Source organism: Mesobacillus subterraneus (assembly GCF_003937825.1).
GTDB classification, from domain to species: Bacteria; Bacillota; Bacilli; order Bacillales; family Cytobacillaceae; genus Mesobacillus; species Mesobacillus subterraneus.
In genome coordinates this window covers 1-57,671 of the sequence record NZ_RSFW01000009.1, presented here as the reverse complement: position 1 = coordinate 57,671, position 57,671 = coordinate 1, and the positions used below count along the sequence as shown (strand labels likewise).

53 protein-coding genes (1 of these 53 running past the window's edge) are annotated in these 57,671 nt (G+C 44.7%); 51 read left to right on the top strand and 2 right to left on the bottom strand.

From position 1 onward, the window contains the following. The 47 genes from rimP to EJA10_RS05625 form a co-directional block, all read left to right on the top strand. Window positions 1–430: the 3' portion of a ribosome maturation factor RimP gene (rimP, locus tag EJA10_RS05855; RefSeq protein ID WP_125479081.1), read on the top strand. 41 nt of this gene lie to the left of the window's left edge; 430 of the gene's 471 nt are visible here — the last part of the coding sequence; the start codon falls outside the window, past its left edge; its stop codon occupies window positions 428–430. Between the two features lie 161 nt (window positions 431–591). Continuing rightward, entirely contained in the window at window positions 592–1,701 is a 1,110-nt protein-coding gene (gene nusA / locus EJA10_RS05850; protein WP_125479080.1) for a transcription termination factor NusA, read from the top strand. A gap of 16 nt (window positions 1,702–1,717) precedes the next feature. Beyond that, window positions 1,718–1,999: an RNase P modulator RnpM gene (rnpM, locus tag EJA10_RS05845; RefSeq protein ID WP_125479079.1), complete on the top strand. Its 282-nt coding sequence runs from the start codon at window positions 1,718–1,720 to the stop codon at window positions 1,997–1,999. Continuing rightward, window positions 1,999–2,301, top strand: a complete 303-nt coding sequence (locus EJA10_RS05840) for a YlxQ family RNA-binding protein (protein WP_125479078.1) — start codon at window positions 1,999–2,001, stop codon at window positions 2,299–2,301. Before rnpM ends, EJA10_RS05840 begins: the two co-directional genes overlap by 1 nt. 19 nt (window positions 2,302–2,320) lie before the next feature. Next, complete coding sequence (gene infB / locus EJA10_RS05835; RefSeq protein ID WP_125479077.1) at window positions 2,321–4,633, top strand: translation initiation factor IF-2; 2,313 nt, start codon at window positions 2,321–2,323, stop codon at window positions 4,631–4,633. Continuing rightward, window positions 4,633–4,914 (top strand): DUF503 domain-containing protein, encoded by a 282-nt coding sequence (locus EJA10_RS05830; RefSeq protein WP_125479076.1) that lies wholly within the window; start codon window positions 4,633–4,635, stop codon window positions 4,912–4,914. The genes infB and EJA10_RS05830 overlap by 1 nt, the downstream gene beginning before the upstream one ends. Window positions 4,915–4,932: 18 nt before the next feature. Then, complete coding sequence (gene rbfA, locus EJA10_RS05825; protein ID WP_125479075.1) at window positions 4,933–5,313, top strand: 30S ribosome-binding factor RbfA; 381 nt, start codon at window positions 4,933–4,935, stop codon at window positions 5,311–5,313. Window positions 5,314–5,450: 137 nt separating this feature from the next. After that, a complete protein-coding gene (gene truB / locus EJA10_RS05820) occupies window positions 5,451–6,368 on the top strand; it encodes a tRNA pseudouridine(55) synthase TruB (protein WP_125479074.1) in 918 nt (305 codons plus the stop codon). Window positions 6,369–6,452: 84 nt separating this feature from the next. Beyond that, window positions 6,453–7,406, top strand: coding sequence for a bifunctional riboflavin kinase/FAD synthetase (ribF, locus tag EJA10_RS05815; RefSeq protein WP_125479073.1), 954 nt, complete (start codon window positions 6,453–6,455; stop codon window positions 7,404–7,406). Window positions 7,407–7,529: 123 nt separating this feature from the next. After that, entirely contained in the window at window positions 7,530–7,799 is a 270-nt protein-coding gene (rpsO, locus tag EJA10_RS05810; protein WP_125479072.1) for a 30S ribosomal protein S15, read from the top strand. 298 nt (window positions 7,800–8,097) lie between these two features. Beyond that, the gene (gene pnp / locus EJA10_RS05805) at window positions 8,098–10,212 is read left to right on the top strand and encodes a polyribonucleotide nucleotidyltransferase (RefSeq protein WP_125479071.1); all 2,115 of its coding nucleotides are present in this window, start codon (window positions 8,098–8,100) and stop codon (window positions 10,210–10,212) included. A 262-nt stretch (window positions 10,213–10,474) separates the two neighbouring features. Next, window positions 10,475–11,437: a polysaccharide deacetylase family protein gene (locus tag EJA10_RS05800; RefSeq protein ID WP_125479070.1), complete on the top strand. Its 963-nt coding sequence runs from the start codon at window positions 10,475–10,477 to the stop codon at window positions 11,435–11,437. An 85-nt stretch (window positions 11,438–11,522) separates the two neighbouring features. Next, window positions 11,523–12,755, top strand: a complete 1,233-nt coding sequence (locus EJA10_RS05795; protein ID WP_125479069.1) for a M16 family metallopeptidase — start codon at window positions 11,523–11,525, stop codon at window positions 12,753–12,755. A 333-nt stretch (window positions 12,756–13,088) separates the two neighbouring features. After that, entirely contained in the window at window positions 13,089–13,334 is a 246-nt protein-coding gene (locus EJA10_RS05790; protein WP_125479068.1) for a YlmC/YmxH family sporulation protein, read from the top strand. Between the two features lie 179 nt (window positions 13,335–13,513). Continuing rightward, window positions 13,514–14,416, top strand: coding sequence for a dipicolinic acid synthetase subunit A (gene dpaA, locus EJA10_RS05785; protein ID WP_125479067.1), 903 nt, complete (start codon window positions 13,514–13,516; stop codon window positions 14,414–14,416). Beyond that, window positions 14,413–15,009, top strand: coding sequence for a dipicolinate synthase subunit B (locus tag EJA10_RS05780; protein WP_125479066.1), 597 nt, complete (start codon window positions 14,413–14,415; stop codon window positions 15,007–15,009). Before dpaA ends, EJA10_RS05780 begins: the two co-directional genes overlap by 4 nt. Window positions 15,010–15,328: 319 nt before the next feature. Continuing rightward, the gene (asd, locus tag EJA10_RS05775; RefSeq protein ID WP_125479065.1) at window positions 15,329–16,378 is read left to right on the top strand and encodes an aspartate-semialdehyde dehydrogenase; all 1,050 of its coding nucleotides are present in this window, start codon (window positions 15,329–15,331) and stop codon (window positions 16,376–16,378) included. Between the two features lie 40 nt (window positions 16,379–16,418). After that, the gene (dapG, locus tag EJA10_RS05770) at window positions 16,419–17,663 is read left to right on the top strand and encodes an aspartate kinase (RefSeq protein ID WP_125479064.1); all 1,245 of its coding nucleotides are present in this window, start codon (window positions 16,419–16,421) and stop codon (window positions 17,661–17,663) included. 61 nt (window positions 17,664–17,724) lie between these two features. Continuing rightward, window positions 17,725–18,591, top strand: a complete 867-nt coding sequence (gene dapA / locus EJA10_RS05765) for a 4-hydroxy-tetrahydrodipicolinate synthase (protein ID WP_125479063.1) — start codon at window positions 17,725–17,727, stop codon at window positions 18,589–18,591. Between the two features lie 349 nt (window positions 18,592–18,940). Next, window positions 18,941–20,611, top strand: coding sequence for a ribonuclease J (locus tag EJA10_RS05760; RefSeq protein ID WP_211340536.1), 1,671 nt, complete (start codon window positions 18,941–18,943; stop codon window positions 20,609–20,611). A 171-nt stretch (window positions 20,612–20,782) separates the two neighbouring features. Further along, window positions 20,783–21,523, top strand: coding sequence for a ClpP family protease (locus EJA10_RS05755; RefSeq protein WP_425462076.1), 741 nt, complete (start codon window positions 20,783–20,785; stop codon window positions 21,521–21,523). Next, window positions 21,520–21,732, top strand: a complete 213-nt coding sequence (locus tag EJA10_RS05750; protein ID WP_125479062.1) for a YlzJ-like family protein — start codon at window positions 21,520–21,522, stop codon at window positions 21,730–21,732. Before EJA10_RS05755 ends, EJA10_RS05750 begins: the two co-directional genes overlap by 4 nt. 155 nt (window positions 21,733–21,887) lie before the next feature. Next, window positions 21,888–24,239 (top strand): DNA translocase FtsK, encoded by a 2,352-nt coding sequence (locus EJA10_RS05745; RefSeq protein WP_125479061.1) that lies wholly within the window; start codon window positions 21,888–21,890, stop codon window positions 24,237–24,239. A 296-nt stretch (window positions 24,240–24,535) separates the two neighbouring features. After that, complete coding sequence (locus EJA10_RS05740; protein ID WP_125479060.1) at window positions 24,536–25,261, top strand: GntR family transcriptional regulator; 726 nt, start codon at window positions 24,536–24,538, stop codon at window positions 25,259–25,261. 86 nt (window positions 25,262–25,347) lie between these two features. Then, window positions 25,348–26,442, top strand: coding sequence for a BMP family lipoprotein (locus EJA10_RS05735; protein WP_246017698.1), 1,095 nt, complete (start codon window positions 25,348–25,350; stop codon window positions 26,440–26,442). A 241-nt stretch (window positions 26,443–26,683) separates the two neighbouring features. Further along, the gene (locus EJA10_RS05730; RefSeq protein WP_125479059.1) at window positions 26,684–28,207 is read left to right on the top strand and encodes an ABC transporter ATP-binding protein; all 1,524 of its coding nucleotides are present in this window, start codon (window positions 26,684–26,686) and stop codon (window positions 28,205–28,207) included. Next, on the top strand, window positions 28,204–29,280 hold the full coding sequence (locus EJA10_RS05725; protein ID WP_125479058.1) for an ABC transporter permease: 1,077 nt from the start codon (window positions 28,204–28,206) through the stop codon (window positions 29,278–29,280). Before EJA10_RS05730 ends, EJA10_RS05725 begins: the two co-directional genes overlap by 4 nt. Before the next feature lies 1 nt (window position 29,281). Continuing rightward, complete coding sequence (locus EJA10_RS05720; RefSeq protein WP_125479057.1) at window positions 29,282–30,235, top strand: ABC transporter permease; 954 nt, start codon at window positions 29,282–29,284, stop codon at window positions 30,233–30,235. A 460-nt stretch (window positions 30,236–30,695) separates the two neighbouring features. After that, window positions 30,696–31,784: a GGDEF domain-containing protein gene (locus tag EJA10_RS05715; RefSeq protein ID WP_170169082.1), complete on the top strand. Its 1,089-nt coding sequence runs from the start codon at window positions 30,696–30,698 to the stop codon at window positions 31,782–31,784. Window positions 31,785–32,009: 225 nt separating this feature from the next. Next, window positions 32,010–33,287: an EF-P 5-aminopentanol modification-associated protein YfmF gene (gene yfmF, locus EJA10_RS05710; protein ID WP_125479055.1), complete on the top strand. Its 1,278-nt coding sequence runs from the start codon at window positions 32,010–32,012 to the stop codon at window positions 33,285–33,287. Further along, a complete protein-coding gene (gene yfmH, locus EJA10_RS05705; RefSeq protein WP_125479054.1) occupies window positions 33,287–34,579 on the top strand; it encodes an EF-P 5-aminopentanol modification-associated protein YfmH in 1,293 nt (430 codons plus the stop codon). Before yfmF ends, yfmH begins: the two co-directional genes overlap by 1 nt. Window positions 34,580–34,636: 57 nt before the next feature. Beyond that, a complete protein-coding gene (ymfI, locus tag EJA10_RS05700; RefSeq protein ID WP_125479053.1) occupies window positions 34,637–35,359 on the top strand; it encodes an elongation factor P 5-aminopentanone reductase in 723 nt (240 codons plus the stop codon). 101 nt (window positions 35,360–35,460) lie between these two features. Then, window positions 35,461–35,718 (top strand): DUF3243 domain-containing protein, encoded by a 258-nt coding sequence (locus EJA10_RS05695; RefSeq protein ID WP_125479052.1) that lies wholly within the window; start codon window positions 35,461–35,463, stop codon window positions 35,716–35,718. A gap of 203 nt (window positions 35,719–35,921) precedes the next feature. After that, complete coding sequence (locus tag EJA10_RS05690) at window positions 35,922–36,713, top strand: DUF3388 domain-containing protein (protein ID WP_125479366.1); 792 nt, start codon at window positions 35,922–35,924, stop codon at window positions 36,711–36,713. A gap of 20 nt (window positions 36,714–36,733) precedes the next feature. After that, window positions 36,734–37,606 carry a helix-turn-helix domain-containing protein gene (locus EJA10_RS05685; protein ID WP_125479051.1) on the top strand — a complete coding sequence of 291 codons (873 nt, stop codon included), beginning with the start codon at window positions 36,734–36,736 and terminating at the stop codon, window positions 37,604–37,606. 178 nt (window positions 37,607–37,784) lie between these two features. Continuing rightward, entirely contained in the window at window positions 37,785–38,363 is a 579-nt protein-coding gene (gene pgsA / locus EJA10_RS05680; protein WP_125479050.1) for a CDP-diacylglycerol--glycerol-3-phosphate 3-phosphatidyltransferase, read from the top strand. Between the two features lie 88 nt (window positions 38,364–38,451). After that, complete coding sequence (locus tag EJA10_RS05675; protein ID WP_125479049.1) at window positions 38,452–39,699, top strand: competence/damage-inducible protein A; 1,248 nt, start codon at window positions 38,452–38,454, stop codon at window positions 39,697–39,699. Window positions 39,700–39,999: 300 nt separating this feature from the next. Further along, window positions 40,000–41,040 (top strand): recombinase RecA, encoded by a 1,041-nt coding sequence (gene recA, locus EJA10_RS05670; protein WP_125479048.1) that lies wholly within the window; start codon window positions 40,000–40,002, stop codon window positions 41,038–41,040. Between the two features lie 352 nt (window positions 41,041–41,392). Next, on the top strand, window positions 41,393–42,955 hold the full coding sequence (gene rny, locus EJA10_RS05665; RefSeq protein ID WP_125479365.1) for a ribonuclease Y: 1,563 nt from the start codon (window positions 41,393–41,395) through the stop codon (window positions 42,953–42,955). 115 nt (window positions 42,956–43,070) lie between these two features. Beyond that, entirely contained in the window at window positions 43,071–43,868 is a 798-nt protein-coding gene (locus EJA10_RS05660) for a TIGR00282 family metallophosphoesterase (protein WP_125479047.1), read from the top strand. Between the two features lie 154 nt (window positions 43,869–44,022). Further along, a complete protein-coding gene (gene spoVS, locus EJA10_RS05655; RefSeq protein ID WP_010193268.1) occupies window positions 44,023–44,283 on the top strand; it encodes a stage V sporulation protein SpoVS in 261 nt (86 codons plus the stop codon). Window positions 44,284–44,509: 226 nt separating this feature from the next. Then, window positions 44,510–45,433 carry a dipeptidase gene (locus tag EJA10_RS05650; RefSeq protein ID WP_125479046.1) on the top strand — a complete coding sequence of 308 codons (924 nt, stop codon included), beginning with the start codon at window positions 44,510–44,512 and terminating at the stop codon, window positions 45,431–45,433. Between the two features lie 306 nt (window positions 45,434–45,739). Beyond that, a complete protein-coding gene (locus EJA10_RS05645; protein ID WP_125479045.1) occupies window positions 45,740–47,473 on the top strand; it encodes a 2-oxoacid:acceptor oxidoreductase subunit alpha in 1,734 nt (577 codons plus the stop codon). A gap of 1 nt (window position 47,474) precedes the next feature. Next, window positions 47,475–48,341: a 2-oxoacid:ferredoxin oxidoreductase subunit beta gene (locus EJA10_RS05640; protein WP_125479044.1), complete on the top strand. Its 867-nt coding sequence runs from the start codon at window positions 47,475–47,477 to the stop codon at window positions 48,339–48,341. Window positions 48,342–48,645: 304 nt separating this feature from the next. Further along, window positions 48,646–50,187 (top strand): tRNA (N6-isopentenyl adenosine(37)-C2)-methylthiotransferase MiaB, encoded by a 1,542-nt coding sequence (gene miaB / locus EJA10_RS05635; protein ID WP_125479043.1) that lies wholly within the window; start codon window positions 48,646–48,648, stop codon window positions 50,185–50,187. A 1-nt stretch (window position 50,188) separates the two neighbouring features. Beyond that, window positions 50,189–50,626: a YlbF/YmcA family competence regulator gene (locus EJA10_RS05630; RefSeq protein WP_125479042.1), complete on the top strand. Its 438-nt coding sequence runs from the start codon at window positions 50,189–50,191 to the stop codon at window positions 50,624–50,626. 207 nt (window positions 50,627–50,833) lie between these two features. Beyond that, window positions 50,834–51,376: an outer spore coat protein CotE gene (locus EJA10_RS05625; RefSeq protein ID WP_125479041.1), complete on the top strand. Its 543-nt coding sequence runs from the start codon at window positions 50,834–50,836 to the stop codon at window positions 51,374–51,376. A gap of 118 nt (window positions 51,377–51,494) precedes the next feature. Here EJA10_RS05625 and EJA10_RS05620 read toward each other — a convergent pair whose 3' ends face one another. Next, window positions 51,495–52,406, bottom strand: a complete 912-nt coding sequence (locus tag EJA10_RS05620) for a 4Fe-4S dicluster domain-containing protein (protein ID WP_170169081.1) — start codon at window positions 52,404–52,406, stop codon at window positions 51,495–51,497. A 307-nt stretch (window positions 52,407–52,713) separates the two neighbouring features. Between EJA10_RS05620 and EJA10_RS05615 the strand changes: the two genes are divergently transcribed. The 4 genes from EJA10_RS05615 to nrfD all read left to right on the top strand — a co-directional run bounded on the left by EJA10_RS05615 (window position 52,714) and on the right by nrfD (window position 57,093). After that, complete coding sequence (locus EJA10_RS05615) at window positions 52,714–53,322, top strand: TorD/DmsD family molecular chaperone (protein ID WP_125479039.1); 609 nt, start codon at window positions 52,714–52,716, stop codon at window positions 53,320–53,322. 140 nt (window positions 53,323–53,462) lie between these two features. After that, entirely contained in the window at window positions 53,463–55,658 is a 2,196-nt protein-coding gene (locus EJA10_RS05610; protein WP_125479038.1) for a molybdopterin-containing oxidoreductase family protein, read from the top strand. Then, window positions 55,658–56,194, top strand: a complete 537-nt coding sequence (locus EJA10_RS05605; RefSeq protein WP_125479037.1) for a 4Fe-4S dicluster domain-containing protein — start codon at window positions 55,658–55,660, stop codon at window positions 56,192–56,194. The genes EJA10_RS05610 and EJA10_RS05605 overlap by 1 nt, the downstream gene beginning before the upstream one ends. Window positions 56,195–56,199: 5 nt before the next feature. Beyond that, window positions 56,200–57,093 carry an NrfD/PsrC family molybdoenzyme membrane anchor subunit gene (gene nrfD / locus EJA10_RS05600; protein WP_170169080.1) on the top strand — a complete coding sequence of 298 codons (894 nt, stop codon included), beginning with the start codon at window positions 56,200–56,202 and terminating at the stop codon, window positions 57,091–57,093. 35 nt (window positions 57,094–57,128) lie between these two features. Here nrfD and EJA10_RS05595 read toward each other — a convergent pair whose 3' ends face one another. Continuing rightward, window positions 57,129–57,344, bottom strand: coding sequence for a hypothetical protein (locus tag EJA10_RS05595; RefSeq protein WP_125479035.1), 216 nt, complete (start codon window positions 57,342–57,344; stop codon window positions 57,129–57,131). Window positions 57,345–57,671 lie beyond the last annotated feature (327 nt).

Genomic DNA, 57,671 nt, shown 5'->3' with positions numbered 1-57,671 from the left:
CATCTTAAATGAAAACGGCCTTGAATTAGTAGACATCGAATACGTAAAAGAAGGCAAGAACTGGTTCCTTCGCGTGTACATTGATAAGGACAACGGAATTGATATCGAGGAATGCGGCATCGTCAGTGAGCGCCTTAGCGAAAAGCTTGATGCCATTGATCCAATCCCGCATAACTACTTTTTGGAAGTCTCCTCACCAGGTGCGGAACGCCCGCTGAAAAAAGAAAAGGATTATCAAAAAGCTATAGGCAAGAATGTCTTTATCAAAACATATGAACCAATCGATGGTGAAAAGGCTTTTGAAGGGCTCTTAGCCGATTATAATGGGGAAAGTGTCACTGTTGAAGTGAAAATCAAGACTCGCAAGAAAACAGTCGTCATCCCGTTTGATAAGATTGCCAGCGCAAGGCTAGCAGTCACTTTTTCATAATCTGTCTAGTATTTATCTTCAGTTAAAAGGATCATTTCGGAACCACAGGTATACAGCGAGCGTTCGACCCGGTTATACGCTGGTAAGGACATACGGCAGGGACACCGTTTTCGAAAAGAGCCTAACAAAGTTGGGAAGTAAAAAAGGGGGATTTATATCTCATGAGCAGCGAATTGTTGGATGCTCTTACTATTCTTGAAAAAGAAAAAGGAATTTCGAGGGACATTCTGATTGAAGCGATCGAAGCGGCACTTGTGTCTGCGTATCGACGAAATTTCAACCAGGCACAAAATGTCAGGATCGACCTGAACCTGGGTAATGGTTCTATGCGGGTATTTGCGAGAAAAGAAGTGGTCGATGAAGTATTCGATCCTCGTCTTGAAATTTCTCTGGAAGAAGCACAGAAACTCAATCCTAATTATCAGGTAGAAGATGTTGTTGAACTTGAGGTAACGCCGAAGGACTTCGGGCGGATTGCTGCGCAGACTGCAAAGCAGGTCGTAACCCAGCGTGTCCGTGAGGCAGAGAGAGGCATCATTTACTCCGAGTTCATCGACCGCGAAGAGGATATCATGACAGGAATCGTTCAGCGTCAAGATCCTAAGTTCATTTATGTTAGCTTAGGAAAAATTGAGGCGATCCTGCCAGCGAATGAGCAAATGCCAAATGAACATTATAAGCCTCATGATCGAATCAAAGTATTCATCACCAAGGTTGAAAAAACCACAAAAGGTCCGCAAATCTTCGTTTCGAGAACCCACCCGGGATTGTTAAAGCGACTGTTCGAGATTGAAGTTCCTGAAATTTACGATGGAACAGTGGAAATCAAATCGGTAGCACGTGAAGCAGGAGACCGCTCAAAAATCTCCGTATACTCTGATAATCCAGAAGTCGATCCAGTCGGTTCATGTGTTGGCCCTCGTGGAACTCGTGTCCAGGCAGTGGTCAACGAGCTAAAGGGTGAAAAAATCGATATCGTCAAATGGTCTGAGGATCCGGTTGTATTCGTTGCTAATGCACTGAGTCCTTCAAAGGTACTTGATGTCATCGTAAATGAAGAAGAAAAAGCAACAACTGTCATCGTTCCCGACTACCAGTTGTCGCTTGCAATCGGGAAGCGCGGCCAAAATGCCCGCCTTGCAGCTAAGCTGACTGGCTGGAAAATCGACATCAAGGCCGAAACAGAAGCAAGAGAATCCGGAATCTATCCGCGCGATAATGAACCACTTTTGTCCGCTGACGAAGATTTCGAAGATGAAGACATCGATTAAGGTGAGGTGAATGATCGTGAACAGCCGTAAAAAAGTTCCTATGCGAAAATGTGTCGCTACCGGTGAAATGAGACCGAAAAAAGAACTCGTTCGCATCGTTCGCTCAAAAGAGGGAGAAATCTCCATCGACCTGACAGGAAAGAAATCAGGCCGTGGTGCTTATCTGTCAAAAACCAGGGAAGCAGTAGAGACGGCAAAAAAACGGAACATATTGTCCAAACATCTTGAATCTCAAGTGGACGATTCAATATATGATGAGTTGAATGAACTGATCGAAAAGGAGAGCAGACTATCCTGATGAACTCAAATCAATGGATGTCATTGCTTGGCTTAGCCAATCGAGCACGGAAAATTATTTCAGGGGAAGAGCTTTCCGTCAAAGAAATCAGAAGCGGGAAAGCGAAGCTCATTTTGCTTTCTGCGGACGCATCCGCAAATACTACAAAGAAAATAACCGACAAGTGCAACTCCTATAATGTGCCCTGCAAGGTGGTTCCGGACAGGTACCAGCTTGGCCAGGCAATAGGAAAAGAGGCACGAGTTGTAGTAGCCCTGTTGGACGAGGGCTTTGCAAAAAAACTGTTGACGTTGCTCGATTAATTCTAGCGGGGGTGAAAATATGAGTAAAACACGCGTTTATGAATATGCAAAGAAGCATAATTTATCGAGTAAAGACGTGATTATAAAATTAAAAGAGATGAATATTGAGGTCTCTAACCATATGACAGCGATGGAAGATGACACAGTTAAAAAGCTGGATGCCATCTACAACAAGAAAGAAGATAGACAGCAGGCACAGGCAAGGCCGAAACAACAGCAAAGCCAGCCGAAGAACCAGCAGGGTCAGAACCGCAGTCAAGGCCAAAATCGCAACCAGGGCAACCAGGGTCAGAATCGCAACCAAGGTGGCCAGAACCCGAACCGAAATCAAGCTCAAAACCAGCAGCGGAACAACCAGGCTCAGCCTCAGCCTCAGCTAAAAACCACTGCAAGTGCATTTTCTGATGATGAGCGCCGCGCAACTACACCGGAAAAAGTAAAAACAGCCGCTGCTAAAAAGCCGGACAATAAGCCGTTCAACAAGAATAAAAACAAGAACAATAAGAACAGAAACCAGCAGCAGCAAAATAGAGGCAAGCAGCAGCAGCCGCAAGCTCAGCAGCCTAAAAAGGTTAAAGAACTACCTTCGAAAATTACATTCAGCGAGTCCTTGACTGTTGGAGAACTTGCCAAGAAGCTTAATCGCGAGCCTTCAGAAATCATCAAGAAGTTATTTATGCTTGGTGTCATGGCAACGATTAACCAGGACCTGGACAAAGATGCAATCGAATTGATTGCTACCGATTATGGTGTCGAAGTCGAAGAAGAAATCAAGATTGATGCAACTGACCTTGAGGTATACTTCTCTGAAGACGAAGAGGCATCATTAGTGGAAAGACCATCTGTTGTCACCATCATGGGACACGTTGACCATGGTAAAACAACCTTGCTGGATTCAATCCGTAACACGAAAGTGACTGCTGGCGAAGCAGGCGGAATCACTCAGCATATTGGTGCTTACCAGGTCGAAGAAAATGGCAAGAAAATTACTTTCCTTGATACACCTGGTCACGCAGCGTTCACAACCATGCGTGCACGCGGTGCAAAGATTACGGACATCACGATCCTGGTCGTTGCAGCTGATGATGGTGTGAAGCCGCAAACAGTGGAAGCCTTGAACCATGCGAAAGCAGCTAATGTGCCAATCATCGTTGCTGTTAACAAGATGGACAAACCGACTGCAAATCCTGATCGTGTTATGCAGGAACTTACTGAATATGGTCTTGTTCCAGAAGCATGGGGCGGAGAAACCATCTTTGTTCCGATTTCTGCATTGACTGGAGAAGGTCTCGACAACTTGCTGGAAATGATCTTGCTAGTTGGAGAAGTGGAAGAATACAAAGCGAATCCGAAGCGCAATGCGATGGGTACGGTAATCGAAGCCCAGCTTGATAAGGGCCGTGGGTCTGTCGCGACATTGCTTGTACAGAATGGAACATTGAAAATCGGTGACCCGATCGTTGTCGGTAACACATTCGGCCGCGTACGTGCAATGGTCAATGACCTAGGCCGCCGAGTCAAGGAAGCAGGACCATCCACTCCGGTTGAAATCACAGGTTTGAATGACGTACCTCAGGCTGGTGACCGTTTCGTTGTATTTGATGATGAGAAGACAGCCCGCCAAATAGGTGAAATCCGTTCGCAACAAGCATTGCAGGCACAGCGCAGCGAAAAAGCCCGCGTAAGTCTCGATACTTTGTTTGAACATATGAAACAAGGGGAAATGAAAGACCTAAATCTAATTATTAAAGCTGATGTTCAAGGTTCAGTGGAAGCACTCGCAGCAGCGCTTCAAAAACTGGATGTTGAAGGTGTGAATGTAAGGATCATTCACACAGGTGTTGGTGCGATCAATGAGTCTGACATCACTCTTGCGGCGGCTTCCAACGGAATCGTCATTGGTTTCAACGTCCGCCCTGACAATAATGCGAAGCGTGCTGCGGAATCAGAAAGTGTCGACATCCGTCTTCACCGCATTATCTATAAAGTAATCGAAGAAATCGAATCTGCGATGAAGGGCATGCTGGATCCTGTTTATGCCGAAAAGGTCATTGGCCAGGCTGAAGTCCGCCAGACGTTCAAGGTATCAAAGATCGGGACGATTGCCGGTTCATATGTCACTGACGGTAAGATTACCCGTGACAGCGGCGTTCGTTTAATCCGTGACGGCGTCGTCATCTTCGAAGGTGAAGTTGATGCGTTAAAACGTTTTAAGGATGATGCCAAGGAAGTATCAGCCGGCTATGAATGTGGTATTACCATTAAAAACTTCAAAGATGTCAAGGAAGGCGACGTCATCGAAGCATATATCATGGAAGAAGTGGAACGTTAATGGTAGTAGGCTTAGCCGCCTGTGAGTGCATCATCTATGATGCTCATTCTCTAAAAGAAAAGAGAGCGGTTCTGCAGCGGATCATCACTCGGCTGAAACAAAAATACAATGTTTCGGTTGCGGAAGTGGATCACCAGGACGTCTGGCAGCGGACAACCATCGCGGTAGCCGCTGTCTCGGCATCCAGGGTCTCGACTGAAAGGGAATTGCAGAACGCTTTGAAAATGATCGACTCTTTTCCAGAGATCGAACGTACCATCACCGAAATAGAATGGCTTTAATAGAACGAGGTGATCGAAATGGGTCATAGAGTAAATCGTGTTGGGGAACAAATGAAAAAAGAACTTGGCGATATCATCAGCCGCAAAATTAAAGATCCGCGAGTGGGTTTCGTTACAGTGACCGATGTTCAGGTAACGGGAGACCTTCAGCAGGCAAAAGTGTATATTTCTGTTTTAGGTGACGAAGAACAGAGGGAAAACACCCTTAAGGGACTTGCGAAAGCAAAGGGATTTATCAGGACAGAAATTGGCCAAAGAATCCGCTTAAGAAAAACGCCTGAACTGATCTTTGAGTTTGATGAAACAATGGCATATGGAAACCGCATCAATTCATTGATTCACGAATTGCACAGGGATGAAGAGCCAGCTAATGAAGAACAGGACAAAGAAACGGATTAAGGACTCTTAATTCGATATGGAAAGATGGATAGACATATTGTCTATCCATTTTTTTCAATTGGATTACTGCCAACTGCTCCTCAGTTGAGCAGTGCTTCAACGTTATGCTATACATAAAAAAACGAGGGGGCCAGGACATGGAAGGGATTTTGCCACTGCTAAAACCAGCAGGGATGACCTCGCATGACTGTGTTTTTAAACTCAAGAAGCTATTGAGGACAAAGAAAGTAGGCCATACCGGTACTCTGGATCCGGATGTGACGGGGGTACTGCCAATATGTGTGGGCAAAGCAACAAAAATTGCAGAATACATAACGGATGCTGGGAAGGCTTATGAAGGTGAAGTAACACTAGGGTTTACAACTACAACAGAAGATGCTTCAGGAGACAAGGTTGAAGAAATGCCGGTAGACCGCGCGATAACTAGAGAGGAAGTAGAAATGGTCCTCCGCTCACTGACGGGTGAGATCGAGCAGACTCCGCCAATGTATTCAGCTGTGAAGGTAAATGGAAAAAAACTGTATGAATATGCCAGGCAAGGGATTGAAGTGGAACGACCTTCCAGAAAGGTCACCATTTACGATATTGAACTTTTGGATGATCGTGAGAGATTCGAAGGTGAGCAAGTGAGTTTTAAATTCAGGGTCTCTTGCAGCAAAGGAACATATATCCGGACCCTGGCCGTGACAATCGGTGAGAAATTGGGCTATCCGGCACATATGTCATCACTCGTCAGGATTCAATCAGCCGGGTTTTCACTGGAGGATTGCTTTACTTTTGAACAGCTTGAAACCATGGTTGAAGAGGGCACAATCGACGATGCCCTGCAGCCGTTGGAAGCTGGTATTTCTTATTTGCCGAAATATCGCATTAATGATAAAGTAGCAGAGAAAGTGAAAAACGGGGCACGGCTTATGATACCGGAGGATTTAAAGGATATAAGCGGGCCGATTGCAGTTGAAACAGAAGACGGAAAAGCGCTCGCCATTTACAGGGCTCATCCTGAGAAAGCCGGCATGATGAAGCCTGATAAAGTATTAAGAAATGATCAATAAGGTTCATGATCGATTGCCCTGGAGGCATTCGATTCTTGTTAAAACCATTAAGAGCAGCTGGGCCAGAAAAGGTGAGTTGAAATCGTGGAATTGATTAAGCTAAACCATCCTCATGATTATAAAAAAACTGATTTTCCTGAAATGACCATGGCACTTGGATACTTCGATGGTGTCCATCTTGGGCATCAGCAGGTAATCATGGAAGCGAAGAAGACAGCGGATTCAAAGGGAATCAAGAGCGCTGTCATGACATTTGATCCGCATCCTTCAGTCGTGCTTGGGAAAAGCGTAAAGCATATAGAGTATATTACTCCGCTGGATGAAAAAGCGAGGGTTATAGAAAGGATCGGTGTGGATTATCTGTTTGTCATCCATTTCACAACCGAATTTTCCAGTTTGCTGCCACAGGAATTCATTGACCAATATATTATTGGTTTGAATGTGAAGCATGTTGTGGCAGGGTTTGACTATTCTTATGGAAAAATGGGCAAAGGGACAATGGAGACCATCCAGTTCCATTCGCGAAACCAATTTGATTTTACAGTCATTTCAAAACTTGCAACACCGGAAGAGATAAAAATAAGTTCAACATTGATCCGTTCTCAGCTCAGGGAAGGAAAGATGGATGCCATGCCCGGACTCCTCGGAAGATACTACACTACACAGGGAACAGTCGTGAATGGAGAGCGACGGGGAAGGACCATTGGCTTTCCGACTGCAAATGTGCTGGTGGATGACCAGTACATCCTGCCGCCGACAGGTGTTTATGCTGTCCGCATCGAAATTGACGGGGCATGGAATGATGGGGTGTGCAATGTCGGCTATAAACCGACCTTCCACAAAGAGAAGAAGGACAAACCTTCTACCGAGGTGCATATATTCGATTTCAATGATGATATTTATGGTAAACAAGTGAAGGTGGAGTGGCATAAGCATTTGAGGAATGAGCGGAAATTCGAGGGTATTCAGCAGCTTGTTGCCCAAATTGAAAAGGATAAGCAGGAAGCCATGTTATACTTTGAAAAAAACAAGGGTTAGACTTGCTTTTTGTCGTAAAAAGTTGTATTCTTATTAACGTATTAAAAAGAACCTTTGCTTGGCAAGTCGAGTCACCGACGCTTGCTCGGTAACAGGGGATTACAATAATGGAGGTGAACACGGATGGCAATCACTAAAGCACGTAAAAACGAACTGATCAACGAATTCAAGACTCACGAAAGTGATACTGGATCTCCAGAAGTTCAAATCGCTGTCCTTACTGAAGAAATTAACACATTGAACGAGCACTTGCGCGCTCACAAGAAGGACCACCACTCACGTCGCGGTCTTCTTAAAATGGTAGGTAAGCGTCGTAACCTTTTGACTTACCTTCGTAACAAGGACGTTTCTCGTTACCGCGAGTTAATCAACAAGCTTGGTCTACGTAGATAGTCTGTTAAAGCGGGATTTATCCCGCTTTTTTATTAGGCAAAAATTTTGTTAAGTACATAGATATGAAGCGCTCCTTTTTTGAGCATAATATAACATAAAAGACTTTTTATATTCATTTAACTGAAACATACCGTGAACAACAGCCCTTACGGGGGACAAGCCTTTTCAGGAATGGATGTCCATGGTTTTATTATTCGTTATAAAGGTATATTTGTTATAAGACATGCGTTTGTGCTGTTTTAAATAAATCCCCGGGCAAATCCCGGGTGGAATTGTGGTAGAGAGGGGCTAAAAAAGCATGGAACAAGAAAAACAAAGTTTTTCCTTTGACTGGGCTGGGCGCAAGCTGACAGTCGAAATCGGGCAGCTTGCAAAACAGGCGAATGGCGCCGTCCTTGTCCGTTATGGCGATACAGCTGTCCTAAGTACAGCAACTGCTTCAAAAGAACCGAAGAATCTTGATTTCTTCCCATTGACTGTTAACTATGAAGAGCGTTTATATGCTGTTGGTAAAATCCCTGGCGGCTTTATTAAGCGTGAAGGACGCCCAAGTGAGAAGGCGATCCTGGCGAGCCGTTTGATTGACCGTCCAATCCGTCCGTTATTCGCTGATGGGTTCAGGAACGATGTCCAGGTAATCAGCATCGTCATGAGTGTTGACCAGAACTGTTCATCAGAAATGGCAGCAATGTTCGGTTCTTCCCTGGCGCTATCCGTATCGGATATCCCGTTTGAAGGACCAATCGCAGGCGTCATCGTTGGAAGGGTTGACGGTGAATTCATCATCAATCCATCTGTTGAAGAAACAGAAAAAAGTGATATGCATCTGACAGTAGCTGGCACGATGGATGCCATTAACATGGTTGAAGCCGGTGCTGAAGAAGTTCCTGAGGAAGTTATGCTTGAAGCGATCATGTTTGGTCATGATGAAATCAAGCGCCTGATTGCTTTCCAACAGGAAATTGTCGCTAAGGTCGGCAAAGAAAAAAGAGAAATTAAACTTTTTGAGTTAGATAAAGAGCTGGAAGCTGAAGTTCGTGGAATTTGCGAGCAAGACATGCTTGCTGCGATTCAGGTCCAGGAAAAACATGCGCGTGAAGATGCAATTAAAGAAGTCAAGAATGCTGTCGTGGCCCGTTTTGAAGAACTGGAAGCAGATGACGACAAGCTTAAGCAAGTAAAACAAATCCTTGATAAAATCGTTAAGGGCGAAGTACGCCGACTGATCACTGAAGAGAAAGTCCGTCCTGACGGCCGGGGCGCAGACGAAATCCGTCCGCTTTCTTCTGAAGTTGGTCTCCTCCCAAGAACTCACGGTTCAGGGTTATTCACAAGAGGCCAGACGCAAGCGCTCAGCATTTGTACATTAGGTGCAATGGGAGATGTCCAAATTCTGGATGGGCTTGGAATCGAAGAAGAAAAGCGCTTCATGCACCATTACAACTTCCCGTTATTCTCTGTAGGTGAAACTGGGCCGATCCGAGGACCAGGCCGCAGGGAGATCGGTCACGGTGCACTGGGAGAAAGAGCACTTGAGCCAGTTATTCCAAGTGAAAAAGATTTCCCATATACAGTCCGCCTTGTTTCCGAGGTGTTGGAATCGAATGGTTCAACTTCCCAGGCTAGTATCTGTGCAAGCACACTTGCTATGATGGATGCGGGTGTTCCAATCAAGGCTCCGGTTGCCGGTATCGCAATGGGTCTTGTCAAATCAGGAGAGCACTATACCATCCTGACTGATATTCAGGGCATGGAAGACCACCTTGGCGATATGGACTTCAAGGTAGCGGGTACTGCCAAGGGTGTAACAGCCCTTCAAATGGATATTAAAATCGAAGGCCTTTCACGTGAGATCCTTGAAGAAGCATTGCAACAGGCGCAAAAAGGCCGCATGCAGATTCTCGAATCCATGATGGCGACAATCCAGGAGCCGCGCGGCCAGCTTTCCAAGTATGCTCCGAAGATCATCACGATGACAATCAATCCGGATAAAATTCGCGATGTCATTGGACCAAGCGGCAAGCAAATCAATAAAATCATTGAAGAAACTGGCGTAAAAATTGATATCGAGCAAGACGGTACAGTTTTCATCGCGTCAGTTGATCAAGAGATGAACGAAAAGGCTAAGAAAATCATCGAAGACATCGTCCGTGAAGTTGAAGTTGGGCAAATGTATCTTGGTAAAGTACGCCGTATCGAAAAGTTCGGTGCGTTTGTCGAAATCTTCCCAGGAAAAGATGGTTTGGTTCATATATCCGAGCTTGCTGAAGAGCGGGTAGGAAAAGTCGAAGATGTCCTGAAGCTTGGAGATGAGCTCCTTGTAAAGGTAACTGAAATCGACAAACAAGGAAGAGTGAATCTTTCTCGCAAAGCAGTCCTTAAAGAACAGCGGGAAAAGGCTGAAAAGCAATAAGTTTTATAACAAAGAGGCTGTCAAAGAGGTTAATGAAAACCTTTTTTGACAGCCTCTTTTTTTTAGGCTGTTTTTCGTAAACGTTGTTCCTGGCTAAGCCAGTCACTTTTCATATTATTAATAACCATGCAACGTCTCTCGTTCTACCTTGTCCTTTGCTTTCATAAAGTAAAATAGGCCCTTCACGATGGAATTTTTTTTGGTGGGAATGCTCACTTAGTCATTTCAATTGAGCGCCTTAATAAAGAGGAGGTAAATGAATATGAGAAAGATTGTATTGATTTCAGCACTGTTGATCGGCGCCTGGCTCACAGTGAATAATCCATTTTCCCATACATATGTTACAGGACTGAAGACAGAGACAATGCCAGTTGCCGGGCAAGAACATTCGTTGATTGCTGAAATTGAAACAAAGGGGAAGGAATATGAAGTCGAACCTTCTAATGCCAGGAAGGATCCGGTATGGAAGCTGATCCCAGGCTATAATGGACTAAAGATCGATGTAAAAGCATCTCATGAAAAGATGAAAAAGGATGGAAAATTTGATCCGGATAAACTTGTCTATCAGGAAGTGTCACCTGAAGTGCATTTAAGTGATTTACCTCCTATGGCAATCTACAAAGGACATCCGGAAAAACCGATGGTCAGCTTCATCATCAACGTTGCCTGGGGAAACGAGTACCTGTCAGGCATGCTGGCTACGCTGAAAAAACATAATGTCAAAGCGAGTTTTTTCCTTGAGGGAAGATGGGTAAAAAATAACCCGGGACTGGCAAAAATGATTGCCGATGCAGGGCATGAGTTAGGGAATCATTCCTTTACACACCCTAACATGAAACAGCTATCCGCACCGGCGATCAACGAAGAAATCCGGAAAACGAACGAAGTGATCGAGGCGGTAACAGGAGCGCAGACAAAGTGGTTCGCTCCGCCAAGTGGATACTACAAGGACGAAGTGGTCGAAATAGCGGCTGCACATAAGTTGGGAACCGTCATGTGGAGTGTGGATACAATCGATTGGCAAAAACCATCGCCTGAAAAGTTAATCAACAGGGTCATGGGGAAAGTCCATAATGGGGCGTTGATCCTAATGCATCCAACAGAGTCAACGGCTGCTTCTCTAGACCAGTTAATTACACAAATCAAAGGGAAGGAATTGCAAATCGGCACTGTATCGGATATGTTGAGTGAAAAAAGGGTAATGTCAAAAAAGATGCAAGAATAGCATTGTATTTGGAAAAAGTAAGTTAAATGGACTATACTTAGTAAATGCAGTATTTTTAGCAGCAGGTTCCAGAGGAGGAATATAATTGATAAAGAAATATACATGCCAAAACGGTGTAAGAATCGTACTAGAACAAATACCAACTGTCCGGTCGGTTGCGATCGGTGTATGGATCGGTACGGGCTCCCGTAATGAAAACCCCGAAAATAATGGGATTTCCCATTTCCTTGAGCATATGTTCTTTAAAGGGACCAAAACAAGGTCTGCAAGGGAGATTGCCGAATCCTTCGACAGCATTGGCGGCCAGGTCAACGCTTTTACTTCGAAAGAATACACTTGCTATTACGCAAAAGTTTTAGATAATCATGCCCATTTTGCGCTGGAAGTATTGGCAGATATGTTCTTTCATTCAACATTTGATTCAGAAGAGCTGAATAAGGAAAAAAATGTTGTGAATGAAGAAATCAAGATGTATGAGGATACTCCTGATGATATCGTCCACGATTTGCTTAGTCAGGCAATTTACGGAGACCACCCGCTAGGTTATCCGATCCTTGGGACAGAAGAAACGCTCCAGAGCTTTACAGGGGAAAAGCTGACACAGTATATGCATGAAACCTATACACCTGAAAATGTCGTTATTTCCATTGCCGGTAATGTGCCAGAGTCATTCATTAAGAATGCTGAGGAGTTCTTTGGTTCATACGAAGCGAGCAAAGAGAGTATCAATCATGTCAAACCGGAGTTCCATGCGAAGCATGTATCCCGCAAGAAGGAAACAGAGCAAGCACATCTGTGCCTTGGGTTTGAAGGTTTGCAAATCGGCCATAAGGATGTCTACAGCTTGATTGTGTTAAACAACGTGCTGGGAGGCAGCATGAGCAGCCGTCTGTTCCAGGACGTCCGTGAGCAGCGTGGTCTCGCTTACTCAGTCTTTTCCTACCATTCTGCCTACCAGGACAGTGGAATTGTAACAATATACGGCGGTACTGGTGCAAACCAGCTGGATGTACTTTACGAAACAATCCAGGAAACACTTAGCACGCTGAGAGCTGAGGGAATCACTGAAAAAGAACTCAACAACAGCAAGGAACAGCTGAAAGGCAGCCTGATGCTGAGTCTGGAAAGCACAAACAGCCGGATGAGCCGGAACGGAAAAAATGAATTGCTTCTTCGAAGACACAGGTCGCTTGACGAGATTGTGGAACAGATCGATCAGGTAACCAAGAACAGTGTAGATACAATGGCAAATAATATCTTTACCGATAATTTCTCCGTGTCATTGATCAGCCCAAGTGGCGAATTGCCAAAAATATAGAAAATGGACAGCAGCTGAAAAGCTGCTGTTTTTATTTTTTGCTCTGTTAAATTTGGCTGTTGATTTTCGTTCCAGGCGCTTCGCTTTCCGCGAGGCTGGCGCTGAGCCTCCTCGCCGCCATTGGCGTCTGCGGGGTCTCAGCTGTCCAGCTGATCCCGCAGGAGTCTACGCGCCTTCCACTACAATCAACAGGTGTTAATATCAACATTTTAATTTAACTGAGCCTATTATTTAAGGATTCCAAGCCTGCCAGGCTTTTTTTATTTTGTTGTATTCTAAATCCATCACTTCATAGATACATATAGAATAAGGACAAAGTGACAGGAGGGCATCATGAAATTAAGTGAACTTGGCGGAAAGGAAATCGTCGATGTTAAGAGGGCAGAGCGATTGGGAGTTCTTGGCCAGACCGATCTTGAAATCAATGAAAGGACCGGCCAGATTGAAGCATTGATCATCCCTTCCCTGAAATGGTTTGGGCTGCGCAAACAAGGCGGAGAAGTCCGCGTCCCCTGGAAGCATATCAAAAAGATCGGATCAGACATGATCATTATCGACATACCGGATGAAGAAGAATGAAGCGGGCTGAGAAGCCGGCTTATTTCTTTGCCTCAGGTATTTTAGCGCCGGTATAACTGCCGGCGCTTTTCTTTTATGGAAAACTCACCTATTCCCAGGTCGCTACATATGATGTTGAAGTAGTTCAAATTGATTGAATATAGATTCCAGGATTAATGGAAAAGAAGGTGATTGTTCTCATGCTGACAGGAATGCAAATCGCGATTATCGGCGGTGATGCGAGACAGCTGGAGATTATTCGCAAGCTGACAGAGCTTGATGCAAAACTTTCTTTAATAGGCTTCGAGCAGTTGGACCATGCTTTTACAGGTGCCTCAAAAGAAAAGATAGATGAAGTGGATTTTTCCGTCCAGGATGCATTGATCCTGCCGGTACCAGGAACGAGTCTGGAAGGCCAGGTAGAAACGATTTTTTCCAATGAACGGGTCGTGCTTATAAAGGAAATGCTTGAACGGACTCCCGAGCATTGCACAGTCTATTCAGGCATCAGCAATGCCTATTTGACTGGTATCACGAAGCAGTCGAATCGTAAATTGGTACAGCTTTTCGAGCGGGACGATGTAGCGATTTACAACTCGATCCCGACTGTTGAAGGAACGATCATGATGGCGATTCAGCATACTGATTTTACGATTCACGGTTCACGAGTCTCAGTCCTTGGATTGGGCAGGGTCGGAATGAGTGTTGCGCGGACTTTCCATGCTTTAGGAGCCAAAGTTAAGGTCGGGGCAAGAAAAAGCGAGCATATCGCAAGGATTGCAGAAATGGGGCTTGAACCTTTCCTGCTTTCTGACACTGCGAAGGCTGTCTCAGATACCGACATTTGCATCAACACCATACCTCATCAAATTGTAACAGCATCAGTGATTTCAAGGATGCCAGCTCATACATTGATCATTGACCTTGCATCCAAACCTGGTGGAACGGATTTTCGCTATGCGGAAAAACGTGGGATCAAGGCATTGCTTGCACCTGGACTTCCGGGGATTGTTGCCCCAAAAACGGCAGGCCAAATTTTAGCTAACGTTCTTTCTCAGCTGCTTATGGAAGACTTTTTACACCGAAAGGAGAAAGAAGCATGAATTTACAAGGTAAGAAGATTGGATTTGGATTAACAGGTTCTCATTGTACGTACGATGCTGTCTTTCCTGAAATAGAAAAGTTGGTGAATGCAGGCGCTGAAGTGCTGCCAGTGGTGACGTTCACTGTTAAAAATACAGAAACACGTTTTGGAAAAGGTGAGGATTGGGTACAGCGGATTGAGGAGCTTACAGGCAATAAAGTGATTGATTCGATTGTCAAAGCAGAACCGCTTGGACCGAAGATTCCGCTGGATTGTATGGTCATTGCCCCGCTGACTGGAAACTCGATGAGCAAGTTCGCCAACGCAATGACAGATTCACCTGTCCTGATGGCAGCAAAAGCAACATTAAGGAACCTGAAGCCGGTTGTCCTTGGCATTTCGACAAACGATGCTTTAGGATTGAATGGAATGAATCTGATGAAGTTGATGGCCACCAAGAATATTTACATGATACCATTTGGCCAGGATGATCCGGTCAAGAAGCCAAATTCGATGGTGGCGAGGATGGGACTGCTTTCAGAAACCATCGTTGCGGCTATGGAGGGCAAACAGATCCAGCCAGTCCTGGTGGAACGATACAAAGATAACTAACGTTTTAGAGTACACTGCTTTTCATAGAGAAGTCCTGCCGGCAGGGTCTCATAGAGCCTTGAGCCAAAAATGATGAAGGAACAATGCAGCCGTTGAGAACGATTAGCTCGCATAAACAAAGCCCTATTTTAAGCTGGAAACGCTTTTCTCCGGCAGTGAAGCAAAATGTTTCTTTCCTTAATGTTTGATTATGATAAAATATAGGATAATATACAAGGCGGTTTTATAATTTGAACCGCCGTTTTATACTTATGTTTATAACAACCCAGCAAAATAAGGGGATATCAAAACGATAATGGTAGTGGAAGGGGAAACAGCAATGTCAGAGAGAAAAGGTTACCGTGTAGCAGTTGTAGGAGCAACAGGAGCAGTAGGGCAGCAGATGATTCAGACGCTTGAAAGCAGGGACTTCCCTGTGTCAGAGCTTTTATTGCTGTCATCTGCAAGATCAGCTGGTACGAAGGTACAGTATAAAGGGGAAGAACTAACTGTCCTGGAGGCAAAACCAGAGAGCTTCGAAGGTGTGGATATTGCGCTGTTCAGCGCAGGCGGCAGCGTATCGAAGGAACTTGCGCCAGAAGCAGTGAAACGTGGTGCGATCGTGGTAGACAATACAAGTGCTTTCAGAATGGATGAAAATACGCCGCTTGTAGTGCCGGAAGTGAATGAGGAAGATTTGCACAACCATAATGGCATCATTGCAAACCCGAACTGCTCTACCATCCAAATGGTCGTTGCTTTGGAACCTTTACGCAAGAAATACGGACTTGAGAAGATCATTGTCTCGACATACCAGGCAGTATCTGGGGCAGGGGCTGCAGCGATCCAGGAACTTGAAGAACAGACACAGGCTATCCTCAATGGGGAAGAGTATGAACCAAAAGTGCTGCCAGTAAAATCAGGTGAAAAGCATTACCAGATCGCTTTCAATGCCATTCCGCAAATCGATACTTTCGTAGATAATGGATTTACGTACGAAGAAATGAAAATGATTAATGAAACAAAGAAAATCATGCACATGCCTGAGCTTCAGGTTGCCGCTACATGTGTGCGCCTGCCTGTAGGCACAGGACACTCTGAGTCATTATATTTTGAGGTTGGCCAGGGCGGAGTATCTGCAGCAGAAGTGAAAGAACTGATGGCGGATGCGCCGGGAGTAGTTCTCCAGGACGACCCAGAACAGCAGCTATACCCGATGCCTGCATTCTGCGTCGGTAAAAATGATGTATTTGTCGGCAGAATCAGGAAGGACCTGGATAACGATAACGGATTCCATATGTGGGTCGTTTCCGACAACCTTCTGAAGGGCGCAGCATGGAACTCGGTCCAGATTGCTGAAAGTCTTGTGAAGCTGGGCCTTGTAAAATAAAAGCAAACATGATCTAAGACAGAATTTCTGAGGTGTTACGATGAAAATTATCGTTCAAAAATTTGGCGGCACTTCAGTGCGTGACGAGCAAAGCCGCAGCCACGCCATGAGCCATATTAAAAATGCGATTACTGATGGATACAAAGCGGTTGTAGTTGTCTCGGCAATGGGAAGGAAGGGTGATCCGTACGCAACGGACACTCTTCTTAGCCTGATTGGCGGCAGTGACAGCAAAATCAGCAAGCGTGAACATGATCTATTGCTCTCTTGCGGCGAAACGATTTCAAGTGTTGTGTTTACCAATATGCTGCTTGAAAACGGGATCAACGCGACAGCTCTTACCGGGGCACAAGCTGGATTCAGAACGAACAGCGAGCACACAAATGCCAGGATCCTCGACATGAAATGCGACCGCCTTCTGAGAGAGCTTGAGCAGGTTGACGTTGTGGTCGTTGCCGGTTTCCAGGGTGCTGCGAAAAACGGAGACGTGACAACAATCGGCAGAGGAGGCAGCGATACCTCCGCAGCAGCACTAGGAGCGGCTCTTAATGCGGAATGGATTGATATTTTCACAGATGTGGAAGGGATCATGACCGCCGACCCGCGCATTGCCGAAAATGCGAGACCGTTATCAGTCGTTACCTATACGGAAGTATGCAATATGGCCTATCAGGGGGCAAAAGTCATCCATCCGCGAGCCGTAGAAATTGCCATGCAGGCAAAAGTGCCAATCCGGATTAGGTCGACTTATTCTGAAAGCCTTGGCACACTCGTCACAACACTGAACCGCGAGAACAAAGGAACAGATATCAAGGAGCGCCCTGTTACTGGAATTGCACATGTATCGAATGTCAGCCAGATTAAGGTGTTCGCAAAGAAAGATCAATATAACCTGCAATCTGAAGTTTTCAAAGCGATGGCCAATGAAAATATCAGCGTGGATTTCATCAATATCTCACCAAACGGAGTCGTTTACACCGTTTCAGACGAAATGACCGACCGTGCAGTAAAGGTCCTTGAGGGATTGGGACATATCCCGCAAATAGAGCGGAACTGTGCCAAGGTATCCGTTGTTGGTGCCGGTATGGCTGGAGTCCCAGGTGTCACTTCGAAGATCGTGACGGCATTGTCTGAAAAAGGAATCCGTATCCTGCAATCAGCTGACAGCCATACGACAATCTGGGTCCTTGTAAAGCAAGATGATCTGCGCAAAGCTGTAAATGCGCTGCACGATGCTTTCCAGCTCGAGGAAGAAACAGTCGAATTCGAGCGACATGATATTTAAATTGATTTAAAGCTTCCCAGCGACTGCCTGGCGAAGCCGGAAATAAGAGGAGTGAACAGGAATGGTTCAATTCGGAAGAGTATCTACAGCAATGGTGACCCCTTTTGACCACAAAGGTCACATTGACTTCGCAAAAACTACCCAGCTAATCAACCATTTAATCGATAATGGAACAGATTCCCTTGTAGTCGCCGGGACTACTGGAGAATCTCCAACTCTTTCTAAAGAAGAAAAGCTGGCATTATTCCAGCATGTAGTGAAGGTGGTTGATAAGCGCGTCCCTGTCATCGCAGGAACAGGCAGCAACAACACCTATGCTACCATCGAACTGACGAAAAAAGCAGAGCAGATCGGCGTGGATGCCATCATGATCGTTGCGCCATACTACAACAAGCCGAACCAGGAAGGCCTCTACCAGCACTTCAAAGCTGCTGCAGAAGCAACATCGCTTCCGGTAATGGTCTACAACATCCCTGGGAGATCTGTTGTTAACATCCAGCCTGAAACAATCATTAAGCTGGCTGAAATACCGAATATCGTCGCGGTAAAAGAAGCGAGCGGAGATTTGAACGCGATGACGAAAATCCTTGCCAACACACCAGATGACTTCCTTCTTTACAGTGGTGATGACGGCCTGACACTTCCGGTTCTTGCGATCGGCGGAGCAGGAATCGTATCCGTCGCGTCCCACGTGATTGGAAATGAGATGCAGGCAATGGTCGAAGCCTTCTTCAGCGGAAGAAACGAAGACGCTGCCAAACTTCATCAGCGTTTGCTCCCGATCATGGAAGGACTCTTCGCAGCTCCAAGTCCGGGACCTGTTAAAACCGCTTTGCAGCTAAAAGGACTGGATGTCGGATCCGTACGCCTGCCAATGGTGCCTCTGACAGAACAGGAAAGAACTGCAGTAGCAAATCTATTCAAATAAATCATTGCAAGGCCAGCCTTTGAGGGCTGGCCTTTATTTATTCTTTATACCTTCGTGAAAATCAGAGAGATGAACGAAGTTAAAAAAGAAATGTTAATAGGAAATGGCCTGCTTTATTAAATATATCGACCACTTCCGCGATAATACCAACCAAGAGCAATTTCCACTGTACATTAGTTGGGTAAACCCACCCAACCACCATGCCCAGCGCCCGCCAATTCCGTAACTCTCCGCTCGGAAGTCATTGGAAATCATCATAAAGAATAAAGTTGTAAAGATTTTCTGTCATCAAGTATAATGATTTTAACTGGTCACGGTCGGCATATATCAACATAGGAGGAACATAGTCTTGAAAACGGAGAATACTGAAAATATAAAAATCATCGCGCTTGGTGGCGTTGGGGAAGTCGGCAAGAATATGTATGTCACCGAAGTGGACGGAGATCTATTTGTTGTGGACGCGGGGCTGATGTTCCCTGAGGATGAGATGCTGGGGATCGACATTGTCATTCCTGATATCACCTATTTAAAATCTAACAGTGACAGGGTTAAGGCCATTTTTCTGACACATGGACATGAAGACCATATGGGGGCACTGTCATATGTATTGAGAAAGATCAATGCCCCGGTATACGGCACGAAACTCACGCTCGCACTCGCAAAAGAAAAAATGAAAGAACAGGATTACTCGGGTACGGTGGGTTTTCATGAAGTCAATTCTGACACCGTATTGGACTTTGGCTCGGCTACTGTTTCATTTTTCAAGACCAATCACAGCATCCCGGATTCTGTTGGCGTTAGTATCCATACATCAGAAGGCGCAATTATACATACAGGTGATTTTAAGTTTGACCAGGCAGCCTCGGCACTTTATAAACCTGAAATTGGCAAGATGGCCGCTATTGGAGAAAAGGGTGTCCTCTGTTTGCTGTCAGATAGCACTGATGCAGAAAAACCGGGTTACACGCCTTCTGAATCGGTGGTGGTAGAGGAACTTTCCAACGTATTCTATAATGCCCCAGGCAGAATAATCGCAGCCTGCTTCGCTTCTGATTTAAACAGGATTCAACATCTGTTCGACAGTGCGGCTGCAAACGGGCGTAAGGTGGCTGTAGTTGGAAAAAGCCTTAAGCGAGTTTACGACATCGCTCTCGAACTGGGCTACTTAATGGTAGAAGAAGACCTCATTATCCCTGTTGCCGATATTAAAAGCTTATCAGATGATGAAGTTGTCATTTTAACAACAGGCAGCCAGGGAGAGCCAATTGAAGCGCTGCAAAAAATGGCTAAACAATCACATCCGCAGGTTAATATTAAGGAAGGCGACACAGTTTTGATTGCGGCTTCACCATTAAAGGGAAGCGAAGTTTTCATCTATAAAACCATTGATATGCTGTACCGTGCAGGAGCAACAGTTGTTTCGAGCAAAAGAAGTGTCCAGGTTTCAAGCCATGGCAGCCAGGAAGAATTGAAGTTCATGATCAATCTGATGAACCCTAAATTCTTCATCCCGGTTCATGGTGAATACAAGATGCTGAAAGCTCACAAGAAAGTTGCACTCTCTTGCGGAATACCTGAAGAGAATATCTACATTCCCGATCGCGGCGATGTCATTGAGATTTCCGGCGGAAAAATGAAGGTAACCGAACGAGTACCGGCCGGAAATACCTTGATTGACGGAATCGGTGTCGGTGATGTAGGCAATATTGTCCTGAGAGATCGGAGACTGCTTTCTCAGGATGGGGTCCTGATCGTTGTGGTGACATTGAACAGGGCAGATAAAAAAATCGTGGCCGGACCAGAAATCATCTCACGCGGATTTGTCTATGTGCGGGAATCCGAGCTGCTAATGGCCGATTCCTCTGCGCTGGTGAGGGAGATTGTTGAAAAGAATGTTTCGAAAGAATCCTTCGACTGGAGCAGCATGAAGCAGGACATCCGGGACTCGCTTCACCAATACCTGTTCGAAAAAACAAAACGGAGACCCATGATCATGCCGATCATCATGGAAGTGAAATAAAATATGAAGCACTGGTGTTCATTGAATGCCTGTGCTTTTTTCTTTGGAGACAAGCCTGCATATACCTTATTCAAGATGTACCATAAAACCCATGTCTCGAATGAAAATAAAGAGGATGTTCATACTAAAATTATCATGTCTGAAGGGAGCATTTTACGGATGGATAATGAAATGAATAATGTCGGTTCAGAAAACCAGGAAGGACAGCAGGGGGACAAAGAGAATAAGCCTTCTGGTCTTCTGGAAAAAATCCAGCAGCTCGGTCAAACAAATGTGCCGCAGCTTTCTCAGGATTCAAAAATCCATTGTTTGACGATTGTAGGTCAAATCGAGGGACATATGCAGCTGCCTCCGCATAATAAAACAACAAAATATGAGCATTTGATCCCTCAAATTGTCGCGATTGAACAAAATCCTAACATTGAAGGCCTGCTTGTTATTTTAAACACTGTCGGCGGTGATGTGGAAGCGGGACTGGCGATATCAGAAATGCTTGCTTCGCTCTCGAAACCCACTGTGTCTTTAGTGCTTGGCGGTGGTCATTCTATTGGGGTCCCAATCGCGGTTTCCTGTGATTACTCATTTATTGCAGAAACGGCAACGATGACGATTCATCCAATTCGACTGACCGGACTTGTGATTGGAGTACCACAGACCTTTGAATATCTCGATAAAATGCAGGAAAGAGTCATCAATTTTGTTACGAAGCATTCCAATATTGCCGAAGAGACCTTTAAAGAGCTGATGTTCGCCAAAGGAAACCTCACAAGGGATATTGGAACGAATGTGGTTGGCCATGACGCTGTACAAACTGGTCTCATCCATGAGGTCGGCGGCATAGGACAGGCGATGAAGAAGCTGAATGAGCTGATTGATTTGACTAAACCAAAGGATGAAGTGATGGTGCAATGATTCTTTATACAATGATGCCTCAAGAACAGGTTTTCCCTCCAACCCAGGAGGAAGCTGTAAACCAGGTGATGTTATCCTATAATGGGATTCCAATCATGGCCGAGTGGACAGATTCTCATGAATACCGTGTTGTAAGGGTGATGAGCACGGATCCGAATCATTATATGGATCCAATTTGTATGCCCGGTGCGAAAATTTCGTTATCTTAGGAAAAAGGATTGTCCCAGTTGAACTGGTAATTATGATATAATATGGATACACTCAGCATTGGCAGCCGAATCAGGCTGCTTTTCTTCTTATGGAAGTTTGGAAAACAGACTGGTTGATTATGCTGTAAGTGAAGCTATAAATATCAGGTGATAAAATGGCCAAAAAGAAAAGACGGCAATCCAGAAAGAAAAATACATTGAAATCTACAGTTCAGTATGAACTTGCCGGGTTAGCGATGCTGGCACTAGCCATAATCGCGATGGCTGATTTAGGGGCTGTTGGAAAAGCAGTGGTACTGTTCTTCCGATTCTTCTTCGGGGAATGGTATATGCTAAGCTTAGTTGGGCTGGTGGTATTCAGCATCTATATTATGTGGAAACGCAGTCTTCCATTTGTTTTTCACACTAAATTGATTGGTACATACTTGATTATCAGTGCAATCCTATTATTAAGCCACGTAACTTTGTTTGAGCTTTTGTCCAACGGAGGGAAATTCGAGGACCCAAGCGTAATCAAAAATACGTTTGATCTGTATGTAATGGAGGTCAAAGGCGAAACAAGCACAACTGATCTTGGAGGCGGAATGATCGGTGCGGTGATGTTCGCATTGTTTTATTATTTGTTTGATGCAGCCGGTTCCCAGTTAATCGCCTTCCTGTTAATCGTCATCGGGGGAATCCTCGTCACCGGCAGGACATTCAGCGAGGCTGCTGGTAAAATCATTCTGCCTATTGGGAGATTCATCTCTGGTCAATGGAAGTCATTTATTGATGACATGAAGGAATGGAAAGAAAACCAGCAGCAGAAAAGGATTGCCCAGCGTGAAGCGAGGCAGGCAGAAAGGCAAAATAGCCAGACAAACCGAGCCAGCCAATCCGCCGGACAGGAAGCAACTGCTGAAAGGACGATTGAATTAGCCGAGGAGCCAGCTCCTGAACCGATTATTTCTAGTTTTGCCGAGCGTGCGTATGCGAATCCGAATGAAGCTCAACCACAGCAGGCGGAGAAGAAGGAAAGCCCTCAAAAGGAATCGGGTGATGAGGCAGAAGAGCTCCAGCAGCCGATAACGTTTACTGAGGTGGAAAATACGGCGTATGAACTACCGCCAGTCAGCCTTTTGAAGCTGCCAAATAAAACGGATCAAAGCGGCGAGTATGAACTGATTCATGCGAACGCGGCAAAGCTCGAGAGGACATTCCAGAGCTTTGGAGTCAAAGCTCGCGTTACTCAGGTCCATCTTGGACCAGCCGTAACAAAATATGAAGTCCATCCGGATGTCGGTGTAAAGGTCAGCCGCATTGTCAGCCTTAATGATGACCTGGCACTGGCACTTGCTGCAAAGGATATCAGGATTGAAGCGCCAATCCCGGGTAAGTCGGCGATAGGCATAGAAGTTCCGAACTCCGAGGTGGCTATGGTGTCATTGCGGGAAGTAATTGAGTCCAAGCAGCACAATAAGCCAGGGTCAAAGCTCCAAATCGGACTTGGGCGGGATATAACTGGTGAGGCAGTACTCGCGGAATTAAATAAAATGCCCCATCTGCTTGTTGCCGGAGCTACAGGCAGCGGTAAGAGTGTATGTATCAATGGTATCATCACCAGCATCCTGATGAGGGCGAAACCACATGAAGTGAAACTGATGATGATTGACCCGAAAATGGTAGAGCTTAATGTATACAACGGAGTTCCGCATTTGCTTGCTCCGGTTGTGACAGACGCCAAAAAGGCATCGCAGGCACTTAAGAAAGTGGTAAGCGAGATGGAGAGGCGCTACGAGCTTTTCTCTCATACAGGAACAAGGAATATAGAAGGCTACAATGAATATATAAAAAAGTACAACAACGAGGAAGAAGCGAATCAGCCGCTTCTGCCGTTCATCGTGGTCATCGTGGACGAGCTCGCGGATTTAATGATGGTCGCATCATCAGATGTAGAGGATTCAATCACACGACTTGCCCAGATGGCTCGTGCTGCAGGGATCCACTTGATTATCGCCACCCAGAGACCTTCAGTGGATGTCATCACCGGGGTCATCAAAGCGAACATCCCTTCAAGGATTGCCTTTGCAGTCTCCTCCATGACTGATTCCAGGACCATCCTGGATATGGGTGGTGCCGAGAAGCTGCTGGGGAGGGGTGATATGCTCTTCCTTCCGGTTGGCGCATCCAAGCCTGTCAGGGTACAAGGTGCATTCCTCTCGGATGAAGAGGTAGAAGATGTCGTCAACTATGTCATCGGGCAGCAAAAGGCTCAGTACCAGGAAGAAATGATTCCTGAAGACATTCCGGAGAACACCTCGGAGGTCGAGGATGAATTATACAGTGAAGCGGTGGATCTTGTGGTAGAAATGCAAACGGCATCTGTGTCGATGCTCCAAAGAAGGTTCCGGATCGGCTACTCCCGTGCAGCCAGACTGATTGATGAAATGGAATTGCGCGGTGTCGTCGGGCCTTATGAGGGAAGCAAGCCGCGAAACGTCCTGGTAGCAAAGTCAGAGGAAGCTTAAATAAATTGGAAAAAGCCGGATGGATTCATCTGGCTTTTTCCAATTTATATAGTTCAAACCTCATGGAGGAAACTAATAATGTCATACTATTAAAAACGCTTACAAAATGCTATTATACCAGAAATCTAGTTTTTTTGACCTAAAAAAATTGACGATTTTGGTTATTCTAGCTTTTTTCGACAAAATCATGAAACACTATTTATTTCTCTTTAAAAAAGTGTTATAGTATTTTCGATTAGTAGGAATGCTATACATCAGATGTCTGATGTCTTGAGCAAAGGTTGGAGGAACGCCTCATGTCGATCAAGTCAGATAACCGGCACCTGTATTTACAAGTAATCGATCACCTGAAGCAAGATATTCAAAAAGGTATATATAAAGAGAGAGAAAAATTGCCTTCAGAATTCGATCTTGCCAAACAGCTTGGAGTTAGCAGGGCGACTCTCCGCGAAGCATTGCGAATCCTTGAAGAGGAAAATGTCATTATTCGCAGGCATGATGTAGGAACCTTTGTCAACGCCAAACCATTGTTCGAGTCAGGTATCGAGCAGCTTAACAGCGTGACGGGAATGATTGAGCAGGCAGGGATGAAGCCTGGTACAATCTTCTTAAACTCAACGACTACTGGGCCAACCGAAGAAGATATTCGTCGTTTTTCATGCTCGCTTGATGATGAAATCACACTCGTCGAAAGGGTCAGAACTGCTAATGGGGAACCTGTTGTCTATTGTCTGGACAAGATTCCTGCAAGCATCCTGCCGGAAGATTTCTCTTTTGCAGATGAATCATTACTTCATCTCCTGGAGATCAAATCAAATCGGAAGGTCACTTACGCAGTGGCCCAAATCGAGCCGATTGGCTATCATGAGAAGATTTCTCCCATTCTCGAGTGTGCACCCGAAACAGCACTGCTAGTGTTGAAACAGATGCACTTCGATGAAAACGATGTACCAATTCTTTATTCGGTCAATTACTTTAAAGCCGACAAGTTCAGTTTTCATGTCCTTAGAAAAAGAATTTAATTTTTTTAAGGAAATGAAAACGCTAACTGATTGGTTTTTCAGAACATTCCTGCGAAATCACAAACATTCTCTGGGGGGTACAAACCTTGAAAAAGCGTAAATTTGGTTTGGTAATGTCATTGCTTTTAGCGGCAGGTACAATGTTGGCAGGTTGCGGAAGCGACGAAAAAGGCGGTTCGGATGAGAAGCAGTCAGACTTGAGAGTAGGTATGGTTACTGACGCAGGTACGATTGATGATAAATCTTTCAACCAGGGTACTTGGGAAGGAATCAAGACGGCTGAGAAAGAATTCGGCGTTAAGACAAAATACCTTAAGCCAGCAGGAACTACTGAAGCAGAATACTTAAAAGAAATCGGCAACTTATATGATGCAGAATATAAGTTCATCGTTACACCTGGCTTTAAATTCGAAACAGCTGTTTTCCAAGCCCAGGATAAATATGAAGATGCTAAATTCGTCATTCTTGATGGAAATCCGCACAATGGAGATTACAACCCTGTTGTTAAAGAAAACACTGTAGCGGTATTCTTTGCAGAGCATGAATCAGGATTCCTTGCTGGTGTAGCTGCAGCGGTTGAATTGAAAGAAGGCGAAGCTGGATTCATCGGCGGTATGGAAATCCCTGCTGTACAAAAGTTCAACTGGGGCTTCCAACAAGGTCTTAAATATGCAAATGAAAATCTTGACACGAATGTAACAATCAAAGCTGAAAACGTAGTTTACCAGGGTTCATTTGACAATGCTGCTGCAGGTGGACAAATCGCAGCTCAATTCTATGATCGTGGCGTAGATGTTATCTTCACTGCTGCTGGCGGTGTCGGTGTTGGTGCGATCAACGAAGCGAAGAACCGTGCGAAAGCTGGAGAAAACGTTTGGATCGTAGGTGTTGACGTTGACCAGTTCGAAGACGGTAAGTACGATGGCGACAAGTCAGTCATCCTTACTTCTGCTATGAAGAAGCTTGACCAGGTTGCTTACGATATGATTCAAGCTGAAATCGATGGCAAGTTCCCAGGCGGAGAAACATTGACTTTCGACGCTAAGAACGATGGTATCGGACTTCCTGAGAAAAACCCTAACCTGAGCGACGAAACAGCTGGTAAGGTTAAGGAAGTATACGAAAAGGTCAAATCTGAAGAAATCAAGGTTTCTGCTGAACAAGGCGATCTATTCAAGTAAAATAGTGCAAAAGAGACGGTCTCTTCCGTCTCTTTTGTCTATCGAACTCGAAAAGGAAAAATTTTGAACATTTTCGAAGTAAAAATGTACAGCTCCAGAGCCTGGCTCCCAAATTACCGGCCTACCAAAAGGATGTTGTTACATGACTTCCAAAGATGCCCGGTGAATGTTTGGGAAGCTGACAAGGGCGCTTACGCTATTCTTAATAGGTATAGAGTCTAATACAAAGGTGAGTGCTACTATGAGTTATGTAGTTGAGATGTTGAATATCCGGAAAGAGTTTCCGGGTATCGTAGCCAACGATAATGTTACCCTTACCCTTAAAAAAGGGGAAATACATGCACTGCTAGGTGAGAACGGTGCAGGTAAGTCAACTTTGATGGGTGTTCTGTTCGGTATGTACCAGCCTGAACGAGGCGTAATAAAAGTAAATGGACAAGAAGTTAAGATTACCAATCCTAATGTCGCAAACCGTTTGGGAATCGGGATGGTGCACCAGCATTTTAAGCTGGTTGAAAACTTCACTGTAACAGAAAACATCATTTTGGGCAGTGAGCCGCTTAAAGGCATGGTGCTTGATATTGATAAAGCTGCAAAAAGAATTGAAGAATTATCAAAGCATTACGGTTTGAATGTAGATCCTCATGCGAAAATCGAAGATATTTCAGTAGGTATGCAGCAAAGGGTAGAAATTTTGAAGATGCTTTATCGTGAAGCAGATGTACTTATTTTGGATGAGCCAACAGCTGTTCTTACACCAGCGGAAATTGATGAATTGATGAAAATCATGCGTAATCTTATTAATGAAGGCAAGTCTATTATTATTATCACTCATAAATTAAAAGAAATTAAGGCCGTTGCGGACCGTTGTACAGTCATTCGCCGCGGTAAAGGAATTGGGACTGTCAACGTGAAAGAAACCAGTGAGGCTAGTCTTGCCGAAATGATGGTCGGACGTCATGTCTCTTTTAAAGTGGATAAGAAAGAAAGTACTCCTGGTGAAGTGGTACTTAAAATAGATTCTTTATCAGTTAAAAATAATAGAAAAGTTATGGGACTGAAGGATTTTTCATTGGAAGTCCGAGCAGGAGAAATAGTCGGGATTGCTGGTGTTGAGGGCAATGGGCAGACTGAGCTTGTTGAAGCAATCACTGGCTTAAGGAAAGCGGAGTCTGGGACGATTCTGATCAGTGGCGAGGAAATTACAAACCTTCCAATCCGTCAAAGGAATGAAAAAGGGATCAGTCATATACCGGAAGACAGGCAAAAACGCGGGCTTGTTCTTGATTACTCACTTGTATCGAACATGGTGCTTCAAATCTATAACAAACAGCCTTTCTCTAAGCGCGGATTATTAAATTATTCTGCTATGAAAGCGTATGCTCAAAATATCATCACTAACTTCGATGTGCGTTCAGGTGAAGGTGCTGCATCGATTGCCAGGACTCTTTCTGGTGGTAACCAGCAAAAAGCAATCATCGGACGTGAACTTGAACTTGATCCGAAGCTCTTGATTGCGGTCCAGCCAACTCGAGGCTTGGATGTAGGTTCCATTGAATACATCCATAAAAGAATTATTGAGCATCGTGACAAAGGGAATGCAGTATTGCTCATTTCTTTGGAGCTTGATGAAGTCCTTCAGCTTTCAGATCGCATAGCCATCGTCAATAATGGTGAGCTAGTAGGCGAAGTGATCGCGTCGGAAACAAATGAAAATGAAGTTGGTCTTATGATGGCAGGCGTGGCTAAGGAGAGAAGCATATGAGAAACACCATCGTATCTTTAATATCCATTATTCTAGGTCTTGTGGCCGGAGGCATTTTGATGCTTTTCATCGGCAGCAATCCGATTGAAGGCTATTCCTATTTGCTTCAAGGAGCGCTGAAGAATCTGGAGCGTATCGGCAATACTCTGGCAACAGCAACTCCGCTGGTATTCACTGGCTTGTCTGTCGCTTTTGCTTTCCGTACAGGACTCTTTAACATTGGGGCATCAGGGCAGATGCTGGTAGGGGGCCTTGCTGCTACTGCAGTCGCCCTGACTTTTGATTTTTCCCGCCCGATCCTTCTATTGGTTATGGTCCTTGCTGGTTTGGTAGCTGGTGCATTATGGGCTTTCGTTCCGGGTTTACTGAAGGCAAAGTTCAATGTTCATGAAGTTGTTTCGACAATCATGATGAACTGGATTGCCTACTGGACGATTTACTATATTGTACCTGGTTATTTCAAGGGAGAATTTCTTGAGACAGAATCTAAGAAACTTGCAGAATCAGAAACTTTGAGAACCCCATTCTTAACAAATATGTTTGATGGATCTTATATTAACTTAGGTTTGTTCCTTGCAGTCATTGCAGTTATCATTATTGCCTTCATCATCGACAAGACTACACTTGGTTTCGAATTGAAGGCGGTTGGATTCAACCGATTTGCTGCAGAATATGCGGGTATGAAAGTTAACCGCAACATTATTTTATCTATGTTGATTTCAGGTGCTCTTGCTGGAGTCGGCGGTGTAGCATTGTACACAGGAAATGCTTCAAGCATTCAAATTGGTATTCTTCCTGCCCAGGGTTACGACGGAATCGCAGTTGCTCTTCTCGGTGCAAATCATCCTGTGGGTGTATTCTTCGCAGCAGTGCTGTTCGGGATTCTTTACTCTGGAACTGGATTCATGAATGCCATGACTGAGATTCCACCTGAATTGGCTAACACCATTATCGCGATCATCATTTATTTTGCTGCGACAAGTGTTATGATTGAGCGTTTGCTGAACAAATTCAAGGCAAGAAAATCAAACAAAGATAAAAGTGGTCCTGTAGTCGAGAAGGGAGATTCATAAGATGTGGTCAATAATAGAACAAATTTTTCCTTACGCGATTATCTTTACCATTCCTCTTCTTATTACGGCACTAGGCGGACTTTTTAGTGAAAGAAGCGGTATTGTAAATATTGCCCTCGAGGGATTAATGGTTATTGGTGCATTCTCTGGGGCTCTATCCATTCATTACCTGAGCGGCGTATTGGACAACCACACATTGGTCCTCTGGCTTGGACTGCTGGCTGCGATAATTGCCGGCATGCTTTTCTCCATCTTGCATGCGTTTGCGAGCATCAATCTGAATGCCAATCAAATTATCAGTGGAACGGCAATTAACTTGATTGCCACTGCACTGACGGTGTTCCTTGCACGTAATATGACTGGAAGTGGAAACATCCGGATCTCAAGCGGTTTCTCACCGTCTAACGTTCCATTCCTTTCGGATATTCCAGTGATTGGAGATTTATTTTTCACAAAGACATATCCAACAACTTGGTTTGTATTAGTTATTCTTTTCGTAAGTTCATTCATTTTATATAAAACAAAGTTTGGACTGCGTTTACGATCATGTGGTGAATTCCCTCAGGCTGCCGAAGCAGCAGGGATTAATGTCAGAAGAGTCCGTTACAGCGGAGTTCTTATTTCCGGAGCTTTCGCCGGATTGGGCGGTGCCTTGATCATTGTCACACAGTCAGGTGAATTTACAGGAACTGTTGCAGGTCTTGGTTTCCTTGCATTGGCTTCTTTGATTTTCGGTCAATGGAAACCACTAGGGGTGCTTGCAGCTACTTTCTTCTTTGGATTTGCAAGCACAATTGCGAACGTTTCACAGGTTATTCCTGAATTGGCTGTGATTCCGCCAATCTTGTTGAAGATTTTCCCTTATGTAGTGACGCTTATCGCACTCGTTATCTTCTCCAAGTCATCTCAAGCACCAAAAGCAGTTGGAGAAACATTCGACAGCGGAAAACGTTAAATAATACTGACTTAAGAGGTACCTGCCAGGTACCTCTTTTATTGTTAATGTGGTCTGATTATTTGTCAGTTGATTTCCGTTCCAGGCGCTTTGCTTGCCGCTGGAAGAATATGAAAAAAACCAACTGCCGTCTTTTTCATGAGCAATTCTTCCTTGGGGCTGGCGATGAGCCTCCTCATCGCTTAGCTCTTGCGGGGTCTCACCTGGCCAGCTGATCCCGCAGGACATAGAATTTGCTTCCTCGAAAATGCCCACGCACGATGGAAATGCGTTAGCATTTTCGGAGGAGTCTTCGTGCCTTCCCCTACAATCAACGGGTGTTATGCTAAACATCTAACTGCAGAAACCTTATGAATAAATATCAAAAGAAATTACACATTCTTTTTAGAATAAAACTTCCATATGTGTTAAAATAAAGGAAAAGATTGTTAAAAAAATATATCGTCAAGAGGGCATGCATATGAAGCTATCATTATATATGGACGATCGAGAAACGGAAAAAATCTTTTCATATTTACGCTGGATCTTCTTATTGGTAGGAATTCTGGTATTCTATTTTCCTCCATTGGCGGACAGGCTTAATTTCACCAAAGAAACCTTCCCTATTTTGCTGGCGATTGGGTTTATCTATATGGCTGTGACACAGGTGGCTTTAATCAAGATGTCGGCAGGAAATGAGTACTTCAATGTCCTTACCAAATCAGGGATTGTTTTTGATTATATTGCGTTGATGTGGCTGCTTGCCTTGACGGACGGAGTGATGTCGCCGCTGTTCCCGATTGCTTATTTGGTCGTCATGCATGCAACCATTTACTGGCGGACGAAAGGGGCTATTTTATCCTCCGTTTCTCTGACGATAGGATATACCACCATTTTTGGCCTACAAGCTCAATTTGACTTTCATACTACCTTTGTATTTATCATTAATCTGCTTTTCATCTGGATCATTGGCGTGTTCGGTTCCTTGATCGTCATCAGGGAAAGGAAGCACTTGAGACAGAAGGAAATTTTCCATGAACTGATGTTTACGGATTATTTAACGGGTTTGTATAATCATCGTCATTTCCAGGAGCAGCTAAGGCTGATGACGAGTTCGAAGCAAAGCTTTCTTTTGGTGATGGGAGATATCGATCATTTCAAACAGATTAACGACCAATTCGGCCATTTGGCTGGAGATGAAATCCTGCGAAGAATCGGAGGTATCTTCCAGGAACTGGCGGATGAATATGATGCCCAAGCCTTTCGGTATGGAGGGGAAGAATTTGCGTTCCTTTTGCCGACCATGGATGAAATAAGGCAGATCGCCTTTTTTGACGACCTTTATGCAAGGCTGGATGCTGAAAGATACACGGATGAAGACATCAGGATCACAATGAGCTTCGGGATTGCCGCTTCCAGAGGGAAAGCTTTGCCAGATAAGCTTCTCGGATTCACAGACCAGCTCTTATACAGTGCAAAGGCTGGAGGGAAAAATCAGGCTAAGTTTGAAACCGGTTATACATATCATTACTCAGCAGCGCATGAGGAAATTGCTGCTTCCATTCATTAGAAGCTTCCCATTCACCTCGGGAAGCTTTTGCTGTAATGGGGACCTGTCATTCGTTTGCTTGAATTAGGCGGAACATGAAAGGTATAGTTAGAGTATATTTATAGGAATATTAAATATAGGCACTCCAACGTATACATAATAAGGCAGAATGTTTTATTTTATCGATTCATGTGAAGAAGAAACATGTAAGGCCAGTCTTGTTGCGATAAATAAAGGAGGATTTCAATGGCAGTCATTTCGGAATCAATCAAGGATATGAAAGGCTATAAGCTACATGTTGTGAAGACAGAAAAGTTCAAGACAAATACAATCGTATGGAAAATGAAGGCCCCGCTGACCAGAGAAAATGTAACAAAGAGGGCTCTGCTTCCATATGTATTGCAAAGCAGCTCCAAAGCCTATCCTTCTACTTCGAAGCTTCGTTCGTACCTTGATGAGCTTTACGGCGCTAATTTATTTGTGGATGTTTCGAAAAAGGGTGAATATCAGGTGCTGAGTTTTTCATTGGAAATTGCCAATGAGAAATTCCTAAGTGATCCGGAGCCGCTTTTAAAGAAAGGCATGCAATTAATGGCGGAAATACTGGTGAATCCTTTTAGTGATAACGCCTCATTTGACAAGGACACTGTCGAAAAAGAAAAGAGAACCTTGAAGCAAAGGATTCAGGCTGTTTACGATGATAAGATGCGTTATTCCAATTTCCGGCTCGTTCAGGAAATGTGCAAGGATGAACCTTATGCCCTGCATGTAAATGGAGAAATCGATGATATCCCGGAAATTGATGAAAAGAATCTATATGAGTATTATCAACAGGCGTTTGGTGAAGATGAAATGGATTTATTCATCATTGGCGATGTGAACGAAGAGGAAGTCCGTTCAGTGGCTGATGAATTACTCCAATTCAGTCCTCGCACTCCGAAACTGGTTGAACCATTAGCCAATGGAAAAGTTGAAGAGAAGACAGTGAAGGATCAAGAGGATGTCAAACAAGGTAAGCTGAATATCGGGTACAGGACCAATGTTCTCTATGGAGACCAAGATTACTACGCACTGCAGGTGTTCAATGGTATTTTCGGGGGCTTTTCACATTCAAAGCTCTTTATCAATGTAAGGGAAAAAAATAGCCTCGCCTACTATGTTGCCAGCCGCCTGGAAAGTCACAAGGGATTGATGATGGTGATGTCCGGGATAGAGTTCAATAATTTTGAACTGGCCGTTAAAATTATCAAGGAACAGATGGCGGCTATGACAGCAGGAGATTTCACGGATCAGGAGATCGATCAGACTAAGGCAGTCATTGAAAACCAGCTGCTAGAGACTTTGGACACAGCGAGAGGGATGGTTGAGGTGCTTTACCACAATGTAGTGTCCGACAAGACTGTCAGCCTTGATGAGTGGCTTCAGGGTATGAGAAATACAACGAAAGAAGAAATCGTCCAGGTAGCGAAAAAAGTCGAGCTGGATACGGTTTACTTCTTAACAGGATTGGGGGCGGACAAATAATGGAGAAAATCATATTCGAACAGCTTCAGGAAGAATTGTTCTATGAAAAGCTGGACAATGGCCTTGATGTTTACATCCTGCCTAAAAAAGGCTTCAATAAAACTTACGCCACCTTCACGACCAAATATGGTTCAATCGATAATCATTTCCTTCCGCCGGGAAAAAGTGAAGATGTGAAGGTGCCGGATGGCATAGCCCATTTCCTTGAGCATAAATTATTCGAAAAAGAGGATGGCGACGTATTCCAGCAGTTCAGCAAGCAGGGTGCTTCCGCCAATGCTTTTACTTCATTTACCAGGACGGCCTATTTGTTCTCGAGCACTTCACAGGTTGAAAGGAACCTTGAGACATTGATTGACTTTGTCCAGGAGCCTTATTTTACCGAAAAGACCGTTGAAAAGGAGAAGGGAATCATCGGCCAGGAGATAACCATGTACGATGATAATCCTGATTGGAGACTGTATTTCGGCCTGATTCAGAATATGTATAAAAACCATCCGGTGAGCATTGACATTGCAGGGACGATTGAATCGATTTCACATATTACGAAGGATATGCTATATGAATGCTATGAAACCTTCTATCACCCGAGCAATATGCTCCTGTTCGTCACAGGCCCGGTAAGTCCCGAGGAAATCATGGGACAAATCAAAGAAAATCAGAGCAAGAAGGAATACAAGAACAAGCCTGAGATTCAGCGGAAGTTCGATGAGGAGCAGGCCGGGGTCGCCGAAAAGAAACAGGTCCTTAAAATGAATGTCCAGACATCTAAATGCCTGGTTGGCATAAAGGCGGCCAATCCGACTCAGTCGGGCAAGGAGATGCTTAAGAGCGAGCTTTCCATCAACGTCCTCCTTGATCTTCTGTTTGGAAAAAGCTCTGAAAACTACACAGAGCTGTATGGAGCGGGTTTGATTGATGACACGTTTTCCTATGACTATTCACAGGAATTTGGCTTTGGTTTTGCTATGGTGGGCGGTGATACAAATGAACCGGATGTCCTTGCAGGCAGGCTTGAAGCCATGCTGATGGAGGCGAAGGCTGGTGCTGGCTTGACAGCGGAAAATCTGGAACGGACCAAAAAGAAAAAAATTGGTGCATTCCTTAGAGCGGTAAATTCCCCAGAGTATATCGCCAACCAGTTTACGCGTTATGCTTTCAATGACATGGATCTGTTTGATGTTGTACCAGTACTTGAAAGCCTTACACTGGACGATATCAAAAATGCGGCAAATACCTTGATCGATGAGGATCGATTCACGGTTTGCCAGGTGGTCCCTAAGGATAAGTAAAGAAATGCTGTGCGCCGGTTCTTCCGGCGCCTTTTAAATGGGAGAGGAAAGGGAAGTATGAAAAAGTTTGCGTTGATAACCGGGGCAAGCGGATCCATTGGCAAGGCGGTCTCGTTAAAACTGGCTGCATCGGGCTATTCGCTATACCTCCATTACAATAAAAATAAACAGGGAATACATGAGCTTCTCGATGAGCTTGGACAGTATGAAGGAGAATATGTGCCAGTACAGGCGGATTTGGCTTCCCCGAGAGGCTATCTTGATCTGGCTGGCAGTATTTTTTCGCTTGATGCCATCGTACATAATGCGGGTAATAGTGTGTATGGACTGCTGGAGGACCTGGATGAAATGGATGCGGAGGCCTTGATTCAAGTACATATAACCTCGCCGCTTTTACTGACTAAGAAACTGATTCCGAAATTAAGGCATAAACAAAGCGGAGGGATCGTTATTGTCTCATCCATCTGGGGCCAGACAGGAGCTGCTTGCGAAGTAGCCTATTCCATGGCCAAAGGTGCCCAGATCTCCTTCGCGAAAGCATTAAGCAAGGAGCTGGCACCATCAGGGATCAGGGTGAATGCTGTAGCTCCTGGAGCCATTCATACACCGATGATGGCTGGTTTTTCTCCGGAGGAAGTTGAAGCTATTGCAGAGGATATCCCGGCGGGCAGGCTGGGAAGTCCTGATGAGGTAGCAGAGAGTGTAAAGTTCCTCTTATCGGAAAAGGCTTCATATATTACCGGGCAAGTACTTGCGATCAACGGTGGCTGGCATACTTAATGTAAATGTGACAATTTTGCAAAACAAAACAGAATATGAATAATTATCATGGTACGTAAGCAAAATAACCTTGTACTATTTTAGACAAGGAGGTTGTCAATATGTCCGTACTGGATAATTGGAATCAATGGAAGGATTTCCTGGGAGATCGCCTTCACCAGGCTCAGGATCAGGGAATGAACAAAGAAGTCATGGGTGACCTTGCTTACCAAATTGGGGACTATCTTGCTAAGAATGTCGATCCTAAAAATGAACAGGAAAGAGTCCTTGCAGACCTTTGGTCAGTTGCCAGCCCTGATGAGCAGCATGCCATTGCAACGATGATGGTAAAGCTGGTCCAAAACAACGGAACAAGATAAGCAAGGGATTTTTGAGAGGGATGATTTCCTCTCTTTTTTTTATTTCCGGTTGGAGATTGGGCATTTTTGAGTTGAAGTTATCCACTTTTGAAACTTGGCTTGTTTTTCCTTTCATCTTCTTGAAAAATCATATATTATAGTAGCTAGATATTTGATGTCAAATTGTGTCGCAGAAGTTGGGCTAATAGCAGAGGAGGAGAATGATGGAGAGAAAAGAATGGTACTTGGAATATGAAATCGTAATCAACCGTCCAGGACTGCTTGGTGATATTTCCTCTTTGCTTGGGATGCTGTCAATCAATATTGTCACGATCAATGGAGTCGACGAAGGAAGACGCGGCCTCTTGATCCTTGCAAATGATGATGACCAGATTGAACGATTAGAGTCAATTTTAAATACAATGGATACAATAAGGGTAATTAAGATCCGGGAACCAAAACTTCGTGACCGGATGGCGGTTAGACATGGCCGATACATACAGCGTGATGCTGATGACAAAAAAACCTTCAGGTTCGTAAGGGATGAGCTTGGACTACTTGTCGATTTTATGGCAGAATTGTTTAAGATGGAAGGGCACAAACTGATTGGGATCAGGGGAATGCCCCGGGTAGGGAAGACGGAATCTGTTGTCGCTTCGAGTGTTTGTGCCAATAAACGCTGGCTGTTTGTGTCATCCACCTTACTGAAGCAAACGATCCGTAATCAGCTGATCGAGGACGAATACAATGCCGATAACCTGTTCATCATTGACGGGATTGTCTCGACCAGGAGGGCAAATGAAAAGCACTGGCAGCTTGTCAGGGAAATCATGCGACTTCCGGCAGTCAAGGTAGTGGAACACCCGGATATTTTTGTGCAGAATACGGAATATACAATGGAAGATTTTGATTACATTATAGAACTTCGGAACAATCCAGATGAAGAAATCGTATATGATATGGTTCAGAAGAATCACATGTTTACTGATTCGGATTTCGGAGGATTTGATTTTTAACAGTATTGGAAGGTGTTATCGTGACTGAGTTAGGAACAGTTTTAAAAGAAGCACGTGAAGCCAGGGGCCTCAGCTTGGACGAACTACAGTCCATCACGAAAATCCAAAAGCGTTACCTTCTTGGCATTGAGGAAGGCAATTACTCGATGATGCCCGGAAAGTTCTATGTGCGCGCTTTTATCAAGCAATATGCTGAAGCTGTCGGACTGGATCCGGATCAGCTGTTTGAGCAATATAAAAATGATGTTCCATCTACATACAATGAAGAGCTGCCGGAGCAATTATCCCGCGTTCAGTCCAGGAAAACCATTTCCCCTGACACGTCAAAGGTCTTTGACATTCTGCCCAAGATCTTGATTGCAGCCTTTATCATCGGTGCCATTGTTTTTGTCTGGTATCTGGTAGTAAAGTATGCAGGAGGAAATACAGAACAGCCTACTACTACTGATAAGAGCCAACCGGGTTATGAAGAGTCTCAGGACTTTGGCGATGAGAGCCCTGATGAGGGTGAAGAAGAAGCCGCAGAAGAAGAGCCTGCAGAGGAAGAAGCAGAACCTGAGACACCAGCCCAGGAGCTTGCAGTGGTTTCGAACAGCGGCAGCAACACGGTGTATGAATTGAAAAACACCGATCAGTTTGTGATTAAGATCGTTTCTCTGGGACAGACTTGGGTCGGTCTTTCAAATGGCGCAGGGAAGTCTGTTTTCCAGGGCACCCTTGTAAAAGGGGAGAATGAAAGCCACGAAGAGGACTTGTCAGCCGAAACACAGGCTGTAATCAATGTTGGACGAGCGCCGGAAACAGAAATTTTCGTGAATGATCAAAAGCTGGAATATGCAGTTCCCCCTGAACAGGACATGACACAGCTGATTACGATCAAGTTTGTTAAGTAAGCTGTTAACCGTGCTGCCCGGTGAATCATAAGTTAAGATGATTGAAGCCCGTATGGACTGTTGTTTATACGGGCTAAAATTATCATAGGCATATTTTTGATGTTCCATTTACATATCACGTATAATAGGGGAAGTCAGAACTTCTGGCTTTGTAAACTTCACCTTGGAGGAAAAGAATATGAATTTGCCAAATAAAATTACGGTTTCAAGGATTTTATTGATTCCGTTATTCCTGATTGTGATGGTCGTGCCTTTTTCATGGGGAGAGATATCCATGCTGGGAACGACGATGCCTGTAACCCATCTTGTAGGCGCATTGATTTATATCTTTGCTTCAGTCACTGACTGGGTAGACGGATATCTGGCGAGAAAACACAACCTGGTGACAAACCTCGGGAAGTTCCTTGACCCGCTCGCAGATAAATTGCTTGTCTCTTCAGCTTTGATTGTATTGGTTGAGTTAGGATACGCACCTGCGTGGATCGTTATCGTCATCATTAGCCGTGAATTTGCGGTAACTGGTCTCCGTCTCCTGCTTGCTGGCGGCGGCGAGGTCGTTGCGGCAAAGATGCCGGGCAAGATCAAGATGTGGGCCCAGACGGTAGCCATCTCTGCACTGCTGCTTCACAATATCATTTTTGAAGCATTCTCGATTCCGTTCGCTGATATCGCTTTGTGGGTTGCCATGTTCTTCACGATCTGGTCTGGATGGGATTATTTTGCGAAAAATAAGCATGTATTCAGCGACTCAAAATAATGGTCCTCGCTAGGGATATATAGACATTTCTGTTAGTGAGTGCCTTTAACTAATAACATAGCTAATTGAATGAGCAGGGGGATTACCAATGAACGCTGAAATCATTGCCGTGGGGTCTGAGCTGCTCCTTGGACAAATTGTGAATACGAATGCACGCTTCCTTTCAAGACAGCTTGCTGATCTGGGCATCAATGTTTTCTACCACACGGTTGTAGGGGATAATCCTGATCGGCTGAGGCATGCCATGGAAACAGCCCAGAAACGCGCAGAGTTAATCATCTTCACCGGTGGCCTTGGCCCTACCAAAGATGACCTGACCAAAGATACAATTGCGAGCCAGCTTGGAAAACAATTGGTTCTTGATGAAGAAGCGATGGATTCAATCGAGCAGTATTTTGAAAGAACGAACAGGGTCATGACCGAAAACAACCGAAAGCAGGCTCTTGTCATTGAAGGGTCTGTCATCCTGAAAAACGACCATGGAATGGCTCCGGGGATGTTTATCAATACGGAAAATCACAAATACATGTTACTGCCTGGACCACCATCGGAAATGGAGCCGATGTTCATTAAATATGGACAGGAAGCAATTGTCGGAATGTATGGCAACCAGGCGAAAATTGAATCGCGAGTCCTGCGCTTCTTTGGAATAGGCGAGGCAGCCCTTGAAGCTAAAATCGAAGACTTGATCGACCAGCAAAGCAATCCGACGATCGCTCCGCTGGCAGGTGACAGTGAAGTAACCTTGAGGCTGACGGCGAGGGATGATTCAACCGGTAAAGCAGAGGCTTTGATTGATCAGGTGGAAACTGAAATCAGGTCAAGGGTCGGAGAGTATTTATATGGATATGGTGAAACATCATTGATGGCCGAACTTTCCAGGAACCTGAAAGACAAGGGTATGACCATTTCTGCAGCAGAAAGTCTTACGGGAGGATTGTTCCAGCAGGAATTGACCGCCCTTCCCGGAGCAAGCAGCATCTTCAGAGGCGGCCTCGTTTGTTACTCCAATGAGGCAAAAATGGAACTGGTGAAGGTGAGACCTGAAACGATTGAACGTTTCGGTGCCGTAAGCAGTCAATGTGCGGAAGAACTTGCTGTCAATACCGCTGCCCTGACAAACTCTGACATAGGGATCAGCTTCACTGGTGTGGCCGGACCTGACAGCCTGGAAGGACACGCTGCAGGAACTGTATTTATCGGTCTTCACATAAAAGGAAAGCCTGTCCAGTCCCAAAAGCTGAACCTCGGCGGCTCGAGGAATGCAATCAGGAATCGCACTGTAAAATTTGGCTGCCAATTCATACTTAATAGTTTAAAAGGAACACGGAAGTAATCATGCTTCCGTGTTTTATATTTTGCATCAGGAGTCCACTCTTGGCTGGCTGAGAAAGTGAATAGACAGAAACTTCGCCATAATAGCGTTTTAGAGGGTAAACTCCAGCCGAAAATTGCAGAAAAGCATAGTCAAAAATCATTTTTCCAAGCTATTAAGCTTTGAAAAAAATCGAATAAATGTTCGTTTTTTTGTTGGACAAACTGACAGGAAAAAGGTATAGTAATAGTAGGTTTTAAAAATGAGTTTTGCGGACAGTCAGAATGCATGTTCGTCTTTATATAAAAGGAGGAAATTTGAGTGAGTGATCGTCAAGCTGCGTTAGATATGGCGTTAAAACAAATTGAAAAGCAATTTGGTAAAGGTTCGGTTATGAAGCTGGGAGAGAAGACTGATACCAAGGTTTCTACTTCTCCAAGCGGTTCCCTTGCACTGGATGTTGCGCTGGGAATAGGCGGATATCCACGCGGACGTGTTATTGAAATATACGGACCTGAGAGCTCAGGTAAAACAACTGTTGCACTCCACGCGATTGCTGAGGTGCAGGCTAATGGCGGACAGGCTGCGTTTATCGATGCAGAACACGCACTCGATCCTGTATACGCGCAAAAGCTTGGCGTAAATATCGATGAGCTTCTATTATCACAACCGGATACAGGCGAGCAGGCTTTGGAAATCGCTGAAGCACTTGTACGAAGCGGAGCGATTGATATTATCGTCGTTGACTCCGTTGCTGCACTTGTACCAAAAGCAGAAATCGAAGGGGAGATGGGTGATTCCCACGTCGGACTTCAGGCACGTTTAATGTCACAGGCATTGCGTAAGCTTTCCGGTGCCATCAACAAGTCCAAGACCATCGCCATCTTCATCAACCAGATTCGTGAAAAAGTCGGCGTTATGTTCGGAAACCCTGAAACTACACCTGGCGGCCGTGCTTTGAAGTTCTATTCAAGCGTACGTCTTGAGGTGCGCCGTGCTGAAACATTGAAGCAGGGCAATGATATGGTTGGTAACAAGACAAAGATTAAGGTTGTTAAGAACAAGGTTGCGCCTCCGTTCCGTACTGCTGAAGTCGATATCATGTACGGTGAGGGGATTTCCCAGGAAGGTGAAATCATCGACATGGGTTCAGATCTTGATATCGTCCAGAAGAGCGGTTCATGGTACTCCTACAATGACGAACGTCTTGGACAGGGAAGGGAAAATGCAAAGCTTTTCCTTAAGGAAAATCCAACCCTTCGTCTTGAAATCAAGAAGAAAATCCGTGATCACTATGGTCTTGATGGCGAGTTCACTATCACAGAGAGTGATGAAGATCAGGAAGAATTCAAGCTTGATTAATAGATTTGCTATATGAAGTGACAAGGTCTCCTGAAAACCGGGAGACCTTGTTTGTGCTTTCTTCCTGCTGAGGAGATGAACAGCATATTAGTGTGAAATTCAAAACTATAGCACAGATTCGGATCAAAAATGAGAATTGCTAGAATAATGAATAAAAAGGTTTCCGCCCTATATAGGACAAACCCTTGACAATAAAATTTGGCAGCTTTACAATTAAAAATGTATATTTTACATTTTCATGGTATTAAAAACGTTTAAAAGCATTAGAGCTGTATGTTGATGCTTGTAACAATGTACATGCCGACACTTTAAAAAACGTAACACAAGTTCATAGCAAGAGGAGGTGAAAATGATGGAAGCTATTATTTTGATCATCTCCATTTTGCTTGGCCTATTCGTCGGTGCAGTTGTTGGCTATTTTTATCGTAAATCCGTTGCGGAAGCAAAAATTGCAGGTGCCAAAAACGCCGCAGATCAGATACTTGATGATGCGAAGCGTGAGGCAGAGGCTATGAAAAAGGAAGCCCTGCTGGAGGCTAAGGATGAAAATCACAAACTGCGGACTGAAGCAGAGCGTGAGATTCGTGAACGAAGAAATGAACTGCAAAAACAAGAAAATCGTTTATTGCAAAAAGAGGAGAATCTTGATCGCAAAGATGAATCGTTGAACAAACGTGAAAATCTTTTAGAGAAAAAAGATGACGCTCTTTCCAAAAGACAACAGCATATTGAAGAGATGGAAAGCAAAGTGGACGAGATGGTACGAAATCAGCAGGCTGAACTAGAACGCATCTCGGGCTTAACGCGTGATGAGGCTAAATCCATCATTTTGGAGCGTACTGAGCAAGAACTTGCTCACGACATTGCATTAATGATTAAGGAAAACGAAAACAGGGCGAAAGAGGAATCCGATAAAAAAGCGAAGGAAGTACTTTCACTTGCCATTCAAAGGTGTGCAGCTGACCATGTAGCTGAAACTACTGTATCAGTAGTAAATCTGCCGAATGATGAGATGAAGGGCCGCATTATCGGTCGTGAGGGACGAAATATCCGTACCCTGGAAACGCTGACGGGAATCGATCTTATTATTGACGATACACCGGAAGCAGTCATCCTATCTGGATTTGATCCAATCAGACGCGAAACAGCCCGCTTGGCTCTTGACAAGCTTGTCCAGGATGGACGTATTCATCCGGCCCGGATTGAGGAAATGGTTGAAAAAGCACGACGTGAAGTCGATGAACACATTCGTGAGGTTGGGGAACAAACAACCTTCGAAGTGGGCGTACACGGACTACATCCTGACCTCATCAAGATTCTTGGCCGCTTGAAGTATCGTACAAGCTACGGACAGAACGTGCTTAAGCACTCAATGGAAGTAGCCCAATTGTCTGGATTGCTTGCTGCAGAGCTGGGTGAAGATGAAACATTAGCTCGCCGCGCAGGACTCCTGCATGATATCGGAAAGGCAATTGACCATGAGGTTGAAGGAAGCCACGTTGAAATAGGCGTAGAGCTTGCTACCAAGTATAAGGAACATCCTGTTGTCATCAACAGTATTGCTTCCCACCATGGTGATACAGAGCCTACTTCGATCATTGCGGTACTCGTTGCTGCTGCTGATGCATTGTCAGCTGCAAGGCCAGGTGCCCGCAGCGAAGCGCTTGAGAACTACATCCGCCGTCTTGAAAGGCTTGAGGAGATTTCCGAATCCTATGAAGGAGTCGAGAAATCATTTGCCATCCAGGCGGGCAGGGAAATCAGGATCATGGTTAAGCCGGATCAAATCGATGACTTGCAGGCACACCGCCTGGCACGTGATATCCGTAAGAAAATCGAAGAAGAACTCGATTATCCAGGACATATCAAGGTAACAGTCATTCGTGAGACTCGGGCAGTTGAATACGCAAAATAAAGCGGTGCTTAGGCGCCGCTTTTTATTTTGGTATTTGATCATTTTCATCTAAACTTGATATTATGATACAATTTTAGCTACACCATTTTATAAAAAGACGGGAAAGTGAATAGCAATGAGGATTTTATTTGTAGGGGATGTAGTTGGCTCGCCAGGACGGGATATGATCACGGAATATCTGCCGAAACTGAAGGAGAAATATCGTCCAACAGTAACGATTATTAACGGTGAGAACGCTGCGAGTGGCAAGGGGATCACAGAAAAGATTTATCGCCAGTTCCTTGAGCAGGGTGCCCAGGCAGTAACCCTTGGAAATCACGCCTGGGACAACCGGGATATCTTTGAATTCATTGATAATGCGAAATACCTTGTAAGGCCGGCGAACTTCCCAGAAGGCGTTCCTGGCAAAGGGATTGTCTACTTAAAGATCAACCAGGATGAGCTGGCCGTCATAAATCTTCAGGGCCGTACCTTCTTGACACCGATTGACTGTCCTTTTAAAAAGGCGGACGAGCTGATTGCTGAGGCCAGGAAACGCACCGAGTTGATATTTGTCGATTTTCATGCGGAGGCGACAAGTGAAAAGCAGGCAATGGGCTGGTATCTTGACGGAAAGGTTTCTGCAGTAGTTGGAACCCATACCCATGTCCAGACAGCGGACAAAAGGATCTTGCCTGGCGGAACTGCGTATTTGACCGATGTAGGCATGACAGGGCCGTATGATAGCATACTGGGAGTTGAAAAAGAAGCTGTGCTCCGAAGGTTCCTGACAAGCCTGCCGACGCGATTTGAAGTGGATAAGGATGGCAGGAACCAATTATCAGCTGTGGTGATCGACCTGGACAAGAAGACAGGAAAAGCTGTGAAAATCCAGGCAGTGCTGGTAAATGATGATCAACCGTTTTATGACTAGTCATGCAGGAAGTGAATTTTTTGCCTGACCATGCTTGTTTTGCAATTGAGGGTCATATGTGGGCTTTCTCCTGAATATAGTAGCAGTGGAACAGACTAACCTGGATGTCCACCTGCGGCGTCCGGGATCGGGACAATATAAGGAGGAGCCAGGAATGGAGATATTAAAAGTTTCAGCAAAATCTAATCCTAATTCTGTAGCTGGTGCGCTTGCTGGAGTACTGCGTGAAAGAGGTGGCGCAGAAATTCAGGCTATCGGGGCGGGTGCATTGAATCAGGCCGTTAAGGCAGTAGCGATCGCAAGAGGGTTCGTAGCACCTAGCGGAGTTGATCTAATTTGCATCCCGGCATTTACAGATATTCTGATCGATGGCGAAGAGCGTACTGCTATTAAGTTGATTGTAGAACCCAGGTAAAGCTTGCGGGAAGCGGAACGCGGAACGCCAATTAAAATTCAACAAAACGGCTGCCAAAATGAAGAAGTACTTTCAATAGTGTGATGATGGGAGATCAAGCATTACCCGGACCTGTTTGCATTGAGCAAACAGGTTCTTTCATTGCTTTGGCATGGAAGTGATAAAAGCGATTTTACATATGCAGCAAGAGGCAATATCGTATACTAGGATTAGAGGAGTGATCTTTTTGAAAATCTTTGATGCACATTGTGATGTTCTATATAAGCTCTTTGCGAATCCAACACTTGATTTTTCTGCTTCGCCAGAATTGCAGGTCAACCTCGACAGGTTGACAGCCTCGGGAACAAAGGTACAATTATTCGCGATTTATGTGGCTGAATCGGTCCATCCTGATTTGAAATTTGAGGCGGCTCTGCGAATGACAGATTTATTTTATGATCGAATCCTTGCCCCGTGTCCCCAGGTGAAGCTCATCAAAAACAGGCAGGACATTGAACAACTCGGTGACCATGAAATTGGCGCCGTGCTCACACTTGAGGGCTGTGATGCGATCGGGCAGGATTTGTTGAAATTGCGGACATTGCTCAGGCTTGGCGTCCGTTCGGTCGGTTTGACGTGGAACTATGGCAATTATGCTGCTGACGGTGCGCTGGAAGAGCGTGGGGCAGGACTTTCAAGATTCGGGCAGCAGGTTGTTCAGCTTTTGAATGAAACCAGTACAATGTGTGATGTCTCACATTTGTCAGAAAAAGGTTTCTGGGATGTGATGGAATGTGCCAGCCATGTATTTGCATCCCATTCTAACAGCTTTAAGCTTTGCCAGCATCCGCGCAACCTAAAGGATGACCAGATCAAAGCCTTGATCCAGCGTGATTCAGTCATGGGCATCACCTTCGTTCCTGAATTCCTAGCAGGCAAAAAGGAAGCAGCAGTTGACGATGTACTTCGCCATCTTGACTATGTCTGTTCTCTCGGTGGGGAAGACCATGTAGGCTTCGGCTCTGATTTTGACGGCATTGAGTTCACGGTTGAGCAGCTTTCAGGGAATGAACAATATGCAAACCTCTTGAATCAGTTGCAAAAATATTATTCTGATATACAAGTGCGTAAGTTCCTGTACGATAATATGGCTTCCAGGCTGCCGCTGTAAAAAGGCTAAATTCAGTAGCGGCGGCATTTTTTCACCATAAAGGACAAGCAAACAAGCCCAAGGAACTTATAATATTTTAATAAATAAAAAAATATTCATATTTTCGTCAATAAATAATCTGAAAGGGTTGCTTTTTTTTTCACATAGGTCTAGAATTGTAAGCGTTTAGTACCATCCATTTGCTAGATTTCAGCAACAACTGCAAGATGTAAACCGCTTAATTCTAGTGAATTACTTGGAAAAGTGCTACACTTAATAACGAAACGTTTTTACATATTTTTTTACGTATCTAAAGGGGTGTAAGAGATGATCAATCAACTTTCATGGAAAGTTGGCGGACAGCAGGGAGAAGGAATTGAATCTACCGGGGAAATTTTCTCTATTGCATTGAACCGTCTAGGCTACTACTTGTATGGCTACCGTCACTTTTCATCACGTATCAAGGGCGGACATACCAATAACAAGATTCGAGTAAGCACTACACAGGTTCGATCTATTTCTGACGATTTAGATATTCTTGTAGCCTTCGACCAGGAAACAATCGATGTGAACTACAAGGAATTGCATGAGAACGGCGTCATCATTGCCGATGCAAAGTTCAGCCCTAAAAAGCCTGAGGACACTCAAGCTGCGATGTATGCGGTTCCATTTACGGACATGGCTACTGAACTGGGAACATCTCTTATGAAAAACATGGTTGCGATTGGTGCTACCAGTGCAATCCTTGACCTGGATATCCAGGTTTTCGCAGAAGTCGTCCAGGAAATTTTCGGACGCAAAGGACAACAAGTTGTCGATAAAAACATGGAAGCCATCAAAGCTGGCTACGAATATACTAAGGAACAATTGGGCGGAGCGCAGACCATGCAGTTAGAAAAAGCTGACGGTCAAAAGCGTCTGTTCATGATCGGAAACGATGCAATCGCACTTGGCGCACTTGCAGGAGGCTGCCGTTTCATGGCTGCATACCCAATCACTCCGGCATCTGAAATTATGGAATACTTGATTAAGAAGCTTCCGGCTCTAGGCGGGACTGTCATTCAGACAGAGGACGAAATCGCGGCAGTAACGATGGCAATCGGTGCTAACTATGGCGGCGTACGTACAATTACAGCTTCAGCGGGACCTGGTCTTTCATTGAAAATGGAAGCAATCGGCCTTGCCGGAATCACTGAAACTCCGGTGGTAATCGTTGATACACAGCGTGGGGGCCCATCAACAGGTCTTCCAACCAAACAGGAACAATCCGACCTGATGGCGATGATTTACGGAACACACGGTGAGATTCCGAAGATCGTTATGGCTCCAAGTACGGTTCAGGAAGCATTCTACGATGCAGCTGAAGCATTCAACCTTGCTGAGGAATATCAATGTCCGGTTATCTTGCTGACTGACCTTCAATTATCTTTAGGCAAGCAGACAGTTGAACCGCTTAACTATGAAAAAGTGGAAATCCGCCGTGGCAAACTGGCAACAGAAGAGCTTCCTGAAATTGAAAACAAGGGCTATTTCAAGCGCTATGAGGTAACGGAAGATGGGGTTTCTCCACGTGTAATTCCTGGAATGAAAAACGGAATCCACCACGTGACTGGTGTCGAGCATGACGAAACTGGAAAACCTTCAGAATCTGCTGCAAACCGTATTGCACAGATGGATAAGCGCTTACGCAAAGTCAGCAATCTGAAGTTCGATACGCCAATCCATAAATATGCTCCGCATGAAGAAGCTGACCTGTTGATCGTAGGCTTCAACTCGACAAGAGGTACGATTGAAGAAGCAATGGGACGCCTTGAAAAGGATGGTCTGAAAGTAAACCATGCGCATGTTCGTCTGGTCCATCCGTTCCCTGCAGAAGAAATGATGCAGCTTGTACAATCGGCGAAGAAAGTTGCGGTTATTGAAAACAATGCGACAGGACAACTGGCAAACATCATCAAGATGAACGTCGGAAGCCATGAGAAGATCCACAAGATCCTTAAGTACGACGGAAATCCATTCTTGCCGCAGGAAGTTCACACAAAATGCAAGGAGTTGTTCTAGGATGGCGACGTTTAAAGAATTTCGCAATAATGTAAAACCAAACTGGTGCCCAGGCTGCGGCGACTTCTCTGTACAGGCGGCAATTCAGCGTGCTGCTGCGAATGTTGGCCTTGAGCCTGAAGGCCTGGCTGTCATCTCAGGTATCGGCTGTTCCGGCCGTATCTCAGGATATATTAATTCATATGGTTTCCATGGAATCCACGGACGTGCACTTCCAATTGCACAAGGTGTGAAGATGGCTAACCGTGACCTGACTGTTATCGCTTCTGGCGGTGATGGAGACGGATTCGCAATCGGTATGGGACACACTGTCCATGCGATCCGCCGCAACATCAACGTCACGTACATCGTCATGGACAACCAGATTTATGGTCTGACAAAGGGACAAACTTCCCCGCGTTCAGCTGCTGGTTTCAAGACGAAGTCCACTCCAGCGGGATCGATCGAGCAGGCGATTTCTCCAATGGAGCTGGCACTGACAGCTGGCGCTACGTTCGTGGCTCAAAGCTTCTCAACAGACCTTAAGGACCTGACTGCATTGATCGAAGCAGGAATCAAGCATGAAGGATTCTCTCTGATCAACGTGTTCAGCCCTTGTGTAACTTATAATAAGGTAAACACATACGATTGGTTCAAGGAAAACCTTACAAAGCTTAGCGACATTGAAGGATATGACCCATCCAACCGTGAAGCTGCTATGCAGACATTGATGCAGCACAGCGGACTCGTGACTGGTTTGATCTATCAGGACACTGAGCGTAAATCTTATCAGCAGCTCGTAAACGGCTATTCAGAAACTCCGCTTTCTCAAGCTGACCTGAGCCTTGACCAGGAATACTTTGATAAGCTTGTAACTGAATTCATGTAATATGAAAACCCCAATCACCACAGATTGGGGTTTTTTATGCTAAATTATTGCGCTGTATAGTGACGGGCATCACTGCCATAAAAACTGATTTAAGTTATTATCAAAATCCAGGACTTGCTTTTTTGAAAGAAAGCTACATTTCCAAGCCCTGCTATTGTGTTCATTGGATGAAGAGTTTATACTATTATAATGTGTATATTTAATATATTTCAGGGTGTGAAATCCCTGTTTTTGAATGATAGAATCAGGTCTTTCTGGTTCCAGCGCCAGCATTCGTGCGCTTTCTAACGAAAGGAGATCGACAATGAACGAGAATCAACGCTTGGAAGGTCAACAAGTACAGTCTAATTCTCCGGACAAAAAGTCCGGCAAAGATTATAGCAAGTACTTTGAAACGGTTTATACAGCCCCTTCTTTAAAAGATGCGAAGAGACGCGGCAAGGAAGAAGTCGCGTATCACAAGGACTTTGATATTCCCGTGGAATTCAAGGGAATGGGCCAGGGCCGCAAGTTCTACATCCGCACCTTTGGATGCCAGATGAATGAGCACGACACGGAAGTTATGGCCGGCATTTTCCTTGCTTTGGGCTATGAGCCTACTGACAGTGTGGAAGATGCCAATGTCATCCTCTTAAATACATGTGCCATCAGGGAGAACGCTGAAAACAAGGTGTTCGGTGAACTTGGCCATCTGAAGCATCTGAAGAGAGAGAAACCAGATCTCCTGTTAGGTGTTTGCGGCTGCATGTCCCAGGAGGAATCCGTCGTCAATAAGATTCTAAAAACGTATAATCAAGTTGACATGATTTTTGGTACGCACAATATCCATCGCTTGCCAAATATCCTGAGTGAAGCTTACATGTCCAAAGAAATGGTCATTGAAGTTTGGTCGAAGGAAGGGGATGTCATTGAGAACCTTCCTAAAGTCCGCCGCGGCAATATCAAGGCGTGGGTCAACATTATGTATGGCTGCGACAAGTTCTGTACGTACTGCATTGTTCCTTATACACGAGGCAAGGAACGCAGCCGCCGTCCTGAGGACATCATCCAGGAGGTCCGTCAGCTTGCAGCCCAGGGCTACCAGGAAATTACCCTGCTAGGGCAGAACGTAAACGCGTACGGAAAAGATTTTACCGACATGGAATATGGTCTTGGTGACTTAATGGATGAAATTCGCAAGATTGACATCCCGAGAATCCGTTTCACGACAAGCCATCCCCGCGACTTTGATGATCACTTGATCGAAGTCCTGGCAAAGGGCGGAAACCTTATGGACCACATCCATCTTCCGGTACAATCTGGTTCCACAGAGGTACTGAAGATCATGGCACGCAAATATACGCGTGAGCAATATTTGGAGTTGGTCCGCAAGATAAAGGCGGCAATTCCTAACGTGACATTGACTACAGATATCATCGTCGGGTATCCAAACGAGACGGATGAGCAGTTCGAAGAAACATTGTCCCTCGTTCGCGAGGTTGGTTATGAATCAGCGTATACTTTCATCTATTCTCCGCGTGAAGGAACACCTGCTGCCAAGATGGTGGACAATGTTCCGATGGAAGTGAAGAAAGAGCGTCTTCAGCGCCTGAATGCTCTTGTGAATGAGCAATCAGCACAGTCCATGAAGAAGTATCAGGACCAGATTGTTGAGGTGCTTGTTGAGGGCGAAAGCAAAAACAACCCAGATGTCCTTGCAGGTTATACGAGCAAATTGAAGCTTGTTAACTTTGTCGGACCAAAAACAGCCATCGGTAAAATTGTAAAAGTGAAGATCACGGATGCAAAAACATGGTCGTTAAATGGGGAAATGGTAGAAGAAATCGAACCAGTTGAGGTGAAGTAGGTTGGCAAAATACAATAAAGATGACATTATCAAGCGTGCAAGGGAAATCGCGCATATGATTGCTGAAACGGAGGAAGTGGACTTTTTCAAGCGTGCAGAAGCACAGATCCATGATAATGAAAAGGTTAAAACACTTATTGCTTCCATTAAAGGATTGCAGAAGCAGGCCGTGAATTTCCAGCATTACGGAAAGACAGAAGCACTTAAAAAGACAGAAGACAAGATTGCTTCATTGGAACAGCAGCTTGATGAAATTCCAGTTGTACAGGAATTCAAGCAATCACAGCTAGACGTGAATGAATTGCTTCAACTTGTCTCCACAACCATTTCAAATGCGGTGACGGATGAAATCGTCGCTTCGACTGGCGGAGACGTTCTCCGCGGGGAAACAGGAGCAGCAATCAAGAACGGTGAAAGCTGCCACACTCATAATCATTAAGCTTTTCAAATCAACATGGCTCCTGCCAATAGGCGGGGGCCATGTTTTTTTATGGGTGCAACTTTCTACAATCGGGAACATTCATCGCAGATGGGCATACAATGAACTATGCCTAAGTTTTTACCAGTTGTTCTTAAAATTAATCGCACACTAGTCTAATATCACGCATAGGATGAATTGAAAAAGATTGAGGAGGTTTCGCTCGCAATGGGAGATTACAGAGAGATTATTACGAAAGCCGTCGTAGCGAAGGGACGCAAATTCACGCAGTCCAATCATACGATCAACCCAGCGCATCATCCAAGCAGCATTCTGGGCGCTTGGGTAATAAACCATAAGTATAAAGCAAAAAAGGTCGGCAAAACGGTTGAAGTAAACGGACATTATGACGTGAATATCTGGTACTCCTTTGATGATAATACAAGAACTGAAGTAGTGACAGAGAAAGTAACGTACTGCGATGTCATCAAGCTGAAGTACCGTGATCCGGATTGCATGGATGATCACGAGGTCCTTGTCGAGGTGCTTCAGCAGCCGAACTGCATTGAAGCGGTCATCTCACCGAATGGGAATAAGATCATCGTTCATGTAGAGAGGGAATTCCTTGTAGAAGTCATCGGAGAAACGAAGGTTTGTGTTGTAATCCATCCGGGCCGCTGTGACTGCGATGAGGATGAATGGGGCCATGGAGTCGATGATGATGAATTCGAAGACTTGAATCCTGATTTCCTCTTAGGAGAAGAAGAATAACATCGAACTAGGAAGCTTGCACTTCCTAGTTTTTTTTTGCAGAAATTGTAAAAGGCACAGGTTTGCGGAAGCGGTATTTAGATCCCGGCTTTTCCGTGCCTGTGCCTTTACGGTTTTCCTACAGAAAGAAATTAGGTTTTTCAATTGTGCTGCAAACATGGCATGAAGAAGATTCCTCCCATGAATAGAACCTGCTGCCGCATTTTGAGCAAATGTTTTGATGTACATTGTATAAAGCTGGTGCTGCCTGATGGATCCTTTGCTTTGCCTGGATTGAGTGGGTCTGGCAAATGTCCACGCACAGATAGCAGCCAGTACACAGGTGATCAATTATCTGAAGATTATTTTCCTCAAGGCTGAAGACGTCAGCAGGACAAATAGTAAAGCATGCTTCACAAAGTGTGCAGTCTGCTTTGCTGATCCTCACTTTATGAAATGCCCAATCCTTAAACAGGACGGAAGCTTTAAAACTACTCTCGTTAAAGCGCCATTTTACAGGTGTCACGGAAGAGAGCACAGTTTTTTTGCTGTCGGCAGAGAGCTTTGCAAAAAAGTCGCGTCTTGATAATTTGGGCTGAATTTCTTGGCTTAGATTGATCTGCTGTGTTACTTGAATGGGTTGAAGCACCATTGTCCCCAGGACTTCATTCACCTTGTTGATTCGCTGTACTAATTCCTTTTGAATAGTTGGCTGGTAGATGAAACGGATTCCTTTTTTATGGTAGTAAAGCATTTCCATCAAGCTCGGTACAGGTGAAGCCTCCTCGAGCAGCAGGTGGTTCTGGCTGATCTTTCTGGCAGGGGATTGCCCCTTGATCGCCTGCACGGGACAGACAGTAATGCAGACGCCACAGGCAGAGCATTTTTCCTCCTCAATACTGATTTTCCCCTCCTCTAAAATAATGGCTCCATCCGGGCACCCGTCGATGCAGGCTGTACATGTGCTCAGTGGGCTTATGTTCCTTGTGCAGAATTCAGAGATTTCCAGTTCGTAGCTTAAACTTTCAAGCCAATTGGTTAACAGTGACATAGAGTTCACCTCAGGCGGATGATTCATATATTTTCATTTTACGATTAAACTGCTTTTAAAAAGAGGAGTTTGCCAGAAATACATACATATGTAAAAGAACGTTCACAAATAAGAGTCAGGTGAAATTTATAAATCTGCAAAAAAAGCCTGCATTCTTGGACTTCAATATATAAAAAGAGGTTAACTAGCAGCTCTTTAAGTAGGTGAAATCCTTCGCATACACACTAGGGAATAGCCACAGAATGTATATTGTTTCACAAACTTACTTGCCATATAGTGAAGGTGTAATCGAAAGGTGGTGGATACGTTGATTGAAACGATAGATAAACGAACGGAGAGTGCGCAGGTATTTAGAGTCTTTGCTGAAATATATAAGACTCCAACACTGGAAATCTGGAAGGAGATCACACAGAACGATCTGTTACCCAAACTGAGAGACGCCGTTCAGGAATTATATCAAATCAAAACAACAGAATGGAAGGATGTTCAACCTGATAGCTATGACCAGCTCATTTCCTCCTATATGGCTACAATCGGAAAAGCTGCTATCCCGGTTGAATCCCTGTATAAACCGTGGACTCAGGATGAAACGTGTACACTGGCTTTTGCTCGCGAGAAAGGATATTTACAAGGGGATTCAGCACTTCATATCCGCTTTATTTTAAATGAAATGCAAATCAGCATTCCCTCGGAATATGAAGGAACACCAGACCATTTGGCGATTTTGCTGGAATTGCTTGCATACTTTATCGAACATGCTCCTAAATCATTCACGGCAGAATTTATTGGCGACCATTTTGATTGGCTCGATAATTTTGCGTTTAAGCTTGAATCCAATACAGGCCAAACTTTTTACCTGGAGATAACAAGGGTGCTGATCGCAACGATGAAGGCATTTCGTTCTACATATTTGTAAGGTTAAAAGACTGGAAGGTGGTGTTGCTTTTAGTGAAAAATCAAGCTCACCATGAATCTATGGAAGCCAAGCCACGTGAACACCTAAGAGAAAAAATCAATAGGGTATATCGGTCGAGAGAAAAAGGAGGGCTAGTGAAAATGCTAGATACAAAACTATCAAGGCGTGGATTCATTAAAGCTTCAGCGGCGACTGCTGCATTGGCATCTGCAGGAACTGCGGGCTTTAATCAGTGGTCCAACAATTATGTAAAAGCCGGGGGAAAAGCAGAGATTAAAGAAATCGCCAGCACTTGCAATGCATGTTCAAGTAAATGCGGCATGATTGGGCATATCAAAAATGGCCGGTTATGGAAGCTGACAGGTCACCCCGACCATCCATACTCAAAAGGCAAGCTGTGTGCCAGAGGACATGGATATGCTACCGTGGTTTATTCTGAAGACAGGCTCACCCAGCCATTGAAGCGGGTTGGTGAAGGGAAATTCGAACCGATTACCTGGGAAAAAGCGTATGAGGAAATCGCTGCGAAATTAAACAAAATCATCAAGGAGTTTGGTCCGCAATCAGTAGCCCTGACAGAAGACCCGCGGGCAACCGGGAAATTTTATTCTCCAAGATTCATTAACGCTCTTGGTTCAGCAAACTATTACACACACCATGTTGTTTGCTCGAATGCGAGAGATGCAGGTTTCTTGCACACTGTAGGCGTAACCGCAACAAGTGCAGATATCAGCAATGCGAAATATATCATGTTCATAGGAAGAAGCTATGGCGACGGAATCAGACCAAGTTCTGTCCAGTCACTGGCAACAGCAAAGGACAATGGTGCCAAGATTGTCATCGTGGACCCGAGATTGAATAATACAGGCAACCTTGCTACAGAATGGCTGGCGATTCGGCCTGGTACTGACCTGGCACTGGTGCTTGCGATGTCACATGTACTGATTAAAGAAAGCTTGCATGATTTAGAATTTATCCGCAATTACACAATGGGTTTTGAAGAATACGCGAAAGAACTCAGGAAATATACACCTGAATGGGCAGAAGGGATTACAGGCATCCCAGCAGATTCAATCACAAGGATTGCCGTTGATATGGGCAAAGCAAAACCGAAAGCGCTGATTGAACAATCCTGGAGAGGCGCATTTGGCTGCAACTATGAAAACAGCACAGAAACTGGCCGCGCGGTTGCGATGTTCAATGCTTTATTAGGAAATTACCAGCAAAAGGGCGGAAGTATCTTCGGGGGAAAAGTGAACCTTGGAAAATTGGATGAGAAGAAATATCCAAACCCTGGCGAACCTGATGAGCCACAGGCTGGGTCGAAACAATTCCCGCTTGCATACAAAGGAAGCGGTGTTGCGACGATCGTGGCAAAAGAAGCACTCGAAGGCAAGATGAAGGCGGCGATCTACTATCACTCCAATGCAGCGCTTGGCTATGGAAATCCGAAAGTGATGAAGGAAGCCTTATCGAAAATGGATCTGGTAGTGGCCATAGATGTCCAAATGTCTGAAACGGCCCTGCTCGCACACTATGTCCTGCCAGAAGTGACCTATATTGAACGGGACGAGGTAATCGAAGGGTTATCAGGCAAGATACCCGGAATCGCACTTCGTCAGCAAATGGTGGAAAAAGTTCATCCACAGACGAAACCGGTTCATGAAATCTATACAGAACTTGCCAGGGCATGCGGAGTTGGCCAGTATTTCAATTTCACGCTGGATGATTTGAATGAAGCAATGCTTGCGCCAACAGGCATTACGTATAAAGAACTCAAAGAAAAAGGAACCATCATGTTCCCGGATCAGGAAATCACCCTTGGTGAAATGCCAGAACTGAAAACGCCATCCGGCAAGATAGAGTATTATAGTGAAACATATAAGGCTGCCGGCTTTAAACCAATAGTAGAATGGATTGAACCGAAGGTCAGCCCGGCGAACGACTCCTTCCGGTTGATCACTGGCAAACAGGCAATCCACAGCCATACTCAGACTGCGAATATACCAATTTTAATGCAGATTACGAAAGATTATGATTTGGAGAGAATCTGGATCAACCCAGCGCGTGCGAAAGTATTGGGAATTAAAGATGGCGATTTAGTCGAAGTGAAGTCGAGCGAGGCTGTAAGCAAGATTCGCGTGAAGGTGACAGAAAGAATCCATCCTGAAGCGATCTTCGTTCCAAGCCATTACGGAATCACATCGAAAGATCTGAAAACGGGATATGGCATTGGCTTTGGCTATATGGAACATGTTCCTTTTGACTTTGAAAAATGGAGCGGATCAGGAAATATACATGAGGTAATCGTCAATGTTAGGAAGGTGAAGAGCTGATGGCACGGTATGGAATGGTAATTGACACTCGCAAATGCGTCGGCTGTTATGCTTGCCGGGTAAGCTGCCAAATGCAGAATGAGCTTCCGGTCGAAGAGTCTTATATACAATTTTATGAGAAGGAAACAGGCGTTTTCCCAAATGTGAAAAATGAGTTCGTCCCTGTGCAATGCCAGCATTGTGAGGATGCGCCGTGTGAAAGCGTCTGCCCGACAAAAGCAACTTATACGACAAAAGACGGAATCGTGCTTGTGGACGCAGAAAAATGCATTGGCTGCAAATATTGCATGGTTGCTTGCCACTATGGTGCCAGGACCCAGGATCATAAAACAGGAGTGGTCGAGAAATGCCGTTTCTGTGCTGAGCTGGTGGCTGAAGGAAAACAGCCAGCCTGTGTCACGACTTGTATCAGCAATGCGCGAATCTTCGGCGATCTTGATGACCCGAACAGTGAGGTTTCGAAAGCAATCGTCAAATGGAATGCCCAGCCATTGAGGGCGGACTTAGGAAGTGCAAAAATTTATTACGTGAGGTGAGAATAATGGTTTGGGGAACAATTATCGCAGCCTATTTATTCCTGGCTGGACTGAGTGCAGGAGCATTCCTGACATCATCCTACGCAGCAAGGAAATACCCTGAGGCAGTCACCATCAGGATTGTTGGGAGAATAATCAGTCCGGTGTTAATGGGAATCGGATTGCTGCTCTTGATTGTCGATGCCGAAGCAGGCTTGAAGGACCCACTGCGATTTATCTATTTATTTACGAATTTCAGTTCTGTGATGACAATCGGGACCTATTTCATAAGCTTTTTCATGATGGCAGCGGCATTCATTGCGTTGATGGAAATCCTGAAAAAAGAGATTAATAAGATCGTTGAATACGTCGGCATCTTCTTTGCTGTTGCTACGGCAATCTACACAGGCTTCCTGATTGGTGTCATTGGAGCAGTGCCCCTCTGGAATACCGCAATCCTGCCAATCCTGTTTGTAGTATCCGCGTTTTCAACGGGGATTGCCGGAACTATGCTCACGTCAGCCTTTATTGATAAGAAAGTTGTCCATCATGTGATGTCGCTTAAAAAGATTCACGTATCGTTACTTATTGCGGAAGTATTCCTGATTTTCACGATGTTCGTGATCACTTCATCTTCAAACGAATCAGCAGCTCAATCGGTTGCGATGCTCCTTTCCGGTGAATACAGCGTGCTCTTCTGGACAGGGCTGATTCTGGTAGGGTTGCTCGTTCCAATTGTGATCGAGTCACTGGAATTATACAATTCAAGGCAGTTGCACCGCCGAGCAGGGATGGAAGTGGCAGCGGCAGGTTCTCCAGGGTTTACTGCGATTGTGATTACAGAAAGTGCGGTCCTTGCCGGAGGTTTCATCCTCCGCTACCTATTGCTCGCTGCAGCAGTTCCTGTGATTTTCTTATAACCAAGGCAAGCCTGGGCATGAAAATGTCCAGGCTTTTATGTATCGATTGAACCATTCTTCTTCTTTTTTCTTTTATCCAAAAAGAGCAAAACCTGGCATATGATATGTGTCAGCGAAAAAATCAGCAAAATCCAAATGAACAATGGACTTTGGCGGTCAATCAGCTCTAATCCGAAATAATAGTCAATGAGAGAGAAGATCAAGAAAACCATGAAAAAATTCAGTGTTATTCTTTCCAGTTTTTTTAGCATGAGAATATCCCTTTCAGTTTATGGGTTGGGAATGCGCCAGTAAAATCCTTTTGTCTATAGTTCTACGGCGATTAGAAAAACCCTTTTTTTAATATGGTGGACGCATGATAAAATCAGACAGGCTATAATTCGGATTATTGAGGAATTTAAATTACTTCTATTAGAATATGAAGCCACTTTATCAAATATATACGAGTAGGATCATAACCCCTTCAATATTACAACAATCACCAGGGGTGTTCATGCCCACTTATTTAGATTAATTGGACAGCTTTCCCCCTGAAGCCCTGAAGCCTTGAAACCTGTCCGATAGGGGCGTGCTCACGG

Bases quoted from the DNA above. Each gene is read 5' to 3' on its own strand.
- EJA10_RS05640 (WP_125479044.1), top strand. From the start codon at position 47,475: ATGGCGACGTTTAAAGAATTTCGCAATAATGTAAAACCAAACTGGTGC.
- truB (WP_125479074.1), top strand. From the start codon at position 5,451: ATGGAAGGGATTTTGCCACTGCTAAAACCAGCAGGGATGACCTCGCAT.
- EJA10_RS05755 (WP_425462076.1), top strand. From the start codon at position 20,783: ATGAATAATGTCGGTTCAGAAAACCAGGAAGGACAGCAGGGGGACAAA.
- EJA10_RS05645 (WP_125479045.1), top strand. From the start codon at position 45,740: ATGATCAATCAACTTTCATGGAAAGTTGGCGGACAGCAGGGAGAAGGA.
- EJA10_RS05595 (WP_125479035.1), bottom strand. From the start codon at position 57,344: ATGCTAAAAAAACTGGAAAGAATAACACTGAATTTTTTCATGGTTTTC.
- EJA10_RS05800 (WP_125479070.1), top strand. From the start codon at position 10,475: ATGAGAAAGATTGTATTGATTTCAGCACTGTTGATCGGCGCCTGGCTC.
- rpsO (WP_125479072.1), top strand. From the start codon at position 7,530: ATGGCAATCACTAAAGCACGTAAAAACGAACTGATCAACGAATTCAAG.
- pnp (WP_125479071.1), top strand. From the start codon at position 8,098: ATGGAACAAGAAAAACAAAGTTTTTCCTTTGACTGGGCTGGGCGCAAG.
- EJA10_RS05610 (WP_125479038.1), top strand. From the start codon at position 53,463: ATGCTAGATACAAAACTATCAAGGCGTGGATTCATTAAAGCTTCAGCG.
- EJA10_RS05830 (WP_125479076.1), top strand. From the start codon at position 4,633: ATGGTAGTAGGCTTAGCCGCCTGTGAGTGCATCATCTATGATGCTCAT.
- EJA10_RS05690 (WP_125479366.1), top strand. From the start codon at position 35,922: ATGGAGAGAAAAGAATGGTACTTGGAATATGAAATCGTAATCAACCGT.
- miaB (WP_125479043.1), top strand. From the start codon at position 48,646: ATGAACGAGAATCAACGCTTGGAAGGTCAACAAGTACAGTCTAATTCT.
- EJA10_RS05740 (WP_125479060.1), top strand. From the start codon at position 24,536: ATGTCGATCAAGTCAGATAACCGGCACCTGTATTTACAAGTAATCGAT.
- EJA10_RS05675 (WP_125479049.1), top strand. From the start codon at position 38,452: ATGAACGCTGAAATCATTGCCGTGGGGTCTGAGCTGCTCCTTGGACAA.
- EJA10_RS05720 (WP_125479057.1), top strand. From the start codon at position 29,282: ATGTGGTCAATAATAGAACAAATTTTTCCTTACGCGATTATCTTTACC.
- spoVS (WP_010193268.1), top strand. From the start codon at position 44,023: ATGGAGATATTAAAAGTTTCAGCAAAATCTAATCCTAATTCTGTAGCT.
- EJA10_RS05780 (WP_125479066.1), top strand. From the start codon at position 14,413: ATGAATTTACAAGGTAAGAAGATTGGATTTGGATTAACAGGTTCTCAT.
- rbfA (WP_125479075.1), top strand. From the start codon at position 4,933: ATGGGTCATAGAGTAAATCGTGTTGGGGAACAAATGAAAAAAGAACTT.
- EJA10_RS05730 (WP_125479059.1), top strand. From the start codon at position 26,684: ATGAGTTATGTAGTTGAGATGTTGAATATCCGGAAAGAGTTTCCGGGT.
- EJA10_RS05790 (WP_125479068.1), top strand. From the start codon at position 13,089: ATGAAATTAAGTGAACTTGGCGGAAAGGAAATCGTCGATGTTAAGAGG.
- EJA10_RS05695 (WP_125479052.1), top strand. From the start codon at position 35,461: ATGTCCGTACTGGATAATTGGAATCAATGGAAGGATTTCCTGGGAGAT.
- pgsA (WP_125479050.1), top strand. From the start codon at position 37,785: ATGAATTTGCCAAATAAAATTACGGTTTCAAGGATTTTATTGATTCCG.
- yfmH (WP_125479054.1), top strand. From the start codon at position 33,287: ATGGAGAAAATCATATTCGAACAGCTTCAGGAAGAATTGTTCTATGAA.
- EJA10_RS05840 (WP_125479078.1), top strand. From the start codon at position 1,999: ATGAACTCAAATCAATGGATGTCATTGCTTGGCTTAGCCAATCGAGCA.
- EJA10_RS05745 (WP_125479061.1), top strand. From the start codon at position 21,888: ATGGCCAAAAAGAAAAGACGGCAATCCAGAAAGAAAAATACATTGAAA.
- infB (WP_125479077.1), top strand. From the start codon at position 2,321: ATGAGTAAAACACGCGTTTATGAATATGCAAAGAAGCATAATTTATCG.
- rny (WP_125479365.1), top strand. From the start codon at position 41,393: ATGGAAGCTATTATTTTGATCATCTCCATTTTGCTTGGCCTATTCGTC.
- dapA (WP_125479063.1), top strand. From the start codon at position 17,725: ATGGTTCAATTCGGAAGAGTATCTACAGCAATGGTGACCCCTTTTGAC.
- yfmF (WP_125479055.1), top strand. From the start codon at position 32,010: ATGGCAGTCATTTCGGAATCAATCAAGGATATGAAAGGCTATAAGCTA.
- EJA10_RS05715 (WP_170169082.1), top strand. From the start codon at position 30,696: ATGAAGCTATCATTATATATGGACGATCGAGAAACGGAAAAAATCTTT.
- EJA10_RS05625 (WP_125479041.1), top strand. From the start codon at position 50,834: ATGGGAGATTACAGAGAGATTATTACGAAAGCCGTCGTAGCGAAGGGA.
- EJA10_RS05660 (WP_125479047.1), top strand. From the start codon at position 43,071: ATGAGGATTTTATTTGTAGGGGATGTAGTTGGCTCGCCAGGACGGGAT.
- ymfI (WP_125479053.1), top strand. From the start codon at position 34,637: ATGAAAAAGTTTGCGTTGATAACCGGGGCAAGCGGATCCATTGGCAAG.
- dpaA (WP_125479067.1), top strand. From the start codon at position 13,514: ATGCTGACAGGAATGCAAATCGCGATTATCGGCGGTGATGCGAGACAG.
- asd (WP_125479065.1), top strand. From the start codon at position 15,329: ATGTCAGAGAGAAAAGGTTACCGTGTAGCAGTTGTAGGAGCAACAGGA.
- dapG (WP_125479064.1), top strand. From the start codon at position 16,419: ATGAAAATTATCGTTCAAAAATTTGGCGGCACTTCAGTGCGTGACGAG.
- nrfD (WP_170169080.1), top strand. From the start codon at position 56,200: ATGGTTTGGGGAACAATTATCGCAGCCTATTTATTCCTGGCTGGACTG.
- nusA (WP_125479080.1), top strand. From the start codon at position 592: ATGAGCAGCGAATTGTTGGATGCTCTTACTATTCTTGAAAAAGAAAAA.
- EJA10_RS05750 (WP_125479062.1), top strand. From the start codon at position 21,520: ATGATTCTTTATACAATGATGCCTCAAGAACAGGTTTTCCCTCCAACC.
- EJA10_RS05605 (WP_125479037.1), top strand. From the start codon at position 55,658: ATGGCACGGTATGGAATGGTAATTGACACTCGCAAATGCGTCGGCTGT.
- EJA10_RS05620 (WP_170169081.1), bottom strand. From the start codon at position 52,406: ATGTCACTGTTAACCAATTGGCTTGAAAGTTTAAGCTACGAACTGGAA.
- EJA10_RS05725 (WP_125479058.1), top strand. From the start codon at position 28,204: ATGAGAAACACCATCGTATCTTTAATATCCATTATTCTAGGTCTTGTG.